Annotated in this window: 63 protein-coding genes, 6 tRNA genes and 2 other RNA genes (1 of these 71 cut by a window edge); 51 read left to right on the forward strand and 20 right to left on the reverse strand. The window is 48.5% G+C overall.

Features of this window, described 5'->3' with window-relative positions:
- The 14 genes from IT415_00270 to IT415_00335 form a co-directional block, all read left to right on the forward strand.
- The coding region (locus tag IT415_00270; GenBank protein MCC7543137.1) for a hypothetical protein at positions 1-475 on the forward strand (475 nt) is incomplete at its 5' end.
- A 110-nt stretch (positions 476-585) separates the two neighbouring features.
- Positions 586-1,623, forward strand: a complete 1,038-nt coding sequence (pilM, locus tag IT415_00275) for a type IV pilus assembly protein PilM (protein MCC7543138.1) — start codon at positions 586-588, stop codon at positions 1,621-1,623.
- A 2-nt stretch (positions 1,624-1,625) separates the two neighbouring features.
- Positions 1,626-2,261 carry a PilN domain-containing protein gene (locus IT415_00280; GenBank protein ID MCC7543139.1) on the forward strand — a complete coding sequence of 212 codons (636 nt, stop codon included), beginning with the start codon at positions 1,626-1,628 and terminating at the stop codon, positions 2,259-2,261.
- Between the two features lie 2 nt (positions 2,262-2,263).
- Positions 2,264-2,992: a hypothetical protein gene (locus IT415_00285; GenBank protein ID MCC7543140.1), complete on the forward strand. Its 729-nt coding sequence runs from the start codon at positions 2,264-2,266 to the stop codon at positions 2,990-2,992.
- Positions 2,989-3,270: a hypothetical protein gene (locus tag IT415_00290; GenBank protein MCC7543141.1), complete on the forward strand. Its 282-nt coding sequence runs from the start codon at positions 2,989-2,991 to the stop codon at positions 3,268-3,270. Before IT415_00285 ends, IT415_00290 begins: the two co-directional genes overlap by 4 nt.
- Positions 3,271-3,279: 9 nt before the next feature.
- Positions 3,280-5,073 (forward strand): type II/IV secretion system protein, encoded by a 1,794-nt coding sequence (locus IT415_00295; GenBank protein MCC7543142.1) that lies wholly within the window; start codon positions 3,280-3,282, stop codon positions 5,071-5,073.
- 390 nt (positions 5,074-5,463) lie between these two features.
- Entirely contained in the window at positions 5,464-6,597 is a 1,134-nt protein-coding gene (locus tag IT415_00300; protein ID MCC7543143.1) for a type IV pilus twitching motility protein PilT, read from the forward strand.
- A 13-nt stretch (positions 6,598-6,610) separates the two neighbouring features.
- Positions 6,611-7,819 (forward strand): type II secretion system F family protein, encoded by a 1,209-nt coding sequence (locus tag IT415_00305; protein ID MCC7543144.1) that lies wholly within the window; start codon positions 6,611-6,613, stop codon positions 7,817-7,819.
- Between the two features lie 75 nt (positions 7,820-7,894).
- Positions 7,895-8,323, forward strand: a complete 429-nt coding sequence (locus tag IT415_00310; protein ID MCC7543145.1) for a type II secretion system protein — start codon at positions 7,895-7,897, stop codon at positions 8,321-8,323.
- 75 nt (positions 8,324-8,398) lie between these two features.
- Positions 8,399-9,199 carry a prepilin peptidase gene (locus IT415_00315; protein ID MCC7543146.1) on the forward strand — a complete coding sequence of 267 codons (801 nt, stop codon included), beginning with the start codon at positions 8,399-8,401 and terminating at the stop codon, positions 9,197-9,199.
- Between the two features lie 31 nt (positions 9,200-9,230).
- A complete protein-coding gene (locus tag IT415_00320; protein ID MCC7543147.1) occupies positions 9,231-10,016 on the forward strand; it encodes a hypothetical protein in 786 nt (261 codons plus the stop codon).
- Entirely contained in the window at positions 10,016-10,579 is a 564-nt protein-coding gene (locus IT415_00325; protein ID MCC7543148.1) for a hypothetical protein, read from the forward strand. The genes IT415_00320 and IT415_00325 overlap by 1 nt, the downstream gene beginning before the upstream one ends.
- 6 nt (positions 10,580-10,585) lie before the next feature.
- Complete coding sequence (locus tag IT415_00330) at positions 10,586-11,209, forward strand: hypothetical protein (GenBank protein MCC7543149.1); 624 nt, start codon at positions 10,586-10,588, stop codon at positions 11,207-11,209.
- Positions 11,210-11,239: 30 nt separating this feature from the next.
- Positions 11,240-12,496: a hypothetical protein gene (locus IT415_00335; GenBank protein ID MCC7543150.1), complete on the forward strand. Its 1,257-nt coding sequence runs from the start codon at positions 11,240-11,242 to the stop codon at positions 12,494-12,496.
- Between the two features lie 29 nt (positions 12,497-12,525).
- Here IT415_00335 and IT415_00340 read toward each other — a convergent pair whose 3' ends face one another.
- Positions 12,526-13,437 carry a tyrosine-type recombinase/integrase gene (locus IT415_00340; protein MCC7543151.1) on the reverse strand — a complete coding sequence of 304 codons (912 nt, stop codon included), beginning with the start codon at positions 13,435-13,437 and terminating at the stop codon, positions 12,526-12,528.
- Between the two features lie 83 nt (positions 13,438-13,520).
- Here IT415_00340 and IT415_00345 point away from each other — a divergent pair, with 83 nt between their 5' ends.
- The 5 genes from IT415_00345 (at position 13,521) to IT415_00365 (ending at position 18,145) form a co-directional block, all read left to right on the forward strand.
- Positions 13,521-15,482, forward strand: coding sequence for an O-antigen ligase family protein (locus tag IT415_00345; protein ID MCC7543152.1), 1,962 nt, complete (start codon positions 13,521-13,523; stop codon positions 15,480-15,482).
- Between the two features lie 74 nt (positions 15,483-15,556).
- Complete coding sequence (locus IT415_00350) at positions 15,557-16,192, forward strand: DedA family protein (protein ID MCC7543153.1); 636 nt, start codon at positions 15,557-15,559, stop codon at positions 16,190-16,192.
- Entirely contained in the window at positions 16,192-17,478 is a 1,287-nt protein-coding gene (locus tag IT415_00355) for an insulinase family protein (GenBank protein ID MCC7543154.1), read from the forward strand. The genes IT415_00350 and IT415_00355 overlap by 1 nt, the downstream gene beginning before the upstream one ends.
- A 10-nt stretch (positions 17,479-17,488) precedes the next feature.
- A complete protein-coding gene (locus tag IT415_00360; GenBank protein MCC7543155.1) occupies positions 17,489-17,965 on the forward strand; it encodes a nucleoside-diphosphate kinase in 477 nt (158 codons plus the stop codon).
- Between the two features lie 18 nt (positions 17,966-17,983).
- Positions 17,984-18,145: a hypothetical protein gene (locus IT415_00365; GenBank protein MCC7543156.1), complete on the forward strand. Its 162-nt coding sequence runs from the start codon at positions 17,984-17,986 to the stop codon at positions 18,143-18,145.
- A gap of 12 nt (positions 18,146-18,157) precedes the next feature.
- Here IT415_00365 and IT415_00370 read toward each other — a convergent pair.
- A tRNA-Arg gene (locus IT415_00370) sits at positions 18,158-18,233 on the reverse strand.
- A gap of 94 nt (positions 18,234-18,327) precedes the next feature.
- On the opposite strand from IT415_00370, the gene IT415_00375 reads away from it, so the two are divergent.
- From IT415_00375 to IT415_00390, 4 genes are all read left to right on the forward strand, one after another.
- The gene (locus tag IT415_00375; protein ID MCC7543157.1) at positions 18,328-18,873 is read left to right on the forward strand and encodes a PH domain-containing protein; all 546 of its coding nucleotides are present in this window, start codon (positions 18,328-18,330) and stop codon (positions 18,871-18,873) included.
- A gap of 302 nt (positions 18,874-19,175) precedes the next feature.
- Complete coding sequence (locus IT415_00380) at positions 19,176-20,036, forward strand: peptidylprolyl isomerase (protein MCC7543158.1); 861 nt, start codon at positions 19,176-19,178, stop codon at positions 20,034-20,036.
- A gap of 21 nt (positions 20,037-20,057) precedes the next feature.
- Positions 20,058-20,888, forward strand: coding sequence for a hypothetical protein (locus IT415_00385; protein MCC7543159.1), 831 nt, complete (start codon positions 20,058-20,060; stop codon positions 20,886-20,888).
- Positions 20,885-21,547: a hypothetical protein gene (locus tag IT415_00390; protein MCC7543160.1), complete on the forward strand. Its 663-nt coding sequence runs from the start codon at positions 20,885-20,887 to the stop codon at positions 21,545-21,547. The genes IT415_00385 and IT415_00390 overlap by 4 nt, the downstream gene beginning before the upstream one ends.
- Positions 21,548-21,607: 60 nt before the next feature.
- On the opposite strand, the gene IT415_00395 is transcribed toward IT415_00390, so the two are convergent.
- Together IT415_00395 and IT415_00400 are read right to left on the reverse strand one after the other, a co-directional pair.
- Positions 21,608-21,994 (reverse strand): hypothetical protein, encoded by a 387-nt coding sequence (locus IT415_00395; protein ID MCC7543161.1) that lies wholly within the window; start codon positions 21,992-21,994, stop codon positions 21,608-21,610.
- A gap of 12 nt (positions 21,995-22,006) precedes the next feature.
- Complete coding sequence (locus tag IT415_00400) at positions 22,007-22,633, reverse strand: hypothetical protein (GenBank protein ID MCC7543162.1); 627 nt, start codon at positions 22,631-22,633, stop codon at positions 22,007-22,009.
- 137 nt (positions 22,634-22,770) lie between these two features.
- On the opposite strand from IT415_00400, the gene IT415_00405 reads away from it, so the two are divergent.
- On the forward strand, positions 22,771-23,532 hold the full coding sequence (locus IT415_00405) for a hypothetical protein (GenBank protein ID MCC7543163.1): 762 nt from the start codon (positions 22,771-22,773) through the stop codon (positions 23,530-23,532).
- A gap of 82 nt (positions 23,533-23,614) precedes the next feature.
- Here IT415_00405 and IT415_00410 read toward each other — a convergent pair whose 3' ends face one another.
- The 3 genes from IT415_00410 to IT415_00420 all read right to left on the reverse strand — a co-directional run bounded on the left by IT415_00410 (position 23,615) and on the right by IT415_00420 (position 26,626).
- Positions 23,615-25,012 (reverse strand): hypothetical protein, encoded by a 1,398-nt coding sequence (locus IT415_00410; GenBank protein ID MCC7543164.1) that lies wholly within the window; start codon positions 25,010-25,012, stop codon positions 23,615-23,617.
- Positions 25,013-25,088: 76 nt separating this feature from the next.
- Positions 25,089-26,315: a DEAD/DEAH box helicase gene (locus tag IT415_00415; protein ID MCC7543165.1), complete on the reverse strand. Its 1,227-nt coding sequence runs from the start codon at positions 26,313-26,315 to the stop codon at positions 25,089-25,091.
- Positions 26,316-26,549: 234 nt separating this feature from the next.
- Positions 26,550-26,626: transfer RNA gene (locus IT415_00420), tRNA-Asp, on the reverse strand.
- 304 nt (positions 26,627-26,930) lie between these two features.
- Here IT415_00420 and IT415_00425 point away from each other — a divergent pair.
- The 7 genes from IT415_00425 to IT415_00455 all read left to right on the forward strand — a co-directional run bounded on the left by IT415_00425 (position 26,931) and on the right by IT415_00455 (position 31,400).
- Positions 26,931-27,004 (forward strand) — tRNA-Gly (locus tag IT415_00425).
- 15 nt (positions 27,005-27,019) lie between these two features.
- A tRNA-Thr gene (locus IT415_00430) sits at positions 27,020-27,096 on the forward strand.
- Positions 27,097-27,175: 79 nt separating this feature from the next.
- The gene (locus IT415_00435) at positions 27,176-27,556 is read left to right on the forward strand and encodes a hypothetical protein (GenBank protein MCC7543166.1); all 381 of its coding nucleotides are present in this window, start codon (positions 27,176-27,178) and stop codon (positions 27,554-27,556) included.
- A complete protein-coding gene (locus IT415_00440) occupies positions 27,543-29,228 on the forward strand; it encodes a hypothetical protein (GenBank protein ID MCC7543167.1) in 1,686 nt (561 codons plus the stop codon). The genes IT415_00435 and IT415_00440 overlap by 14 nt, the downstream gene beginning before the upstream one ends.
- Entirely contained in the window at positions 29,225-30,283 is a 1,059-nt protein-coding gene (locus IT415_00445) for an undecaprenyl/decaprenyl-phosphate alpha-N-acetylglucosaminyl 1-phosphate transferase (GenBank protein ID MCC7543168.1), read from the forward strand. The genes IT415_00440 and IT415_00445 overlap by 4 nt, the downstream gene beginning before the upstream one ends.
- 186 nt (positions 30,284-30,469) lie before the next feature.
- Positions 30,470-30,694 (forward strand): hypothetical protein, encoded by a 225-nt coding sequence (locus IT415_00450; protein ID MCC7543169.1) that lies wholly within the window; start codon positions 30,470-30,472, stop codon positions 30,692-30,694.
- Positions 30,695-30,722: 28 nt separating this feature from the next.
- Positions 30,723-31,400 carry a 50S ribosomal protein L25 gene (locus IT415_00455; protein MCC7543170.1) on the forward strand — a complete coding sequence of 226 codons (678 nt, stop codon included), beginning with the start codon at positions 30,723-30,725 and terminating at the stop codon, positions 31,398-31,400.
- A gap of 91 nt (positions 31,401-31,491) precedes the next feature.
- On the opposite strand, the gene IT415_00460 is transcribed toward IT415_00455, so the two are convergent.
- Positions 31,492-31,902, reverse strand: coding sequence for a hypothetical protein (locus IT415_00460; protein ID MCC7543171.1), 411 nt, complete (start codon positions 31,900-31,902; stop codon positions 31,492-31,494).
- A 173-nt stretch (positions 31,903-32,075) separates the two neighbouring features.
- Between IT415_00460 and IT415_00465 the strand changes: the two genes are divergently transcribed.
- The 8 genes from IT415_00465 to IT415_00500 all read left to right on the forward strand — a co-directional run bounded on the left by IT415_00465 (position 32,076) and on the right by IT415_00500 (position 39,857).
- Complete coding sequence (locus IT415_00465; protein ID MCC7543172.1) at positions 32,076-33,326, forward strand: hypothetical protein; 1,251 nt, start codon at positions 32,076-32,078, stop codon at positions 33,324-33,326.
- 43 nt (positions 33,327-33,369) lie between these two features.
- Positions 33,370-33,446: transfer RNA gene (locus IT415_00470), tRNA-Val, on the forward strand.
- A gap of 195 nt (positions 33,447-33,641) precedes the next feature.
- On the forward strand, positions 33,642-35,453 hold the full coding sequence (thrS, locus tag IT415_00475) for a threonine--tRNA ligase (protein MCC7543173.1): 1,812 nt from the start codon (positions 33,642-33,644) through the stop codon (positions 35,451-35,453).
- Between the two features lie 25 nt (positions 35,454-35,478).
- The gene (locus tag IT415_00480; protein ID MCC7543174.1) at positions 35,479-36,333 is read left to right on the forward strand and encodes a tRNA dimethylallyltransferase; all 855 of its coding nucleotides are present in this window, start codon (positions 35,479-35,481) and stop codon (positions 36,331-36,333) included.
- A 4-nt stretch (positions 36,334-36,337) separates the two neighbouring features.
- A complete protein-coding gene (locus tag IT415_00485; protein ID MCC7543175.1) occupies positions 36,338-37,681 on the forward strand; it encodes a DUF1727 domain-containing protein in 1,344 nt (447 codons plus the stop codon).
- Complete coding sequence (locus IT415_00490) at positions 37,678-38,397, forward strand: glutamine amidotransferase (GenBank protein MCC7543176.1); 720 nt, start codon at positions 37,678-37,680, stop codon at positions 38,395-38,397. The genes IT415_00485 and IT415_00490 overlap by 4 nt, the downstream gene beginning before the upstream one ends.
- A gap of 168 nt (positions 38,398-38,565) precedes the next feature.
- Entirely contained in the window at positions 38,566-39,237 is a 672-nt protein-coding gene (locus tag IT415_00495) for a hypothetical protein (protein MCC7543177.1), read from the forward strand.
- Between the two features lie 86 nt (positions 39,238-39,323).
- Complete coding sequence (locus IT415_00500; protein ID MCC7543178.1) at positions 39,324-39,857, forward strand: hypothetical protein; 534 nt, start codon at positions 39,324-39,326, stop codon at positions 39,855-39,857.
- 65 nt (positions 39,858-39,922) lie between these two features.
- On the opposite strand, the gene rpmB is transcribed toward IT415_00500, so the two are convergent.
- Positions 39,923-40,141: a 50S ribosomal protein L28 gene (gene rpmB / locus IT415_00505; GenBank protein ID MCC7543179.1), complete on the reverse strand. Its 219-nt coding sequence runs from the start codon at positions 40,139-40,141 to the stop codon at positions 39,923-39,925.
- Positions 40,142-40,241: 100 nt separating this feature from the next.
- Here rpmB and IT415_00510 point away from each other — a divergent pair, with 100 nt between their 5' ends.
- On the forward strand, positions 40,242-40,862 hold the full coding sequence (locus IT415_00510) for a site-2 protease family protein (protein ID MCC7543180.1): 621 nt from the start codon (positions 40,242-40,244) through the stop codon (positions 40,860-40,862).
- A 202-nt stretch (positions 40,863-41,064) separates the two neighbouring features.
- On the opposite strand, the gene IT415_00515 is transcribed toward IT415_00510, so the two are convergent.
- Complete coding sequence (locus tag IT415_00515) at positions 41,065-41,610, reverse strand: hypothetical protein (GenBank protein MCC7543181.1); 546 nt, start codon at positions 41,608-41,610, stop codon at positions 41,065-41,067.
- Positions 41,611-41,701: 91 nt separating this feature from the next.
- Between IT415_00515 and IT415_00520 the strand changes: the two genes are divergently transcribed.
- From IT415_00520 to IT415_00560, 9 genes are all read left to right on the forward strand, one after another.
- Positions 41,702-41,778: transfer RNA gene (locus IT415_00520), tRNA-Pro, on the forward strand.
- 20 nt (positions 41,779-41,798) lie between these two features.
- Positions 41,799-43,220 carry an amidophosphoribosyltransferase gene (purF, locus tag IT415_00525; GenBank protein ID MCC7543182.1) on the forward strand — a complete coding sequence of 474 codons (1,422 nt, stop codon included), beginning with the start codon at positions 41,799-41,801 and terminating at the stop codon, positions 43,218-43,220.
- Positions 43,221-43,227: 7 nt separating this feature from the next.
- Positions 43,228-43,635 (forward strand): HIT family protein, encoded by a 408-nt coding sequence (locus IT415_00530; GenBank protein MCC7543183.1) that lies wholly within the window; start codon positions 43,228-43,230, stop codon positions 43,633-43,635.
- Positions 43,632-44,414 (forward strand): undecaprenyl-diphosphate phosphatase, encoded by a 783-nt coding sequence (locus tag IT415_00535; protein MCC7543184.1) that lies wholly within the window; start codon positions 43,632-43,634, stop codon positions 44,412-44,414. The genes IT415_00530 and IT415_00535 overlap by 4 nt, the downstream gene beginning before the upstream one ends.
- A 4-nt stretch (positions 44,415-44,418) precedes the next feature.
- Positions 44,419-44,823, forward strand: coding sequence for a ribonuclease HI family protein (locus IT415_00540; GenBank protein MCC7543185.1), 405 nt, complete (start codon positions 44,419-44,421; stop codon positions 44,821-44,823).
- Between the two features lie 32 nt (positions 44,824-44,855).
- An RNA gene (gene rnpB, locus IT415_00545) (RNase P RNA component class A) lies at positions 44,856-45,246 on the forward strand.
- 61 nt (positions 45,247-45,307) lie between these two features.
- Positions 45,308-46,720: a sugar transferase gene (locus IT415_00550; GenBank protein MCC7543186.1), complete on the forward strand. Its 1,413-nt coding sequence runs from the start codon at positions 45,308-45,310 to the stop codon at positions 46,718-46,720.
- Between the two features lie 5 nt (positions 46,721-46,725).
- Entirely contained in the window at positions 46,726-47,841 is a 1,116-nt protein-coding gene (locus IT415_00555) for a glycosyltransferase (protein MCC7543187.1), read from the forward strand.
- A gap of 58 nt (positions 47,842-47,899) precedes the next feature.
- Entirely contained in the window at positions 47,900-49,237 is a 1,338-nt protein-coding gene (locus IT415_00560; GenBank protein MCC7543188.1) for a DUF4012 domain-containing protein, read from the forward strand.
- A 13-nt stretch (positions 49,238-49,250) separates the two neighbouring features.
- Here IT415_00560 and rplT read toward each other — a convergent pair whose 3' ends face one another.
- Genes rplT through IT415_00590 form a run of 6 tightly spaced genes read right to left on the reverse strand, consistent with a single transcriptional unit; the run spans position 49,251 to position 52,004 of the window.
- Entirely contained in the window at positions 49,251-49,595 is a 345-nt protein-coding gene (gene rplT, locus IT415_00565) for a 50S ribosomal protein L20 (protein MCC7543189.1), read from the reverse strand.
- Positions 49,592-49,789, reverse strand: coding sequence for a 50S ribosomal protein L35 (gene rpmI / locus IT415_00570; GenBank protein MCC7543190.1), 198 nt, complete (start codon positions 49,787-49,789; stop codon positions 49,592-49,594). The genes rplT and rpmI overlap by 4 nt, the downstream gene beginning before the upstream one ends.
- Positions 49,758-50,309, reverse strand: coding sequence for a translation initiation factor IF-3 (locus IT415_00575; GenBank protein MCC7543191.1), 552 nt, complete (start codon positions 50,307-50,309; stop codon positions 49,758-49,760). Before IT415_00575 ends, rpmI begins: the two co-directional genes overlap by 32 nt.
- A gap of 42 nt (positions 50,310-50,351) precedes the next feature.
- Positions 50,352-51,161 (reverse strand): hypothetical protein, encoded by an 810-nt coding sequence (locus IT415_00580; GenBank protein MCC7543192.1) that lies wholly within the window; start codon positions 51,159-51,161, stop codon positions 50,352-50,354.
- A complete protein-coding gene (locus IT415_00585; GenBank protein MCC7543193.1) occupies positions 51,158-51,529 on the reverse strand; it encodes a polymer-forming cytoskeletal protein in 372 nt (123 codons plus the stop codon). The genes IT415_00580 and IT415_00585 overlap by 4 nt, the downstream gene beginning before the upstream one ends.
- Positions 51,516-52,004: a DUF4446 family protein gene (locus IT415_00590; protein ID MCC7543194.1), complete on the reverse strand. Its 489-nt coding sequence runs from the start codon at positions 52,002-52,004 to the stop codon at positions 51,516-51,518. The genes IT415_00585 and IT415_00590 overlap by 14 nt, the downstream gene beginning before the upstream one ends.
- Positions 52,005-52,088: 84 nt before the next feature.
- Here IT415_00590 and IT415_00595 point away from each other — a divergent pair, with 84 nt between their 5' ends.
- A complete protein-coding gene (locus IT415_00595; protein MCC7543195.1) occupies positions 52,089-52,436 on the forward strand; it encodes a hypothetical protein in 348 nt (115 codons plus the stop codon).
- Here the strand turns inward: IT415_00595 and IT415_00600 are convergent.
- The 3 genes from IT415_00600 to IT415_00610 are packed head-to-tail and all read right to left on the reverse strand — an operon-like array spanning position 52,423 to position 56,335.
- Positions 52,423-53,988: a YifB family Mg chelatase-like AAA ATPase gene (locus IT415_00600; GenBank protein ID MCC7543196.1), complete on the reverse strand. Its 1,566-nt coding sequence runs from the start codon at positions 53,986-53,988 to the stop codon at positions 52,423-52,425. The genes IT415_00595 and IT415_00600 overlap by 14 nt on opposite strands.
- Before the next feature lie 57 nt (positions 53,989-54,045).
- Positions 54,046-55,152, reverse strand: coding sequence for a hypothetical protein (locus IT415_00605; GenBank protein ID MCC7543197.1), 1,107 nt, complete (start codon positions 55,150-55,152; stop codon positions 54,046-54,048).
- Positions 55,153-55,204: 52 nt separating this feature from the next.
- Positions 55,205-56,335 carry a glycosyltransferase gene (locus tag IT415_00610; protein MCC7543198.1) on the reverse strand — a complete coding sequence of 377 codons (1,131 nt, stop codon included), beginning with the start codon at positions 56,333-56,335 and terminating at the stop codon, positions 55,205-55,207.
- Positions 56,336-56,437: 102 nt separating this feature from the next.
- On the opposite strand from IT415_00610, the gene ssrA reads away from it, so the two are divergent.
- Positions 56,438-56,831, forward strand: a transfer-messenger RNA (tmRNA) gene (ssrA, locus tag IT415_00615).
- A 26-nt stretch (positions 56,832-56,857) separates the two neighbouring features.
- Here ssrA and IT415_00620 read toward each other — a convergent pair.
- Positions 56,858-56,935: the 3' portion of a hypothetical protein gene (locus IT415_00620; GenBank protein ID MCC7543199.1), read on the reverse strand. The gene runs 300 nt beyond the window's last position; 78 of the gene's 378 nt are visible here — the last part of the coding sequence; its start codon lies beyond the right edge, outside the window; it ends in the stop codon at positions 56,858-56,860.

Raw genomic sequence — 56,935 nt, forward strand, 5'->3', positions numbered from 1 at the left:
ATATAATCCTAAGGGTGATCTGACAGATTTAGCTGCAGCATTACCGAGTCTGGGTATTCTAGTCAAGGGTGATGTATTTATTGCGCCAGAAGTGCAGCGACTAGATGCATATATCTTTGCTACCGGCAAGATCTATACCTGCTCGGCCTATCCTAGCCAGACAACAGGTTATAAGGATCCGGCTGCGGTAGCCCAGGCGCAACAATGCAACAATCAACTAAAGGTGCGAGGCGGATTATATGGTCTTGGCGGCGTTCTCTTGGGACGAAACTATTTCCAGAATAATACTGATCTTCCAGTATCAAATGTGAACTTCGATTATCAGCAGCCAGACAAGTATTGGGGCGAGCCGGCAGAAAACATCATTGGTAATGGCATGAGTATGATCACTGCTCCTCCTGGGTTTGATCTATTGCCGAACGGCAACAAGGACGATCTAACCTATCTACAGGGTAATTTTACGCCCAAATTCTAGCTGGCGGCACCACATAGTAGATTTAGGGGTATTTTAAAAATCCCTGCCTATAGTCGTCCCATTACGCAAAGTAGTTATGGTAAAATTAGGAAGGAATTATCATAACCAAGATGCAAGTATTTACAGAAGACGAACATTACTTTGGTGTAGACCTCGGCAACTCCGGGATCCGACTCGTCGAGCTCAAAAACATTCACGATAAGCCAACACTTGTGACTTATGGTGATATTGAATTACCACAGGGGATCATGAGCTCGGACGCACCTGCTGACCTCGAGAGAGTAGCTGCTGCGCTCAAACAGTTAGCTAGCGATGCGCGTGTGAGCACCAAGAACGTTGTGGCTGGTTTGCCAGCTAGTAAGGTATTCGCTAGCATTATCAAGATGCCGCAGATGAGTGAGCAAGAGATCGCGCACTCTATTCGCTACCAAGCTGATAAATATATCCCGATGCCGCTCGAGCAAGTGAAGCTCGATTTTACGAAAGTCACCCAGGCGAAGGATGTGGCTGAGATTGATGTCTTGCTCGTCGCCACACCGACGGTTGTAGCGAATAAGTATCTCAGTATCTTCCAGTCCGCAGGTCTAGAGCTGATGGCACTGGATGTGAACGCTATAGCACAAGCTCGGGCGATGGTGCCAGCAGCCGATGTGGATGTGATATTGGTGGACTTTACATCACTTACAACGGACATAGCACTAGTCGCAAAGGGTGTCACTGGGCTAATTCGCTCGGTCAATATTGGCGCGAAGTCACTCATTCGTGTGACGGCGCAAAACCTCGGCCTTGATGAGGTTCAGGCGGAGCAGTTTGTGCGCAAGTTTGGCATGACGCAGACCAAACTAGAGGGTCAAGTGTATCGAGCAATGAAGCCACTACTCGATAATATTGTCGATGAGATTCGTAAATCGATAGACTTCTTTTATTCACAAGGCAGCACTGGTAAGATCGAGAAGATCGTCATTACCGGCGGGCCTGCTGCTATGCCTGAGCTTCCTGTGTATCTTGCAAATGCCCTTGGGCTAGCCGTTGAGATAGGTAACCCATGGCAAAAGATTAGTTATTCGCGCGACTTTACCGAACGACTCGCTGGTATGGCGTTATCATACTCGACGTCCGTTGGTCTCGCTCTAAGGAATATGGTGTAGATATGTCGCTTCGAGTTAACCTGCTACCAGAGGCTCGAATCCTCAAGCTTAAGAACCAGCAGACACGTCGTATGGTGACAATTGTCTGTCTTTTAATTGTGACGAGCGTTGGTGCATCGATTGTTATCTTGTTGCTGCTACTAGGTACGCGGGCACTTCAGTACAACAGCAATAGTGGCACAATTGATAAGCTCAAGAAGGATATAGAGAATAAGATGACGGTCGAGCAGGATGTTGCTTGGTTTAATGACTCGCTCGATGCATCGTACACTATAAGCAATAGTCGTATTTTGATAAGTCAACTGTTTGATCAATTGACTCAAGCATTGCCGAAAGAGGTCAAAATGACGGCGCTCACAGTAGATCCTAGTTATCAGGTTAAGGCAACGGTGACTGCCCCTGACTTTAATACTGTGGCACTGTTTGGTAATGCCCTAAGTACATTTAACACGTATGCCGAGAAGCGCATACCTGGCATGGACCAAAAGGCAGTTTTTACGGAAGTAAAAATTGACTCAGTTTCAAACAAAAAAAATCAAAGCGCTGAGCAGAAGGAATTTACGGTGGTATTCACGGTAGACAAAGATTTAGTACAGAAGTTTCGCAACGACGCAAGTAAGACTGGACAGGGATCATAATAATGGCGCCTAAGAAACCAGATGCCACTAAGAAATTACAGGTTCCTGAGACACGCTTAACTCAGTTGCAACAAACTAATATGCGTAATTTCTTGATCATTACGATTGCCGGTACAGTGCTTTCGGTGCTAGTGGGTGGATACTTCATATATCAGTTAGCCCAAGCCAACATCAAGAAGTCAAACGAGATCAAGGCTCAAGATATCTACATAGGCTTGGTGAAGAAAAAAGTTGAAATACTACAAAAGTCAGAGGCGCAGCTCAATAGGATCAAAACAGCTGACTCTACAGGAGTATCTGATTTTTCGCGTATTACAGAACGTGTCTTGCCGCCAACCGATGATCTAGGCACTATTCTCACTATTTTTCAAAAGCTTCAGTCCCAAACACTCGTACAGATAGATGACGTATCAAAGGAAGTAAATACTCTCGCTGCGCCGACAGCGACTGCAGGGGGGAGTAGCGCTTCGACGAGTAGCAGTGCGACTTCTTCGTTCCAATTAAGCTTCAAGTCAACTGGAACGTATGATCAGATTAAGAACTTTCTCAAATCCATAGAGGCGTCGCAGCGAGTATTTGACTTCTCGACCCTCAAGATATCGGCAGAGAGCAATATTTTGTCACTTGATATGACCTACAATCTTTATTTCAAAGAAAAACCATCGATTGCTGATACCGAAATGCTGCTATCCGACTATCAGAAGAAGCATGCTGAAGGGAGCGCACAATGAAACGACGCGATATGATCGGGCTCGTCATCGCAATTGCGATTTTTGTGGCCGCGGGAGTGCTGCTGTACTCTCAGCTCGCTCCGGCACCGCAGGATAGTGGCATCAAGGTGACTATTCCGCGTCCGGTGACTATGCCGCTCGATGAGGCGGATACGAGTCAGCCAAATGATCGAACAAAGCTTGACGAGCTCAAGAAGCTGACAGATTTCTCGACACCACAGAAATGTATTGATCAGCCTGACAGATGTGGTGGCAATACGCAGATATTTGGACAATAGGAGGCGAACATGCTGACGCTTGATAATCAGCGCCAAATCGAGACCCTCATCACGCAAGGCCAAATTGTTAAGCCTGATATTCTCGAGATCGCCAAGCTACGGGCGGTCAAGGAGAATAAAGGGCTATTGCAGATATTGTTAGACATGGAAGCAATCAACGAAGAAGATTCGGTGAAGCTGATTGCTATAGCTAAGAAAATCCCTTTTGCTGATCTTGTACATTTAGATAGGCCGATCGACAAGAAGCTCACAGAGCTATTGCCGCAGGAGGTGGCTCGAGAATATATGGCGGTGCCTTTCGGTGTGTCTAACGGTACACTTAACGTCGCAATGCTCGATCCGACCAATCTGCAAGCGGTGGACTTCGTGTCTCGCAAGACGGGCTATCCTATCACGGCTTATATAGCATCGCAGGCGGGCATCAATCGCGTACTGGGGATGTATGCTGACCGCTATAGCAAAGAGATCGAGGATGTCCTCAAGAATGTTGCGTCAGCCGAGAAAGAAGAGGCTGCAGCCGCTAAGAAAGAGCAAGTCGATAAATCTAAAGCCCAAAATATTGTCCAAGACGCGCCAATTACTCGCGCGCTCAACACCATACTCGAATACGCGATTAACTCTCAGGCGTCAGATATCCATGTCGAGCCACGTCAGCATGAGCTGAAGATTCGCTTTCGTATAGATGGCATGCTTCAGGAAGTTATGACACTGCCCAAGTCGACTGAGCCGGCTTTGATTTCTCGCATCAAGATTCTCTCCAATCTCAAGATCGACGAGCACCGCATGACACAGGACGGACAGGCGGTCTATATGTTTGAAGGTCGTGAAGTGGACTTACGTATTGCGATTGCGCCGATTACGTACGGCGAGCAGGTAGTAATTCGTATCCTCGACAAGAATGCGCACCAGATCACTCTCGACTCGCTTGGTTTTCGTGGTCGCAGTTTGCGCCTTATTCAATCAGGCATGCACAAGCCGCATGGCATGATCCTCTCCACGGGCCCAACTGGCTCGGGTAAATCCACGACACTGTACGCAGTCGTACAGGCGATTAAGAGTGTCACGCTCAATATTGTCACGCTTGAGGATCCTGTGGAATACAAGATGGACGGAATTAATCAAATCCAGGTCAACACAGCTGTCGGTCTGACCTTCGCAAATGGGCTGCGTTCAATCTTGCGTCAAGATCCAAATGTGGTGCTGGTAGGGGAAATTCGTGACTCTGAGACGGCTGATCTGGCTGTACAGGCGGCGCTTACGGGACACACGGTGCTCTCTACGCTGCACACCAACTCGGCTTCAGGCGTATTGCCTCGTCTGCTCGACATGAAGATCGAGCCGTTCCTGATCGCATCGACGGTCAATACGGTGATTGGGCAGCGCTTGGTGCGAAAGGTGTGTCAGAAGTGCAAGAAGTCGTATGCGGCATCGCCTTCAGCGATTCAAATAATAAACAAGATCATTGGGTCATTTTTGCCGAAGACACCAGAAGAGCAGAAGGCTAAGGCGGAAGAATATGGCTACGAAGGTTTGCCCTTATATAGTGAAACCGCTTATACTTTATACAAGGGGGAAGGCTGCGCCGACTGTAAGGAAGGCTATGCTGGTCGTATCGGTATCTTTGAAGTGTATGAAATGAACCCAGCTATGGAGAAGTTGCTGCTCGCACACGCGACTACAACCGATATCCAGGCGCAGGCCATCAAGGACGGCATGCTCACTATGCAGCAAGATGGGTATCTCAAAGCTTTGACAGGTATTTCTACGATCGAGGAAGTGTCGCGCGTAGCGACGGATCATTAAGTAATTATTTCTATGCCCCCAACGAATACCACTCCCACACCTCCATCCCAGCCAACCCAAAGCCAGGCTGGCACGATGCCGCCGCAGTCGTCTGTCACCGACGGCTTGGCGACGTCGGGCATCATCCGCGCGCAGAATCCACTGGCATCGACTGGACAAACGGTAGAAATTCCCGACCAGCCGCTTGTCGAAAACATTGCTCCAGCAGTCTCGCTCGAGGGTGGGGTTGGTGTGCCTACGGCACCGATAGTAGTACCGACCTCCAGTTTGGATGACGAAGACATGGATATGCCACCGAGCCTGCCGCAGTCTCCACAGGCTGGGGGAGTAAGTGTTACCCCCGGTGGTCAAGTGTTGGATCAAGGTCCTGTGGCAGTTCAAGCCCCGGCCATGCAGCCAGTACAGAAGTCAGACCAAGCTGTAGCCGAAGCTGATCAAGTGCATAATATTCGATCTAGTGGTGGGCATGCCACGATCGAGCCATATCTCGAAGAAGTGATTCGTCGTGACGCCTCTGATATCCACTTGCAGGTTGGTTTGCCGGCCATGCTGCGTGTCGATGGTTCATTATCGCCAATTCGTGATTCGAAGGAGCTGACGGCTGATGATATCGATGAAATTATCTTCAATCTCCTCGACGAAGAGCAAAAAGAAATCTACACGCATGACAAAGAAATCGACTTTTCGTTTGCGTATGGCGATCTCGGTCGTTTTCGCGTTAATGCCTTCCATGAGAAGGGGAATCCAGCTGGCGCGTTTCGCTTGATCCCCAATAAGATTCGCACCGTCGAGGAGCTCGGCTTGCCGGCCGTGGTCAATAAGATGACGGATTTCCCGCGTGGCCTGGTGCTTGTTACTGGCCCGACCGGTTCCGGTAAGAGTACTTCCTTGGCCGCAATGGTGGATCGCATCAATCGTGAGAAAGCACTGCACATAATCACGATAGAAGACCCGATTGAGTATCAGCATCATCATAAGAAATCGATCGTTGTACAGCGTGAAGTACACTTCGATACGCCGAGCTTCTCAGCGGCACTCCGCAGTGCTTTGCGTGAAGACCCGGACGTAGTGCTCATCGGTGAGATGCGTGATCTCGAAACTATCTCGACAGCAATCACTGTCGCTGAGACTGGTCACTTGGTACTTGCGACGTTGCACACCAACTCGGCCGCTAGCTCGATTGATCGTATGATCGACGTCTTCCCTCCACACCAGCAGCAACAGATCCGCATACAGTTGTCGGGGATTCTCCAGGCTGTGGTAGCGCAGCGACTGATTCCGATGATTGGTGGTGGGAGATTGGCTGCCGCAGAGATTCTGATGGTGACGCCGGCGGTACGCAACATTATCCGTGAAGGCAAGACCCATCAGCTCGATGGTGTGATCCAGACTGGTGCTGAGTACGGCATGCAGTCGATGGACGCGACGTTGGCGCACCTTATCCATGAGGGCAAGATCAGCTATGAGGAGGCGAAGAATTATGCCGTCAATCTCGAAGAATTTGACCGCTTGATGCGGCAGTAGGGGATGCTGATCGATGATTGACTACAAATACAAGGCTAAAGACACGGTCACCGGACGGGTGATTGAGGGCTTTATTTCGGCCGACAACGAGATGGCGGCCGGCAAGCTGCTGATTAAGCAAAATCTCTACCCGATGGAGATTCATCCGAAGGGCGGTAGCGTACTTGGCGTCGGCTCCACGACTGGCCGGGTGCCGATCAAGGCCAAGGTGATCTTTACGCGTCAGATGGCAACGCTCATCAAGGCCGGTCTGCCAGTAGGTACTGCGCTTAATAGTGCCCTCGGCCAGATTGATAATAAGAAGTTGCAGACTATTATCTTTCGCATTGGTAAATCAGTCGAAGGCGGTACGGCCTTCTCTCAGGCTCTCGCGGAATATCCGGACAGTTTTAATCATATCTACGTCGCGATGGTGCAGGCTGGTGAAGCTAGTGGTACGCTTGATACTACTATGTTGCGCCTGGCTGATCAGATAGAGAAGGAAGCTGACATTATCTCCAAGATTCGCGGGGCGCTCGTCTATCCGGCATTGGTTATGTTGGTGATCATTGGCGTCTTGGTGTACATGCTTTCAAGCGTGGTGCCGCAGATTGAGACGCTTTACAAGAGCTTTAATAAGGAGCTACCCTTCGTTACTCAGCTTATTATTGCTGTTACAAATGCTTTTGGTAAGTATTGGCTTATCATTATTCCTGCAATCGTGGCGACCATATATGGCATATATATTTACACAAAATCACCTAGCGGACGTAAGCTGGTTGATCGATTGAAGATTACCTTGCCGCCCTTTAATCAGCTCTTGATCAAGATGTACATGGCGCGTTTCGCACGTGCGTTAGGCAGCTTAACGAGTAGCGGAATTCCAATTCTTGAGTCATTAAAGCTAGTGAGCGATAGTCTTAACAACATTCTACTGCAATCGGAGGTCGCTACATTGACGGAGCAGGTGAAGTCGGGTAGAGCGCTGTCGGAGTCACTTGCTAAGACTGAGTATTTCTTGCCTCTCGTAGGGCAAATGGTGAAGGTGGGTGAGGACTCAGGTACTATGGGGGATATGCTGGATAAGCTCGCGACCTTCTATGAAAATGAAGTGGATCAGCTAGTCAAAAACCTATCAACGCTCATAGAGCCGTTAATCATTATTTTCTTAGGATTCATGGTTATGATCATAATTGTTGGCATTCTGTTTCCTGTCTATTCTCTCGTCGGCTCTGGTCTGTAATGCAGTTGACGTCGTGTGTCATTTTGTTATGATAAGCATAAGCTTTATCGCTCACAAAATTATTTAGGAGGAATTATGAAAAATCAGTCATTAAGAAAAGGTTTTACCTTGATCGAAGTCGTGATTGTGTTGGCTATTGCTGCGTTAATCATGGTGGTAGTGTTCTTGGCGGTTCAAGGGGCACAGAGGGGCCAGCGTGATAACACACGTAAGGATATTGCGAATCGCACTCTGTCAGCAGTAACTGCCTTTAAGGGTAATAATAGTGGCACGCCACCTACGACAGCTGCCCATATGACCGATTTGGCGAATAACTATATGCGTGCAACTAGTGGAACCTTGACAGCTCAGGGTATGACATTTACCTGGCAAACTGGCGCTCTTGGTGCTTGTCCTCAAACTGCTCCAGGTACGGGTGGTCCGGTTCGAGTGCAATCAGGCGCAACCGATACTGTTAGTGTCTGTCTTGAAGCTGCAGCTGCGGCATACAGCGTAAATAACTAAGGATTAATACATCCTACTTTAAAAGCCCCTATAGGGGCTTTTAAAGTAGGACTCGGATGCCTGTATAATCTAGTTATGTTTACCTTATCAATCGCCCTACCATCCTTGCTAGTGGCTCTGTATGGCCTGCTTGTCGGTAGTTTTTTAAATGCCTGGATATGGCGCCTCGCCCATGGCAAGCATGTCTCTCGGGGGCGCAGCATGTGTCCGCACTGCCATACGCAGCTGAAGTGGTATGAGCTTATCCCTGTTTTGAGCTACATTGGCCTACGGGGGCGCTGTCGTACGTGTCATAAGTCGATCAGTTTTCAGTATCCGCTCGTTGAGCTCCTTACAGCGTTATCATGGGTTGGGCTCTTTGTGTACTTTCAGCCGAAGACTTCATTTGGAATGGCAGAGTTTGGAGTGTGGCTTGTGGTTACAACACTGCTCATTGCTTCGTTCGTTTATGATTGGCTGCATATGGAGCTCCCAGATCAATTCACGATTCCAGCGATTGTCGTTGCAGCAAGTTGGCTCGTGGTGAGGTGGTTGTTGTTTCACGAATCAAGCCTGGCGATATCACAGCTGATTTGTGCCGGGCTGTTTGGTGGATTTTACTTGCTTATGTGGTTTGGTTCGCGTGGCAAGTGGCTGGGGGACGGGGATATAAGGCTTGCTGTACTGATGGGGTTGATACTTACTCCTACGCAGCTAGTGGTAGCGATATTTGCGACGTACTTTATTGGAGCTGTGATAAGCCTGGTGCTCATAGTATTGAAGTTTAAGACGCGCAAGGATGCTATCGCATTTGGACCATTTCTTATCATCGGTATGTACGTAGGGTTCTTTGCCGGGGAGAGACTACTGGATGCATACTTCAAGCTGCTGACCTAGATCAAGCACAAGTGGTATAATTGTACTAAGTATGAAATCATCACCACGCCCGATGGGGTTATCTTTGATCGAACTTGTTATCACACTCGCTATTGCTGGCTTATTGACGGCTGGCTCATTTGCTTGGTATTCGACGCAGCGCAGCTCGCAGTTTTATGACGGTGCGAGACAAATAGAGTCGCAACTCAAGGACATTCAGACAAGTATCCTTACCAACGAAGTGCCAGATCCCTTGCTGATACCCACTCCCAACAACCTGACGCGAATCGGCCATACGGTTTTTGCATCCTCGGTGACTGCAAACGGTACCGATAGCGCATCTGCAAATCCTACATTTGCTAGGCAGCTTACCGTAAGGTCCTATACTGCTCAATACAATATGGACACGGGGCGAATTATTTCCGTAGCTATTACAAGTCCGTATGTAGATCGGCAGGTAACATTACCTGCAGGTATGGTTTATAGGGGTATGCGTATACTGCGAAGTCCAAGTCCTCCCGGTGCGCCCTGCGCCGATTTGAACAACTGGTCTTCGAGTAATACGCAAGCAGCTGCTCTCATTGAAGGTGCAGCGAGTATTAATACGATTACGTTTCGACAAGAGCCAAAAGCGTTGAATTATTTTGTCGGCAGCGGGGTAGTTGCAGATTATACTGCTTGGGGCGGGGATAACCCTGCCCCTGGAGTTGCTGCATCTATACCCTGTGGAGTAATGTGGGAGTTTTGGAGTCAGGAAATGATAGGTGGTAACCCAAGATTCAGGGCTGAAATAGTATATAATTTCGCCACATCAAGCTTTAGATTGGTGACACACTGATGACAAAGCAGACGGCTCCAAAAGGCATGACACTTGTAGAGATACTGTTTGCATTTGCCGTCATCGGAACAGTAGTGACGGTGGCCTATTCAGCGGCCTTACGAGCCTGGCGCACGGCGGTGTCGGCTAATCAGCGTACGCAAGCCCAATATCTCGCTCAGGATCAACTCGAGCGCGCTCGAGCGTATCGTAGTCTCTCGGTAACAAATGATCCTACATTGACGCAGACGAGCATGGATTGGAATGGTTTTCTAAACCAACTACATGGTCCAACTGGCATGCACCTTGCTACTTCCACCAGTCTAGGGCTCATCTGGGATGTGAATAATGGTCCCATCGGCCTCCGTGTTCCGGGTGACGATGCGACGAATTATACTGTAGCCTTACGATCTGAAGGGGTATATTGTTCTAACGGTGCACGGAGCGCAGCCCCCGCTGGCTGCGGCGGTCCTCAAAATGTGACCTCAGTAGATCTTCAGGCAGTGGTTACATGGACGGCTGCAACAGGGGTTACTGATAATAGGCTGATTGCAACGACACAATTATTAGCGCCAAGCGAGTAGGATATTATGAAGAGAAACCATCATACATCATCTAAACGATCTGGTTTTACGCTCATTGAGCTGACGTTTTCGATTGCGTTTCTCTCGATGTTGGCCTTGGGTGCGACGATTAGCTTTGTGAATATTATCGGTATTTACAATCGCGCGCAGGGGCTGACTCGCACGCAAGATGCAGCCCGCAATGCAATGGATGCTTTGTCTCGAGATCTTGTCCGTACGACAGACGTACTTACTACACCTGCACCTACACTTGCTCCTGTAGCAGGAGTCAGTGGTGTCGCGCGGTTCCACTGTTTGCGCGATAGCGAGGGGGCATCTGAGAGAGGGTATGCGTTACTTCGGCTTGCCGACAATCGATTTCACCTGGCACGTCTGCAAAATTGCTCTACGCTTGCCAACTACCAGCTCCTAGCACCACTACCAACCTGGTCTACATCTACAGCTTCACCAGTATCGGATTGTGCGGACGCCTTTGTGATTAGGCAAGTCCCCAAATCTGTGCCGAAAGTGTGGCAGGTGACTGTGCGTGTAACCCAGGGGGATCGTGATCCGTGCGGGGCGCCAGATGCCAACGCTCGAGATACGCTTGCGGCGACAACAGTTTTAAGTACTCATGTCGTCAATCAATAGTGGTTTGCACGAGCATCGGATTGTAGTACTATGAAACTAGTTATGGTTCATCGAGTGAAATATTTCTGGAGGAACCGACATCAAGGTTCGGCCGCACTGCTGACGACAATAGCGATCTCGGCTGCATTGGTAGTATTGTTTGTTGGCATTACGACGATTACCACTCGCGAAGTCAGGCAATCGATTGCGACCGACCACTCCAATCGTGCCCTCTATGCCGCTCAAGCTGGCGTCGAAGATGCTGTGCGGCGCTTGAATGAGGATGTCGACTTTGCGAACGAAGAGAATACATGTAATGCAAGTAACAGCGGGAACGCAGTTGATGTAGGGGTCGGCACGAATGCTGCCTGGACGTGTAGAACAATATCGCTCCAGTCCTCGACTATCGAAGGACGACTTGATAAAGACCAAGCGGTGACGATCAATCTCGCCAAATCAGTAAAAAATGATGGTACGACACCGGCTGAAGTGAAATATATGAGTATTCAGTGGAGCAAGTCGGATTTTGATACGAATAACCCGGTTGGTAGCTTAACGACTTACGATCGCTTCTTGCCGGGTACGGGTGGATGGGGTAATCGAGCGGCAGCCATTCAGGTGACAGGTGTTTGGTTTCCGAAGCCTAACCTTGCAACTGCAGAGAAGCTCATAGATGGTACTTTACCTGTCCGAAGCCTCTTGCTGTCTCCGGTTAATTCAGGTGATGCAGATGGCGTACAGGACTTCTCTAATTGGAATCAGGCCTCGAATACTACACTGACAGACTTGAAATCTGGGATGAGCGTCAAGTGTGTAGCAGTCGCTACGTACTCATGCTCTGCTCCAGCCAACTTTGCAGGTGCTGCGAGCACATCGAATACTTACGCATTGGAAAAAATGATGGCCGCTCCTATATCAAACGGTGACGGTACCGCTGCTGTGGTTAAATGTCAGCTCTCCCAATGTAATCTTGTTTTGCGCTTGCAGGCCAGATATGCAGCCACTCACTTCCAGATCCGCTTCTATTACGAAGATGGCAGCACATTGAGAGAGGCTCTTGTGCAGGATGGTTATGCCACGATTGATGTAACAGCACGAAGTGCAACGTATTACCGGCGAGTTGTAGCGAAAAAGAAACTTCTACCGACCGTCACTGATGGGGTGTTTGATAATGCACTCTTCTCAGGGGGTCCGATTTGTAAGACCATGACTGTCTATAAAGACAATCGAGGTGCGCCGGATAAGGTACAGCAACCTGACGGTACTCTCATAGAAAATGCCCGCGCCGGCTACAATAGCTGCGATTAGTACTATTGCGTAAGTGTGGCGGAAGACTCTCAAGCTTTATTATCTGAGTGGAATTGTTTGTGGACTTCCTTAAGCTGTGGGTTTGTGAGATGAGTGTAGACCTGGGTAGTCGCGACATTGGCATGCCCGAGCATCTCTTGGACGCTGCGTAAGTCCGCGCCGTGCGAAAGCAGGTCGGTCGCGAATGAGTGCCTGAGTGTGTGTGGTGTTACTTTCTTGGTGATGCCGGCTTTGACGCGATATTTTTCGACGATGCGCTGCACGCTGCGAGTCGTTAGCCGCATCGGAGACTTGCTGTTGCTGGTATCGGCGCCAGAATAATGAATGAAGAGCGGCTCTTCCTCGTCGGTTCGTGAGTCAAGATAGGCTTTGAGCGCGTCTTTTGCAACATCGGTGAGAAACACGGGGCGGTCTTTTTGTCCTTTTCCACGGATAGTGAATTCGCCGGACTTGAGGTTGATATTTTTGCGATTTAGACTCACCAGCTCAGATACACGTAAGCCGCCGGAGAAGAGGAGTAACATCATGGCTCGGTCGCGCTTGGAGGCTTCATTGTCGCCAATCACCACCTCGATAAGTCGAGATACTTCCTCGGCCGTGAGAAAGGCGACTTGTGGGCGCTTGACGGTAGCAAGCTCGACTTTCTCAGGCGCTAATGAGGGGATATCGCGCTTCGCCAAGTACTTTAAGAATGTACGCATGGCGATGAGATGATAATTAATGGTCGTCAGACTCATGGTGCGCCCGTCGTCGCCAGTATGACGGTTGAGCCACTTGCGCCAGTCTGAGATGGTTTTCTGCGTAATTTTGGCAGGCTTGATATCGCCGGCAAACTCGTAGAAGCGATTGAGGTAGTGTGAATAATTTTCCATCGTCTTGAGGCTGCGGCCACGCTCTACTTCTAGGTGATCGAGGAAGTCGGCTAGATAATCACTAAACATAGTCCGAGCATAGCGCCTATTCCAGATAAGCGCAAGCAATATCTCGCTTGCAATTAACTGTGGACAAGCATAGAATGTGCGCGATGTCTAAAACTAGCTCAAAACAACCCGAAGAACCCCATCTCTTACCTAGGCACCTGGCCTTGCCGGTGCTGATTTTAGCTTTAATGACAGTTCCGTGGTTCTTTGGTGGGCGAGAACCGATGGGTTTATTAGTCAATAGTCTGCTTTCACTGGTACTCTTCGCATCCTGGTTGATCGTATCGCGGTATCAATCCTTGAAGGTAAGTATATATCCGCGTGCTATATTGTGGTCTCTGGTCGCGCTCTTGGCTTGGTCTGCAGTCGTACTACCACTGTCGATCTCGCGCTACACGAGTATTTTGTACCTGATACCATTCTTGCAGTCTGTCGTGGTCTTTGTAGTGGCGCGTGATGTGGTCGGAGACAAGTCTGCGCGACGGTTTATTTGGATGCTGTGGACGATGGTAGCACTGGTCGTCTTAGCGATTGGGGCGGTGATTTTTGTGACGGGTGATTATGATCGCATGACGTCGCTGTTCTATTGGGCGAACCCCTTGGCTACATATTTTATAGTCGCATTGCTAGCTTCCATTCAGCTTATGGAAGAGCACAATACCGAGCAGCAACAACGTAAGCTATGGCTGATTGCGGCCGGCCTTTTTGGTGGCGGACTTATTCTGACATATTCACGAGCTGCATGGTTGATCGTGCTGGTGGTGTTAGTGTTGATGGCTTACTCCAGAAAAGACAAAAAAGCATTGCTCACTACTCTCGCAAAAGTTGCAGTGATCGCAGCAGTGACGGCAGCAGTGCTTGTGACCGTGCGCGTGGCTTTCTTCCGTACTCCGACGATCAATGTCAGCCAGCGGGTGGCTGAGTCGACTACGTCCACCAGTGTGACGGATCGATTTGCATACTGGCGTGAGTCGACGGCAATTTTCTCGGCACGCCCTTTGACGGGGTGGGGGATCGGTACTTTTAAGGAAATACACGCTACGTATCAAGAAGGACCGACCACTGCTGGGGATAATCCGCACTCGACGATCTTCCAGGCATTTGCTGAGCTCGGCGTCGTAGGAGCTGGCATATTCTTACTCTTTATCGGTGCGCTTGCGCGCTATGCGTATCAGATGTTGCGCGATCCAAAGGTAGAGACTTGGCGTAAGACAGCTATGCTTGCGGTGATCGCGATAGGGCTGCATAGTTTTCTTGATCTTGTTTCGAATTATCCGGTTCTGATTCTGACCCTAGCACTTTTCTTGGCGATGGCTTTACCGATAACTGAGCACGTGCATCAGATGCGAATAAAGTCTTGGCGCTTAGGCGTACCCCTAATTGCTTTTGGACTGCTCCTGACGGGCAGTGCGGTGTACACGTATTACAATTATCTTTCGGCGGTTGATACGGAATTTGCAAGCTTGCAGGCAGGCCTTGACCCAGATGACGCGGCAGCTCGCTATGTCGATGTATTTACGCGTCCAGTTTATGATCCAAATTATTTATCTGACGCAGCACTCTTGCAGGTCAGTCGCTACCTTACAGAAGAATCTGCACCGGTTTCTCTCCTAGAAGACGGTGAGCGGTACGCCCGACTTGGCATAAGTCGTGAGCCCTATGATGAGAAACATCATTTCGCACTCGCGCAGATACTTGAGAACCAAGGCAAGACCACTGAGGCCTTGAAGGAATACCAGCGTACACTCGAGCTTGATCCATACAACTATCCGCCATATCAGGCTGCCTATGCGAAGCTTTTGCGACGCGAGGGATATGTCGATGAAGCGATCGAGGTCTTGCTGCCGGTCGAGCGCGCATATACCGATGAAGTGATTGCGAATCGGGCACCATTCGGCCTGAAGTCTCAAGTGGCAGCGGCTGAAGTGCTGTTGACGGATCTCTATATTGAGCGAGGTAAACTGGATAATGCCGCATACTCATTTGGGCGAGTCAAAGCTCTCGTACCACAGGACGATCCAGTGGTTAATCTACTGCAGACGAAGCTCGACGCAGCCAAAAAATAGAGGGCGTACAGAGCTTGTCTTAAGTAGTAACATTCGCCCCAGCATCTGTGAAGCTGGTACAATAGCCTCTAGCAATGAGTATTTCGGCCCAGCTTCTTGATCTCGCAGTCCACACGATTAACTCGGTAGGGTACCTCGGTATTGGGCTTATATTATTCGTCGTAAATATAGGAGTGCCTATTCCTTCCGAGGCAGTACTAATTTTGGCTGGCGCGGTGGTGCACGCCGGTACTTTGCAGCTTTGGGTGATCTTGATGATTGGGGTCTTTGTACAGACAGCGGGGTGTATTGTTGCGTATAGGATAGGACAATACGGCGGGGCACCATTTGTGAAGCGTTACGGTAAATATTTGCTAATTTCTCACGAGGATTATGCAAAAACCCAACGCTGGTTTGCGAAGCATGGCTCGCGAGCGATCTTTATCTCGTTGCTAACCCCTGTCGTCAGGGCTTTTATTGGCATAGTTGCTGGTACGAATAAGGTGGACTTCAAGAAGTTCGTCATACAATGTCTGCTTGGTTCGACGATATGGACCGTGTTGTGGGTCGCCATTGGCTGGTTTCTTGGGGATAGCTGGCGTGCATATTATGACTATATGCATTATGTGGATTATGCGGTTATCTTGCTGGTGGTATTTTTCGCTGTACGTTTCATCTGGAAGAAAATGCGGATTGCACCACAGCAGGCTGGGCGAGGTAAGCGGCCGTAGTGATGTCACATGATTTGATAGCCAAGTTGCCTAACGACCTTCGCCTGATTGCACGTCGTATGACCGATGCGGACAGTGTGACGGTGCATGTTTCTGTGGGGGCTGGGGCTCGACACGAAGATATGGAGCACGAGTATGGCGTATCGCATTTTCTCGAGCATTTGCTCTTCCGCGGTAGTCAGCGCTATCCGTTGCCAAAAGACATTTATGCTGCGATTGATGGTGTTGGTGGACATCATAACGCCTATACGACTCACGAACTCACGACCTTCTTTATCAAGGTACCAAAGGATTCTCTCACGACAGCGCTCGATGTGTTGGCAGATCTCGTGCAGCGACCGCTCTTTGATCCGCGCGAGATAGATCGCGAGCGTGGTGTGATCTTGGAGGAAATGAATGTCTATCGAGACGATCCATCACAGCACGTATTTGACTATGTGGGCGGCCTACTTTGGCCACAGAACGGCTTGCGATCGGATATCCTTGGAAGTGAAGATATTATCCGTTCATTACCGCCAGAGTTGATTAAGAATTACCACACAGGTACATACACCCCCGATAATGTCGTGGTCTCGGTGGCTGGAAATGTGAAGACAGACATTCTCCATAGCCTAGTGGAGCAGAAGTTTGGTGGCTGGCAGGGGGCATATGGCCATAGGCGCGATCAAGGTTCATCGATCATAGCGCCAGAGAGGATGCATATCTTCCAGCGTGATACAAATCAGGTGCATGTCGTGTTTGCGGCGCGCGGGGTGCCATTGCGACACCCAGATGAAGCGGCGCTAAAAGTTCTGACGGCGATACTCGGCCGTGGCTCGTCATCTCGACTGTATGCAAATATCCGCGAACAACGAGGCCTGGCGTATGTCGTCGATATGCGCTCGGTGGGGTACACCGACACGGGTGAGTGGACCATTTATGCGGGTGTGCGTTCCGATAGCCTCGAGGAAGTAGTCGAGGCAGTGATGCGAGAGCTGCGTGCCATTCGTGAGCAAGGAGTGAAAACAGAGGAGCTTGATCGTACGAAGCAACTGTTGCGGGGGCGCGTCATTATGGGGCAAGAAACCAATGCTGCAGTAGCGGATCGATTGGGCTCTGAGTTATTATTGACGGGATCGGTGCGGACGATGGATGAGATGATTGACGCGATTATGCGGGTTACAGCCGATGACGTGTTGCGGGTCGCTCAGCGCTATCTCGATCCGTCGGCGATTCGTTTGTCTATCATTGCGTCAGTAAGTGATGAGTCACAGCGTCGCATCGAACAGATCATTAATGAAGTGTGAGGAAATATGTATGAGTGATCGAAAGCCATTAAATGAACAGGTGTTGGTATTACTGGGGCCAGATGCAAAAAAACTCCAGGCTTTGCGCAACGAACGGACACTCGTCTTGATTAAGCCCGATGCGGTGAAGCGCCAAATTGTCGGCGAGCTAATCACACGCTTTGAGCGCAAGGGATTGAAGCTAGCCGGCATGAAATTAGTGCAGCCGACTGACGCTACGGCCGGCCAACACTACACTGATAGCGAGCAGTGGCTCAAGGATAGCGGCGAAAGAACCTACAATTCATATCTAGACAAGGGTATCGAGCCGCCGATGTCGGCACGCGAGTTGGCCCTGAATACACGCCGCAAATTGATGGAAGGGCTACAAGCTGGGCCGGTGGTGGCCTTGGTGTTGCAAGGTGCTCATGTTATTGAGATCGTGCGCAAGATGCGCGGTGCGACCAGTCCGCAAGTTGCTGACGTGGGGACGATCGGGTTTGACTAATCGGTTGATTCGTATGAGTTGGCCGATGCTGGCGATTGGCCGATTCGCAATGTGATTCACGCTAGTGATAGCGCCGAGAATGCTGAGCGCGAGATTAAGATCTGGTTTAAGCTAGGCGAACTGGTTGATTATACGAGCGGGATCGAGCAGATTCTCTATTCTAAAGAGTGGGATAAGTAAAACAGAATCAAGTGGCGTCCCCGGAGAGATTCGAACTCCCGACGCCCTCCTTAGGACGGAGGCGCTCTATCCACTGAGCTACGGGGACATATACTAAAGGGCGCACCCATTATATCAGGCGTTTCAGATATGCGCGAACCGAAAGGCTTTATTCTTCAGGTGCTGCCTGGTAGCATAAGCGTATGACCAAGCGTGATCGCGTGATTGAGCGGGCTGCTCAACATGATGTCGATGATGGCCACGAGCCGGACGTGATTTTCGTAGAGCGGCAGTTTCCGATTGTGTTGCGAATACCGTTGATAGTGGGATTATTGATTGTCCTGGTAGGGCTCGTGCCTTGGTCGATTGCTACAGCGAATGCATATTCGTGGCAGCCACTCACCATCCAATGGCTAATCATGTGGTCAGTGGTTTTGCTTGGCTATTGGAGCTACCATTTTGCAAGCTGGTATTTTACGGTCCTGATTCTCACTGAAGAAGAATTGACCTTCATTAAACAGAAGGGGTTCTTCCGTCGATCTGTCGAAAGTCTGACGCTCAATAACATACAGAGTGTGAACTACACCATCCCTGGCTTGCAGGGTGCAATCTTCCGGTTTGGCAATCTGTCAGTTCAGACACTATCTGGAAGTGGGCATATGATCATCAAGTCGCTATATAAGCCAGCGCGCTTACAGGCTGAAATTCTCGAGGCAGTACAGGAATATGGTTCGACAGATGTGGATTAGATGGTGTATGATGCACAGGATAATAGTGTAACCTAACGGGGAGTGATATGGCCGACTAAGATAAGGAATCGAAGAAATCCGCCCGCAAAACAGCGGCGAAAAAAACTAAAGACAGCAAGGCGTCAAAAAGGGTAACCAAGAAGCAGTCAGCAAAAGAAAAAGTACTTGCTGCAGTTGTGGCTGATGATACTAAGAAAAACGAAACAGTGAAGAAAAAAAGTGCGTTTCGTGCTCGTCTCCAGAAGCTTGGCGTAAAGACCGGTACCAACCGCCGCCTGATCGTCGTCTCTGCATCGGCAGCTTTGGCAGCTCTACTTATTACTATCACGGTATTCGGCGTGCTTATTTATAAGATGAAGCGCGATGATCGAGCGACCGAAATCGTCGCAAATATCATTCCATATCCAGTCCTGAGTGTGAACGGTAACGTTCTCTGGAATGCCGAGACATACGGAACGTATCTCTTCGAGATGCGCAGTATCAAGAAGTTTTACGAATCGCAGCAAGAAGATCTCTCAAGCGAAGAAGGCAAGAAGCGCCTGGCGGATCTGAAGGAGCAGTTGTTTGGTCAGTTAATTGATCAGCAGATCATTGCTCAGGAGGCTGCGAAGGAACGCATTACGGTTACGAGCAAAGAAGTAGAAGAGGAATTCAAGAAGCTTTCCGAAAGCGCTGGTGGCGATGATAAGGTGAAAGAAACCCTTCAGAAGCTGTATGGCTGGACGGTTGATGATTTCAAGAAAAAGATTAAGTTTAATTTAATACAAAAGAAACTCGCGGATAAGATCACAAATGATCCTGCGCGTAACGGCGTTGCAAAAAGTAAGGCTGACGATGTGCTGAATCAACTGAAAAACGGTGGCGACTTCGCGGAACTGGCTAAGAAATACAGTGAAGATACGTCGGCATCGAGTGGTGGTGACCTTGGGTTTATTGCTAAGGGTCAGACAGTCAAGGAATTCGAAGATGCAGCATTTGCACTCGAGGTCGGTCAGGTGAGCGGAGTAGTTAAGACTCAGTTCGGGTATCACATTATCAAGTCGCTCGAGAAGAAGGATGATCAAGTCAAGGTATCACACATCTTGATTAAGGGGGTTGATCTCGAGACTTGGTTGCAAGAGCAACGCGATAAAGCAAAGGTAGTTCGTTACTTCACGCCATAATTTTGAGCTAGGAGGGTCGTTGTGGAAACACCACAAGCATCAGGGGGACAACATCAATCGCATGATATTCCTTCGGGCGGGAATCCTCCCGATACTCATGGAGTGCATGACGGGCCTCACTCGCGGGCCGAAGTAGGTAGTAGTCATTCGGAGCCTGGACGTGCAAGCCTCGAGCCTACGGAAGCATTTCGCCAAGAGTTGCGTCAGAATCAACCTGCGCCCAAGCATGTAGCACACGAAACACAATCACACCTTTTGACACCTGCTGATAGCCTACCAAAGCAGCCGACAGATAGCGGCCTTCAGCTCGGACAAAAAATCGGACCCAATGGTCAGCCAATCGCAGAGGTAGTTGATCCGAGTGATGTCCCGCCACCACCCTCGGGGCGTTGGCAAACTTTTTGGTATGCATTAAGCGTCTTAAGTCTTGGCATTTTGTTTACTTCTACGAGTGTTGTGACGAGCTCTGGTACGCTCCAAAAATTACTGTTAGGTCTGCAAAACAACCCTGAAGATGTACTATTTGGTGCAAGATTGGATATTATCTTAGCAAATTCATTACTCGGGGCATTTATCGTTTGTTTGCCACTGTTTATTCTGTCGACAATCAAAGTAGATCGTTATCGACAGTCGCACGTCGATATGCCAACAACGTCGCTCAAAAAGATCTCATATATCTTCATGGTTCTGTCGGTGCTGGTGATGATTGGTCAGATCAGTACCGCAATCTTCCAGGCGCTCAACTATACATTTAGCACTATCAATATTGTCCCTGTCTTTGTGGATATTTGTTTTGTGGCAATCTATTTCTTTTGGCTCTATACATCAGTTGCGGAGGACAGACTACAATGAAGCAGTATCATACACTTATCACGCTGATTATTGCCGGCCTACTCACCATTTTGTTTGTGGTTGGATATGGCATCATGGTCACACCAAATGATAAACAAGCTAAATTGTATGACCAGCAGCGCGAAAAAGATTTTACGAAGCTCAAGTCCTCGATCCAGACCTACTATACTTCGAAACGAGAACTTCCCAAGACTCTTGTGAGCCTTACGCAAGAAGATGGATCTGGCGGTAGTGATCTGTCAGGGAATGCATTTCTCGATGGTTTGCTCGGCTCGTTCGCGGGCTTATCGATTCGCGATCCGCAGACAAACAAAGAATATGAGTATAAGTATGATAATCAATCGAGCAAAGAATACCAGCTGTGTGCGAAGTTTGCGAAATCAAACGAAGAAGGTGATAAGAAGATAAAGCCAACTCCTACGCCATCATATTTGAGGAAGACAACACAGAGTATTGTCGTAAAGCACGGTGCTGGTGATCAGTGTATCAAGTTCACTATCTCTGAGCAGAAAACTGATGATGACTATATTCCTTTTATCCAGACTGCCCCACGATCAGACGATGCGGAGCTGTCGCCAGAAGAAGAACAACGTTTATCTCAAGAACTTGGAGACCAGCCGAAGAGTTCGCCAACGCCGAAGATAACCCCAGCTTTCTAGTCATAAAGAAATACCCCCAGGCATTAAGTCTGAGGGGAGGGGTGATCGATTCTTTTTTGGCTACGCTCGCCTTTTGCCTGAGAGGATACGCATCAAGCAGAGGGCATTCTCCCAGCCTTGCGCGTCCGGACGGAATCGAGCAATGATCGGTCCTGCTTCTAGGAAGTGAGGATCGAGCTGACGCATATTGCGCAACTCAGTCTCGGTTACTCCTTTGAGGACGATGATTTTCTTACCCTCGAAGTTCGTACAGTCGGGGTAAAACACGAGAACGCCCAAGTAGATACCCATCTGCTTCACCCGTTCGATCTTGAAGTTGAGTGGGTTTGGGTTTGGTGGAGCTGTTGTTATATCGGGCTTTCTTATCGCGCCGATTGGAGAGGTATGACGACTGCAGTCGCACGAGTGCTCTAAGCCGTGGCCTCTGGCGATGAAGTTCAGTCCCATGAGAGAACTTCCTTAGGTGTACAGCGCACGCTCGCGCTCGAGGCTGGATCGCGCCACTTGCTCGTACCGCTCTTGCATTCGTTCGGTCTGAAAGATGAAAGGTCGAGCGAGAAAGCGTTCGATGAAAATTTTACGACCAAGCTCCCAGAGATTGTCAGGGTATTGCTCAAACTCTCGTCGAATGAGCGCCGTGCCACGCGCATATTCTTCTGGATCGGCGGCGAGCGAGAGTAGGTCGAGATCACAAACGATCGCAGAGTTGGCATCTGTTGCTAGATGGCTCTCAGTGGCACGGACGAGAGGAGCTGCAGTTTTCACAACCGTATCGTCTGCAAATACTTGGTGCGCGGCTGGACCATGGGCCGACAGCAAATGGAGCATTAGCTTGGCGCTCATGCGCTCGTTGAGCTTGAAGCCAGGGTAGTACACGATATCATGAAACCATAGCGCAAGCTTTACCTCGGTTGGGGCATCGGGGGAGTACTGCTCTTGGTAGGTGAGCACTCGATCGATATGGTCGAAGCTGTGATAGTGTCGACCTGCTCCATCATACTGGCTCTTGATGGCGTCATACACTCTTAGGCACATGCTGGGACTGGCCGGCGAGCCACTGGTCAAGTCTGCCCATCGCTGCATCATGTGGTTTTTCATCTTTACCTCCTGTAGTCTTTTTGTCAAAGGACATCTTGAATATAGCGAGCTGAAAGAGTATTGTTAACTGTGTATAGTAATGATTAGACAAATTACATAATATATCTCAAGAAAAATCCATCAATATGCTTGACCCACGTTCATTACTCGCGCGCCTTGATCTGTCAGAATCAGAAATCGACGCATATTTAGCTTTACTAAATGGGGCTCAGAGCGCACGTGAGATCGTGCAAACTACAGGGCGAAGTAGACCGACCGTATATTATGCGCTGACAGCCCTTGAACGCAGGGGATTACTATCGAAGACTGGCCTTGATGACGAGCAAAGCTTCCGGATAGAGCCTTTGAGTCGTCTGCAAACTATTGTGCGACACAAGCAGCAAGAGGTAGAGTCCTTAGAAAGTGAACTGGAAGCCTTCGCCGCGCAATTCCAGCAGTCCGATAAGGCTGATCATAAGCCTAATGTGGCATTCTATGAAGGGGTGAGTGCGGTACGCAGTGTCATTATGGAGACAGTATATTGTCACTCGAGGCAAATTGATACGCTGGTTCCTACCCGCAATTTCTTTTGGCAGTTTGGTCCCGATTTTGTTGAGAAATATGTAGAACTGCGCCATACGCTCGGCGTGAAGACTCACAACCTATGGCAGGAGCCGGTTGACCAGGCGATTATCGATCAGTTTTATGATAAGGCAGAGATACGACTAATGCCCGGCGGGCTGGGGGATCGCTTTCGCACTACTGTCTTTATGTATGATGACTGTGTTTTGTATATATCGTCCTTGGCAAGTGGCTACGCATTACTCGTGCGTTCGCCTGAACACCGTGAGCTGATGCGAGAGCTATACGGGGTAGTTTGGGAGTTATCTAAATCATTGACTACATAATGTGTACGAAATGATTGAATTCGTAACGTAGTAATTCTAGAGCAGTAGTAGCTGTAGGACATTCTAAAATCCAGACAGAAGACTAAAAAGTCTTGTCTCCATATCTGATGAGGTAGTACGTGTAAGCATCTCCGACATATTGTATCTCGCTGTTTGGTCGATTTGATTTCGCTGCTTCAATCAAATCTGGGCGTATATGTTCATCAAATGAAGGGCCTGCAATTTGAATGAATTGTGTGTGATAATGCCACAGAAATAGGCTAGTGACGATAGCATATACGAGCAGTACTGGTTTCCAGTAGTTTGCGCCAGCGTGGATTATCCGGGAAAGCCCCCAACCCATGAGAAGTGCATAAAATGGCCAAGCTGATATAGCACGCAGACTGTGTGGTTGACCCTCCCAGGTAAGAGCAGAACCGAGATATGAGGCAAGAATGCTTACAATAATAATCACAAAAAGTAGTCGTGTGCTGTTCTTTCCCTTTCCTTTTGGCTGCTTTTTCTTTTTCTGAAAGAGTAGTGCTAAAGCGCCGATCAGGATACTGAACGAGCCTAGGCCGAGCATGCCGGTCTGTGTGCCGTGGCGTAAGTTGCTATCGCCGGAGAAAAAGAGGAAGACGGGATTAGATAGTTGGAGCATATTCTTGCCGGCCAGCATGACGCCACCCCAGAACCCCTCGACGCCAAAGGCTTCTCGCGCTCCGGGTCCCCAGACGGTTAGAAACCCAGCACGACCAAGCGCAGTGGGGGTGAGGCTGAACTGCAATAAAGGAACCATCGATAGAGCAGCAAGAATTCCGCCGAGAACCATGGACACCCAGTGGGATTTGATGTGCTTCCACAGCGAGAGGACAAAGATTGGGCCGAGTATAGCGACAGTGATTCTGGTCGGAGGATAGGTGTAGGCCGCACCGACAAATCCGGCTAGCATAATTCCCCAAGCGACAGTACTCCATCCACGCGTCCGGATGTATGACCACCCAGCCAACGTAAGGCTTATCCAGAATGGAATGAGCGCTGGGTCCCAAGCCAGTACTCCTTGATGCCATGACCAGGGTATCAAGCTCGCGACCAGGCCGGTGACTATTGCTGCCTCACGACCCCACCATAAGTATGTGACGTACATTAGTATGGCGATGGCAAGCAGCGTGTAGAAAAGGGAGTGGAGCCGGAATGCATATTCACTATCACCGAATACTGCAGACCATACGACTCCGCTGTACATATACGTGGGCGTTACAAACCCCCCGCCGCCAGCGAGTGTGTAGAGCGGAAATGATTCTTGTCGCAGATTTCTACCGGTTTCACGCACACTGATGATATTTGCTGCGCCGATGGCCTCATCTACGTAAAATCCTGGGGGTGAATACACCAGGGCGATGGGGCGAGCAAGGGTTATTAGTATGAGGGCTGCGAGCAGGAGACTATGTATGATATTTAGCTTCGAGTTATTGGCGCTCTTTTTTGTGCGTTGAGTCATACCTTGATACTAACATAAAAGCATAAGCACGATGCGATTTTGGCTGCATCGTGCTTGGTTGTTGCTTGGCTATTGGTTACCGACCGATGAAGGTCAGTGCTTTACCGACATTGCCAGCTCGACCGGTTCGGCCGATTCGATGAATGTAGTCGTCGTAGGTGTTTGGCTGATCGAAGTTGATGACGTGGCTTACATTAGGAATGTCGATACCGCGTGCGGCTACATCAGTAGCTACCAGAACGCGAGCTTTGCCATCACGAAATGCTTGGAGTGCGCGCTGGCGTTGTGGTTGAGACTTATTGCCGTGGATTGCTTCGGCGCGAATACCGTCTTTGGTGAGAGAGTCTGCAAGCCGTTGTACACCGAACTTTGTCTCGCCGAAGACGAGCACTTTCTCAAATTCTGGTTGATTGAGTAGCCCATTCAGGATTTCAAGCTTCTCCTCCTTGGAGCTCGCACGAACCACATCTTGGTCGACGTGCTCGCTAGTCTCCTTCGTACGCACCGATACAGTGACAGGATTGGTCAGCAGGCGGTCCATGAGACCCTGAATTGTCGGGGTGATAGTAGCACTAAAGCACAGCGACTGGCGCTTGGCGGGAAGTTGATCGAGAAGGAAGTTGATGTCCTTGATGAATCCCATATCGAGCATGTGATCAGCCTCGTCTAGAACGACGATTGCAACGTGATTGAGTCGAAGTGTACGCTGGTTGAAGAGGTCCTTCAGGCGACCAGGGGTGCCGATCACTACCTGTGGGCGACGCTGGAGGGCGGCAATTTGGCGACCGATAGGCATTCCACCGAGACAGAGAGCTGTATAGATACCGAGGCCCTTTGAAAATGATTTGATTTCATTATCTATCTGCAGGGCTAGCTCACGCGTCGGAGCAACGATAAGTGCAGTTGAACCTTTAGCGTCAGTCATGAGGCGCTGTAGAATAGGGAGGGCGAAGGCGGCTGTCTTACCGGTGCCGGTATTCGCGAGGCCGATGACGTCCTTACCTTCGAGGGCGGCATGAATCGATCCGTCTTGAATGGCGGTCGGGGCAGTGTAGCCTTTGTGCAGGATGTTCTTCAGGAGGTCTTCGCGGAAACCGAAGTCGCTAAAGGCGTGCTGAGGAGTAAATACAATCTCTTCGGCTGGTCCAGTGACCTTATTGATGAAGCGGTCAGGATTGATGTATTGCCCGCTGCGGCGAGGGCGGCTATTTTCACGTCGAGTGTGATTAAATGGTTTATTTCGATTTGGGCGCATAGAATTGCGTCCGCTGTGGCGAGTGCCGCCAAACGAGTGTCGTGGCATGAATATCTTTCTTGTGTTATTGATCTATTCTTGACTGATGAACGGGCGAGATTAGATCAATAACTCGATATTCATCACGATACTTTCATATCGAGAATCATTATAGCATAAGAGATAGGGATTGTCTAATATATATCAAGGTTCAAGACTAGTTTAGAAGCCCTGTAGTATGCTTCTAAACTAGTCTTGAACCACAAATAAAAACCCCCTGATAACATCCGGGGTTTACAGTATTGGCGGGCCCGACCGGATTCGAACCGGCGATCTCCTCCGTGACAGGGAGGCATGTTAGGCCTCTACACCACGGGCCCGCATTTGAACCTGGCTATAGTAACAGATTTGTGTGGGCAATTCAATCCTGGGCGCTTGCTAGGAGAATCTGAGTACAGCGTGTCAAAAAACGAACAAAAAAAGTATTATACGATATATGAATGCACTAAAGAGTACAAAAAATACTCAAAAATACGAATACACAAATGGAACGAAATTAAGAACCCAGAGAACAATACTATAGTAGCGGTTGGATTGCATACTCGATACGTTGTAATAATCCGCAATTTCATTGAGTCGCAGGGGAGTGATATGATACAATCCACCAGTCATTCTTATCTGTTGGCGGGTATAGTTTAGTGGTAGAATGCGACCTTCCCAAGGTTGAGATACGGGTTCGATTCCCGTTACCCGCTCCAAAGAAAGCTCAATGTGCCGATGTAGCTCAGCTGGCTAGAGCACCACTTTCGTAAAGTGGGGGTCGCGGGTTCGAGTCCCGCCATCGGCTCCAGTACATCTCCTAGAAGGGGATGTTGTTGGATAGAAAACAGTACAGCTTTAAACATAAAAGCTGTATACTATTGCCAGATATGCGGCGCGTAGCTCATCAACTTTTTGATCAGGGTGGCATAGGTCAGAATAACTGGCTTGTTGCAATCTTGCTTTTTGTGTTTCTCATTAATCTTATAAACACCGGTATTGCTATCTTTACGGTTCACCCGATGTCGGTGCAGGTACCGATTCGGTATTCAACTCTCACGGCATTCGATAAGCTGGGGAATTGGCAACTATTGTATATCTTGCCAACTGCTTCCTGGTTGGTCTCGATCGTAAATACCTTTTTGGCGCAGGCCACCTATCGTCGCAGTCGCATTACGAGCTTTATGCTGGTGATAGCAAGTCTGGGGCTGAGTTTGCTAATGATGCAGATTCTTTTACTCTATACAGGAGTGACTCATGGCGCGCGTTAATTCACTGACAGGGAGTGGGCTGAAGGTGCCGCATCTAGTGGTGAGATTATTAGAGATACTACCAGGGGCCTTCACCTGGTTGACTTTGCTTTTGCCGGTAATCCTATCGATGTACGCACCATTTGTTGTTGCATATTTCATCATCGCCCTCGACCTCTATTGGCTTTTGAAGTCATTCCGTATGTCAGCTGCCCTCATCGCCGGCTATCATCGCTTGAAGGCATCAATGCGCATAGTGTGGTCTGAGCGCTTAGACCGTCTCGAAGCTGGGAAGCAATCGGTTGGAGAGCTACAGGCTCTCATTGCCGAAGCACGATCGCAGACGCCATGGCTATGGTTTTTGACACTACGTGGTAGGAGACAACATGAGCAGCTGCTGCAGTATGAGATAGAGTCCGAAAAGCTCGATGCATATCTTATGCAGCAACATCGCGTGAGACCTTCAGACGTACACCACGTTGTAATTATTGCAACATATAATGAAACACTTGATACATTGCGCCCGACACTCCAGTCACTAACCCAGGTTGCGTATGACAATCGAAAGCTCATTATTGTTTTAGCCTATGAAGAACGAGGAGGTATCGTCGATAGGGAGCGCATGGATGTGTTGAAGCGCGAGTATAGTGGGAAGTTTGAACGCTTCTTTACTATCGAGCATCCGGATGGCTTGGCTGGAGAGCTGAAGGGTAAGGGCGCGAATATTACCCATGCCGCACGCCAGCTTCTGTCGAAGCTTAAAGAAATGAATCTAAACCCTCGTGATGTATTAGTTACTACATTAGACGCAGATCACCGTCCTGACCCAAATTATTTTTCAGCCCTTACATATGGGTATGTAACCAATCAAAAAGGGAAGTTTACTTCGTTCCAGCCGGTCCCAATGTTTTATAACAATATCTGGGATGCACCTGCACCAATGCGTGTGATTGCGACTGGCAACTCATTCTGGGTGATCATTAACTCTATGCGCCCGCAGCTCTTGCGTAATTTTGCAGCCCATTCTCAGTCTTTGCAGGCGCTGATCGATACTGAATTCTGGTCAGTTACATCTCCCGTAGAGGATGGCCATCAATACTGGCGAACTTTCTTTCGCTTCCATGGTGAGCATGTCGTTGAGCCGTTGTTTGTGCCGATCTACCAAGACGCAACGCTATCTCGTAAGTATCTTTCTACGTACATGAATCAGTATCTGCAGCTTCGTCGTTGGGCGTATGGAGTCTCGGACATTCCGTACGTAATTGCGCAGTGTTTCCAGCACCCCGAAATACCGCTCGGCAAGCGCTGGATTCAGTTCTGGCGACTCTTCGAAGGGCACTATTCATGGGCGACTACGCCGTTTATCTTGACCTTTGTAGCTTGGATGCCGCTCTACTTTAGCCCGACGTTTAAGAACACTGTGTTGGCGCACCAGCTACCGATCATAGCTAGTCAGATTATGACTGTCGCAATGATTGGCTTGAGCATCACCATCTGGATTTCGTTGCTTTCATTACCACCTCGTCCGCATCGATATACCTGGCGCAGGAATGTAGCAATGCTGCTCCAGTGGGCACTGCTTCCAGTCGTGTCGCTTGGTTTTGGGTCGACGGCCGCGATTGATGCGCAGACTCGATTGATGCTGGGTAAGTACCTTGGCTTTCGCGTCACAGAGAAGGCCGTGAAGACATGAGCTGGTTCGTATATCTCCTCATCACACTTCCACTTGGCTTTTTGTCTGTTGTGGGGCTTGTACCGGTACTGTCCCGCCTGGCTATCAAGTATGGTGCTGTAGATGATCCAAAGGAAGCATCGCGCAAAGTACACACACGCGTTACACCGCGTATTGGGGGAGTTGCATTATTTGGCACATTCTTCCTGCTTGCACCTCTGCTTGTACGACCGTTGCCCGTAAGTTTTCTGGGACTGTTTATCGCCTGTGCTCTGGTATTCGGAATAGGTCTATATGATGATTTTCGCCGCGTGAACCCCTGGACGAAGTTACTCGTACAAATTGTAGCTGCCATCACTGCTGTTGTCGGGTTTGGGATTCGAGTTGATGTTATCTCCAACCCGTTTGGGCAGCAGCTGATGCTCAATGAATTGTTTGGACCTAGTTTGGCTGCCTCGGCGATTATTCCGATCGTCATCAGTATCATCTGGTTAGTGGGGATGACGAATACGATTAATTTTCTTGATGGCCTTGATGGGCTGGCTACAGGGGTGAGTGGGGTGGCGGCTCTGATACTTTTCTTTGTGGCGCTTCTGCCCCGTATCAACCAGCCCGATACTGCCATGATGGCGATTCTGCTACTTGGTGTTTGTCTTGGTTTTTTGATTTACAATTTTCACCCAGCATCAATATTTCTTGGAGATAGTGGGGCGTATTTCTTAGGTATGTTGCTTGGTTTGCTGTCGATTATCTCTGGAGCCAAGCTTGCCACAGCGCTGCTTGTGCTCGGGGTGCCTGTGCTGGATGCTGTTTGGGCGGTGGTGCGACGATTGGCTACTGGTAGATCACCGTTTTCGGCTGATCGAGGGCATATCCACCATTTGCTGCTCGATGTTGGATTTACGCAGACACAGGCCGTGCTCTTGATTTACGCCTTGGCACTTATATTTGGCTTAGTAGCATTGATCGGGGATGGTCGTGCGAAAGTAATTGCGCTGACATGCTTATGTATCTTGGTGATATTCGGAGTTGCGGTACTAATGCTCGTGCGTCGTCGCAGGCGAGTCCACCAATAGTCGCCTGATTGACTTTTGCTATCTGATTTTGGTATGATTTACGCCAAGAGGGAGTACCGTTTGAGTCCAAGAGCTTTACAGGAATTGATTAAGAATTTGCGGGTTTTTTACAAATGCCCGTCTTGTTCTGCGGAGTATGAGACCGATGATATCCGCTTTCTGGGAAAGGTCGACCAGCATTGTTTTATGCAGCTCAATTGCTCGAAGTGTTCGTTGCCCGTTCTTGCCACCGTCTTGCTGTCTGCTCAAGAAGTAAATCACAAGTCACGTCGCAAGCAGAAGGTACAGCCTTCCAGATCTGGGCTGGGGTTTGATGCCTCAAGGCGCGAACGAACTCGCTTCATGGAGCTCGGTGCTATCTCATCGCAAGAGATCGCGGACATGTACTCATATTTGCGTGATCAAAAGTAAAAATTTCTTAGTAAAGGATTAAATAACCATGGTTGAATTTAAGTTAAAGGCTGTTGAGCGAACTCAGCAGGGCAAGCAAGTGCGACAACTGCGCAAATCTGGTCAGGTGCCGGGCGTTGTCTATGGTCGTGAGGTGGAGAATCGTCTGGTTGCTCTCGATGACCTTACTTTTAAGCGCATCTATCATCAGGCAGGCCACTCATCATTGGTAGAGTTGGTTCTTGGTGATGATAAGCCAGTTAATGTTCTGATCGCTGACGTTCAGACGGACCACCTTGGCAGGATTCTGCACGCAGATCTTCACCAGGTTAAGATGGATGAAGTCGTACGCGCCAATGTACCAGTGAAGCTTATTGGCGATGCTCCGGGTGTCTTCAATCTCGGCGGGACTCTCGTGCAGCCGCTTGAAGAACTTGAGATTGAGGCACTTCCAGCTGACCTCCCTCAGGCTATCGAGGTAGATATCGCAGGTCTCGAGAACTTCGACGATAGTATCTCGGTGTCAGATCTGAAGCTTGATAGTAAGCTCGTAGTCCTTACCGACGGGCACGAGCTCATTTGTCGCGTTGAGGCTCCACGCTCTGATGAAGAGATGGCCGCTCTCGAAGCTGAAATGGGCGACGAGCTGCCTGAGGATCTGGCAGAAGAGAAACAGGCTGCTGAAACCGCCGCTGAAGAGTCCAAAGAAGCCAAACCTGGCGAATAAAACCTAGTTAGTCGAGAGTAGAAAAGCCCCCTCATGGGGGCTTTTCTTGTAGTTAGGGATATGCATAATGAATGTGCTATAGCATGGTATATCAGTAGTGCTTAATTGCTGCCTTTATATCTGATTTGGTGCGGACATCAAGGTGGGCTACTAGATAGTTCATAAAAACCTTCACGTCGATAGGCTTGAGCGTAGCCAGCGTGATCTGACGTATAAGTTCGTTAGGGATCTCTTCTTGCCCGCGTTCTAGAAGCTTGTACTCGATGCTGTCGACGAGATTGTCGATATCAATCGCGCTGAGCTGTTCTTCAGGAACGGCTTTGAGGATTGAGCTAAATAAAAATGAGCGGCGGTAGGGGGTCGGATTTGATTGCTGCTGCTCCGAACGCACCTGGATAAAAGATAAATCTTGCCGCTCATAGGTCGTTGAGACCTTGCCACAGTCCGCACATCGACGTCGCCGCCATATCTGGCTGCCACCTCGTGTCGAGCGCGTGTTCACCACCTCACTGTGGGGTGATCTGCATTTCGTGCAAATCATGTATATATATTGTCATATCACTTATGGTTGGTGCAAGTGGATAACTTTCCAAAGTTGTGGATAAGTGAAGAACTTCTTGTAGATATGTACGTATAATGTTCGTATAATAAGATACAAAAAGAGAGGATATGGGTATGCTTGAGAAAATGCTTCGCCAACAACCACAGGATTATCGGACTTTGTATATCGATATGGATAGCTTCTTTGCTTCGGCCGAGCAGCAGCGTCGAGCTGAACTTAGGGGAAAGCCAGTTGGAGTTTGTCCCTTTGTATCTGATAATGGCTGCATTGTAGCTGCCTCCCGAGAGGCGAAGCGGATGGGAGTGAAGACGGCGATGCGAGTCTCGGAGGCCCGTCGGCGTGTGCCGGGTATTATTTTGGTGAGAGATACGCCCCAATACTATCGAGCGATTCATGCAGAGGTATTAAGGATTCTTGAAGCAACCTTATGTCGCTTGGATGTGCGGGGTATAGATGAGATGCGGCTGGAGATCCCCTCGTATATGCGGACTGCCAGCCAGGTAGAGGAATTAATTCGGTATATAAAACAATCTCTTCGAGATAGGTTGGGTGAAGTGTTAACTGCTTCAATCGGTATCGGTTCCAATGGCTGGCAAGCCAAACAGGCTGCATCATTCAATAAGCCAGATGGGTTATTTGTCTTGAGGCAGAGTGATCTAGCGGAGTTTTATGCGCAGCGTAAACTTATCGACTGTACGGGCATTAGGCACCGCATGAGTCGACGACTCTATAGTATGGGAATCCAATCGGTCCTTGATTTGTATCATGCTCCGGAGCCACTCTTGCGCAAGGAATTAGGTATTAGTGGCACAAAATGGTACTTACGACTGCGAGGCTTTGAGGTAGACCAACGACCTGAGACGCTCAAGAAATCAATAGGACACCAGACGACACTTATGCCGCGGCCGGCTGAGACCCTTGCAGATCTGGAGGGGATGCTGGTAAAGATGCTTCTGAAAGTAGGATATCGTTTGCGAGCAACGCATCGGTTGGCGCGCGGCATGATGATATCGGTGCGTTTTATTGACGGCGGAGGATGGAGTAAGGCTATTCGTCATATGACTCCAGTGGCGAGCCATGCCGGGCTAGTTGCCGAGATGGAGCAGCTGACTAAGCCTTTAGGGAGTCGATATCGACCAGTGAAGAAGGCTACTATCGTGACTTTTGACTTTGTGGCTGAAGGACAACAATCATACTTGCCATTAGAGAGCGATAGGCAGCTTGCCCTGTCTCGTGCACTAGATGAGCTGAGAGGAAGATTCGGGGCTCGTGCAGTGATGACTGGTTCGGGGGTTTCACGGGATATTTTCCCGGATCGGATTGGGTTTGGGGCACCCGAGCGACTCTTGTTGCCAGGTGATTAGTCTTGCAAAAGTCTTTCTTTCCAGATATACTGACCTGGTTTTCGGGTCCTTAGCTCAGTTGGCTAGAGCGCTTCCTTGACGTGGAAGAGGTCAGAGGTTCGAGTCCCCTAGGACCCACCATTTGGTGTATACTTAATTACATAGTTGAAGAGGGCGTTTGAGGGTGGCCTAACCAGCCAAACAAGCCCCGTACTCATGGGCGTAACACATGAGAGAAGAGTGATTCGCTCGCCGCGAATAAATCTGGTGGAACCCCCCGATGATCGGGGCCAGATAATTGAGGTGGGTGTTTTTGTTTGTATTAAGGAGAATATTCTGATGGATGAAAAATTACATGCGATGCGACATAGTGCGGCCCACGTCTTGGCTGCGGCAATCCAGAAGCTTTATCCTGAAGCTCAGTTCGGTGTTGGCCCGGTTATCGATAACGGCTTTTATTATGATGTACGCACCGATCAGCCGCTCACGGAGTCGGATCTCAAGCAGGTAGAAAAAGAGATGCGAAACATAATTCGACGTAATCTTCCGATGAAACGAGAAGAATGGAGTATTGATCGAGCAATAGATTATTTCAAAGAGCACAAGCAACCCTACAAAGTAGAATTGCTGCAAGATTTACAACAGCATGGTACAACGAAGCTCAAGGATTTCAAGAGCGAAGACCTTGGATTAGGTAATAGTGATGAAAAAATTACAACAATAACCATCTACAAGACAGGTGATTTTGTAGACCTCTGTAAGGGTCCTCATGCCGATTCTACAGGAGAAGTAGGTGCGTTTAAGCTCAATAAATTAGCAGGTGCATATTGGCGAGGGGACGAGAAACGAGATCAATTACAGCGCATATATGGTCTAGGCTTTGAGACGCAGGCTCAACTAGATGAGTATTTGCAAGAGCTAGAGGATGTCGCGAAGCGTGACCACCGAAAGCTTGGGCAAGAACTTGATCTGTTTACGTTTTCGGACTTGGTTGGACCGGGTCTACCGCTCTACACACCAAGGGGTACGTTGGTCATGGAGTCTCTTAAGGACGCATTACGCCAGATTGGTCAGAAATACGGCATGCAATTTGTATCTATCCCGCATATCGCCAAGCGAGATTTATACGAGGTATCTGGTCATGCGGCGAAGTTTGGTAATGAGTTGTTTGAGGTACATTCACATTTCGTGCAAGACTTCGTAATGAAGCCAGTGAACTGCCCACATCACACGCAAATCTATGCTGCTCGACCGAGAAGTTACCGCGATCTACCGATTCGTATGGCCGAGATGACCATGCAGTATCGTGATGAGAAGCCTGGTGAGATAGGTGGCCTTACTCGTACTCGCGGGTTTACCGTTGATGACGGGCATGTGTTCTGTCGAGTCGATCAAATCCAAGAAGAAGTGAAAGTACTGGTTCGAATAATAAAAGAGTTCTATTCAGGATTTGGTCTGTGGGGGAAGCATTGGGTATCGTTATCATTGCGCGATCCGAATAATATGGATGGCTATGTTGGCGAATTATCAGATTGGGAAGAGGCTGAGAGGATGCTCGCGGATCTCGCTCGAGAGGAGGCTCTTGATGCCAAGCCGATGCCTGGTGAGGCGGCTATTTATGGTCCGAAGTTAGATTTTATGTTTGTCGACGCGCTTGGTCGTGAGCGACAACTTGCTACTATTCAACTTGATTTTGCCATGCCAAAACGTTTCGGTCTCACGTACGTCGATCAGTCTGGGGCCGAGCAGACTCCTGTAATGATTCATCGTGCAATATTGGGTTCATTCGAGCGCTTTATGGCAATCATAATTGAGCATTACGCGGGTGCATTTCCGGTATGGCTAGCGCCAGAACAAGTCAGAGTCTTACCGGTATCAGAAAAGTATGTAGAGTATGGGCGTACCGCATTTGAGACCTTACGCTCAGCTGGAGTGCGCGTCGAAATAGACGATACGAATGAGTCACTTGGTAAACGAATACGTAACGCTGAGCTATTTAAGGTGCCGTATAGTCTTGTAGTTGGTGAGCGCGAAGCAGAAAACAGTACTGTGGCTGTAAGGAAATATGGCGAGGGCGACCAGGGAGTAATGAAACTTGATGAGTTTGTTGCAAAAATCACCACGGAAATCAAAGAGCGCACTGTTTAATCGATCTGGACCACTAGTTGTTATAGTGGGTCAGACAGCAAGCGGGAAGTCAGCGCTTGCTATGCAGATAGCTAAAAAGCATGACGGTGAGATAGTATGCGCTGATTCACGCACGGTTTATAAAGGCATGGATATTGGAACGGCTAAGCCGCCAAAAGCCGATCAGAAAAAAGTTCAGCATTATCTCCTAGACATAGTAGATTCCTCCGAGAGAATGTCGGCGCATGATTTTGTTCGATTATCAAAAAAAGCTTTAAATAGTATTTGGTCTCGAAATAAGTTGCCAATTGTTGTTGGTGGCAGTGGCATGTATATAGATGCACTGATATTTGGGTATACATTTCGTAATAATGATGTAGTGCCCCTTAAGAGATACGAACAAATGAGCCTTAGCCAATTACAGAGCGAGGCTAAGCAGCGGTTTGGTGGCGTGATTAGCGAACAGGATTACAAGAATCCACGCCGCTTACAGGCACTTCTGCAGCGAGGGTTTGCGAGTAATAATGATAGGTCGGCACTGAATCTTGATTGCCTTGTATTGGGTCTGGAATTATCTGATGGAGTATTAAAAGAACGGATCCGTTTGCGAACCAAGGAGATGTTTACAGACGGTTTCACAAATGAGGTGAAGCGATTGCTGAAAAAATATCCCCCGTCCGCACCAGGATTGCAGGCAACTGGTTATCGAGAGGTTGTCGATGGTCTAGAGAATGGTCTAGATAAGGATAAAATTGCTCAGGCTGTAGAGCGTGCGACTTGGCAGCTTGCACGCAAGCAGCGAACTTGGTTTCGTAGGAATAAACACATTCAATGGATGCAGTCGTCAGATCAGGCCATTCGAGAGGTGTCTATCTATCTCGAACAATCGAAGCTACAATAAGTGTATGAAGTTGCGTGGTGATGTAAGCGAGAAAGCCGGTCGAATCATCGATTGGAGCATGAGTTTGATAGGGCGTAGATCAACTGCACTGCCAGGGTATGTGGCGGAGCGTATCGACCCTAAGGTGTTGTATAAAATACTGCAAAAGCGTCGATTCTCTGAACGCATTATAGTTACAGGTACTAATGGGAAAACCACCACCACACTGTTGCTAAAAAATGTACTGCAGGCTGCAGGATATGCAGTCGTTAACAATGACTCTGGGTCAAACTTAAGTCGAGGTGTGCTGACTACGCTTTTGCAAGACTTGCGTCAAGGTGATCGTACGGTCTTACTTCTGGAGGTAGACGAGGCGAGTATGCCTGTCGTAGTAGATGCCGTGCAGCCGACTCATATTGTTGTGATGAATCTATTCCGCGATCAGCTCGATCGCTATGGGGAAGTAACGACAACCCAACAGATAATTAAGCATGCACTTGATAAAGCTCCAGATGCAAAGCTCATTCTAAACGCTGATGATCCGTGGGTGGCTATGCTCGGTCGAGATAAGAGTTCGCATTTCTTTGGATTGAGTGTTGCACGAAATCTCACGTTACCTCATGACTTCGCGGCCGACATCCCTGTGGCGTCATCCGGTGCGGGTTTTAGTTATTCTCGACGTTACTTTGGGCACTTAGGGCATTACGCGGCAAACGATGGTAGCTTCCGAAGGCCTAAGCCAGAAGTGCAGGTATTGAATTATGTAGTTGAAAATAATCATTTGCAGCGCCTTAGGTTAACGTTGTCAAATAAGCAACATTCTATAAATACACATCTTAGGGGTATATATAATGCCTACAATATATCTGCTGTAATGCTTACATCAATGATTTTAAAAATTAATCTCGCTACCGCAATTAAGGCGATTGAGCATACTGCACCTGCATTTGGCAGGCAAGAGAAAGTGGCCGTTCAAGGGGTGGAGTATGACTTTCAGCTCATCAAGAACCCAATCGGGTTTAACCAGGTAATACAAGAGTTTTGTATGGATCCACGGGATAACAGACCGATTGTATTTGCTATTAATGATAATTTTGCTGATGGTAGAGATGTATCTTGGTTATGGGATGTTGCAATAGAGGATATACAGACAGGCGGACCATGCATAACCTCTGGCATTAGGGCGTATGATATGGCGTTACGTTTGCAGTACGCAGGGATAGAGTGCGAGGTTATACCAGATATCCGGCAAGCCCTACACCGAGCCGCGACTATAGCCTCGGTGCCAGGTGTGCGCATATTGCCGACCTATACGGCGCTCTTAGAGATTAGGAAGCAGTTTGCATTAAAGCTGGAGCATGCGTCATGAAGCCACTACAAAAAGTCCATATTATTTATCTCTTTCCTCGAGAGATGAATACGTATGGTGATCGCGGGAATGTCCTATGTCTACAGAAGCGCCTTGAATGGAGGGGCATAAAGGTAGAGGTGATAGAATTCCATCCTGGAGATCGCGTACCAAAACATTCTGATCTGATATTTATGGGTGGCGGGCAAGATAGTGGGCAACGTATAGTTGAGCAGTCGATGCTTCAGCTGGCTGGCTGGCTCAAAGATCAGGTGGAGGCCGATACGCCTGCGCTTATGATCTGTGGAGCATATCAGCTCTTGGGTAGGTACTTCGAAACCCATGAAGGCAATCATATACAGGGTGTAGATATCTTTGATGCGCATACGGTTGCCGGCGATAAGCGACTTATCGGAAATGTTCGTGTGCAGACTGAGCAGTTTGGGGAATTGATAGGTTTTGAGAATCATTCAGGCAAGACATATCTTGGACCAACCGCGCAGGCGCTCGGCAGGACACGTAGAGGATCAGGTAATAATGGCAGCGACAGAACAGAGGGGATTGTACATCGAAATTTTGTGGGCACCTACTTGCATGGGCCAATCTTGCCTAAGAATCCGCAGCTCGCAGATTGGCTCATAAGTCGTGCGGCCAATATGTCGCATACAGAATTAGCGCAATTCGAGGATAGTTTTGTAGTTCAAGCGCGAGCGATTGCAGCGCGCCGCCCTCGCTAGTGTTCGCGCAGAAAATCGTAGTATTCACTTATTATTTCTACTATAATTTCAGATAAGATACTGGTTTTTGTCTAAAAAAAGTGTACACTAATGAGTAAGGAATGTAAGAGAGGGTAAAACAACGTGCCACTTGACTCGCTATTTGGTTCAAAGACCCGAGTAAAATTATTGAGCCTTTTTTATAACAACCCAGAGCGCCCATTTTATGTGCGTGAGATTACACGCAAGATCAATGAGCAAATCAACTCTGTTCGTCGAGAGCTGCAAAATCTTTTGAATATTGGCATCGTGCAGTCGGTTAATCAATCAAATCGCCTATACTATGAGGTTGATCCTAGCTTTAAGTTTCATAATGAACTCATGTCGATGTTCCAAAAGATCCCTGCCAAGTCTAAAGAGATGAAAGAAACTAAAGAAGAAGACCAGATCCTCAAAAAAGTTCAGAAAGCAGGTAATGTAAAGCTTCTCTTCCTATCGGGGGCATTCGTGCGAGGGAGTATGCAGAGCGTGGACATGTTTATAGTTGGAGATATGAATAAAGCACGCCTGGCTCAGATTATCGAATCTCTCGAGCAATCTATGAATCGTGAACTGAACTATGCGGCGCTGAGGGTTGAAGATTTTGACTATCGACGCAACCTCAACGATCGCTTCGTACTTGATATGCTTGATGCACGTAAGATCGTACTGAAAGATGACCTAGGTATCTTTGCTAGTCAGAAGACCGAAGGAGCAACATCATCACAGGAGCAAGGTGCCTCTATTCCACCGGTAACAGTTAATGTGTCGGCTCCCAACTCAGAGATCACAACCGAAGAGGCAATGCGTCTCGCTAAATAAACGATGTAATAAATACATCATACATAGTGTAGTCTATATTCTGCATCCCTGATCTGATATACTCCTAGAAGCAAAAAGGAGTGGAGATGGAAATTAAGCGCATAGATGCTCGGCATATTGAATTGACCCTAGGCCGTAAGGCGGTAGCCATAGGACCAGAAGGCGGACGGTCAGGCGATGTAGTGCTGTATACGCAGATTCCAAAGCAAGATGTTGCAATGCGGCCAGGAGTATTCTTTGAGCCTGGTGAATACGAGGTTCAGGGCATTATGGTGGATGGCGTGAAGTCTGATGATGGCCTGGTGTCTTATCATATCGTGCAGGACGGCATCATGATCGCTGCGGTTGCCTTACGGACCGTTGCTGCGCTAACAGATGAGGTGATCGAGTACCTGCAGCCTTCGCAGGTATTGTGCATTTGGCTTGAAGAAGGCAAAGCGAGTGATCTGGCAGACCTCTTGGCCAAGCTAGAGGCCTCTATTGTGGTACCAGTAGGATTGCCTTTTGAGTCTGGCGAGCTCGAAGCAGTTGTCAAAATGCCCCAAGAATCAACTGAGCAGATTAAGATATCATCAAAAGATATATCATTTGATCAGCCCAAACTCTATATATTGCAGTAGAACCTAATGTGATACTAGAAAAGCCCCTTATGGGGCTTTTCTAGTTAAGTGGAAATGGCTGGAGGCTACTTGGTAGTGAGTTCGGTCTTAGCGAGGTTGCGTTCGTGCTTTCGCAAGCTGCGAATCGTAGATGCAGCGAGTTGTACACGAACCTTCTGTCCATTTATGATCAGAGTTTTCTTCTGTAGATTTGGACGCCAAACCTTAGGCGTATGTCGCATCGAGTGGCTGACATTGCGCCCGAAAAGCTTTCCCTTACCTGTAATATCACATTTACTTGCCATGGATTTTTCCTAACCAAGAGAGTATAGCAGGTTCGGCCAAAAACTGCAACCCATATAGATATGTCAGCGCAGTCCTCTTGAATCGGGTATACTGGCATATATGGATCTTATCGAAATTGTTCGACTGCTATTTATATATGTTATCGCTATCACGATACATGAGTTTAGTCATGCGTGGGCAGGGTATAAGCTAGGAGACCCTACAGCACGTATTCAGGGGCGATTGACTCTGAACCCAGCTGCGCACATTGATCCTCTGACCACACTCGCACTACCATTTATGTTGCTCTTGATGGGGAGTCCGATTATCTTTGGAGCTGCCCGACCAGTGCCATTTAACCCATATATGGTGCGATATGGTCGCAAGGGGGCTGCACTCATAGCAATCGCTGGACCGGCTAGCAATCTGATATTGGCTGCAGGTGTGGCGCTAGTAGTGCGGTTCGTGCCTTTGCTCGCCGAATTTGGCGGTGGCTTACTAATAAATATGTTAGTTATCAATATCGCATTAGCACTCTTCAATCTCATACCAATTCCGCCGCTTGATGGGTCGCGTGTGGTCTATGCCTTTGCACCAACTCGTGTGATGGAGGCGATGGAGCAATTTGAGCGTACGGGTCCAATTGCTCTGATGATTATTTTCTTCCTGGTCTATCCATTAATATCCGGTCCGCTGGCTGCTGCCGTCACTTCAGTTACGCGGTTGCTTCTAGGCATTTAAACGGGTGAGGGTCAGCTCTGATATAATGGCTGTAGACTCCGCAAGCGCACGATAAAGAACTCATGTATCTTTTCTGCTTACGTATTGAAACGGGAGCTTTAGATTGCTAACCTGATGACTTGCTCTCGGGCTTATGCTGCGAGCACCCACCTGGTTTGTTGCCAGGGAAGATACCGTTCTCGACGCTTGGGGAGTTTTTGATTTATAGTCCGAAATGCCTACGCCAGGTGGAGGGTTTGGATATGGTGTCGGCACGTAAGAAATCTATATATTGTGCGACCTTGTAATAGTTGGCTATCTGGTGGACTGCCCTTGATGTGTCATATGGGTAGATCCAGAGGGCAGGAGCATAACGTCGAAAGCCGATACGTTTGAGCTCAATAATAAATTGGTTACGTGCAATTTTTTTAGATTCAGGTATCTGGTAGGTGACAAAGTGCCAGCGCTGGTTCCAGGTAGCAGGACGTTTGGCGGCGGCAATGCGATAGTGAGATAGTTGTAGCTTTTGCTTGCCGGCTACGGTGAGTCGATAGATACGTTCGGATTCGATAGAGCCAAGAGTAATGTCGCCTTGTTTTACGAGTAGAGCTAGGGTGTCCTTGATGCGCGCGCGGGGAGCACGGTCTGACCCCCAGCTGAATAGCTCGAGGAGGCCACGGTCTTTAAGTAACTGCGACTCGGTAGTAACATCACTATTCCCGATCTTGGCGAGAAGGGTATGGGACTTATTGGGCTGCTTGATTTTCATGCTTAAGCACTATTATTATGTATATATCTAGGCCGGTCAAGTGGCGCGTCAGATCATGAAAGCTGGTACAATGGGGACAACAGGAAATTAACGGGGTGTGGCGCAGGTGGCTAGCGCGTACGGCTGGGGGCCGTGAGGTCGCAGGTTCAAGTCCTGTCACCCCGACCACGATTACTGAGAGGAGGTACATGGATCTTCAGGGAGAAAAGTGTGGAGTATTTGGAGTATATGCACCTGGAGAAGATGTTGCTCGACTGACGTATTATGGGCTCTCTGCCTTGCAGCATCGCGGACAAGAGAGTTCGGGGATTGTGACGACTGATGGCGATCGCTTTTATACCCATAAAAAGCCTGGCCTTGTTGCACAAGTATTTAATGATGAAGCCCTTTCTACGCTCAAGGGCTTCGCAGCCATCGGGCATAACCGATACGCTACATCAGGGGGTAAGCATGATGCACATGCGCAACCTGTGCTGCGCGGTGATGACGTGATAGCTTTGGCGCATAATGGGAATTTGCCCTCTACTACTGAGCTCGAGAAGTTCTTGCGATCAAAGAAACTCCTGAAGCAGGGCAGTAATGACACTGAGATGATGGCCGACGTGATCAGATATTGGCGTTATCATGGCAAGAACCCAGTCGAAGCGCTGCAGCTTGCTTGGCCACTGTTTACAGGGGCTTTTTCATGTCTGATGTTAAGCCAGCATCGCTTGATAGCCTTTCGCGATAGTCGTGGCATACGCCCACTGTCGATTGGCCGATTGCCGGGTGGAGGATATGTGATCGCCTCTGAAACGTGCGCCTTTGATATCATTGGGGCTTCGTATGAGCGTGACGTGCGGCCTGGTGAATTGATTGAAATAAAAAACGGTGAGTTGCAATCGATCCAGATCGAGGAGCCGGATGAAAGGCTCGAAGTATTTGAATATATTTACTTCGCTCGACCCGATAGCTTACTCCAGGGGCAACGGGTGAATGAAGTGCGCCGTCGCTTGGGCGTGAAGCTGGCACAGGAACAGCCAGTACGCGCCGATGTAGTTATACCGGTCCCTGATTCCGCTATACCGGCTGCGCTTGGGTTCGCTCAGGAATCATGTATCGAATTCGACCACGGACTTATCAAGAATCGCTATATTCACCGCACGTTTATTACGCCTGATCAGACCCTGCGAGAGCGAGCAGTTGCCATGAAGCTCAACCCCCTTCCAGAGGTCGTTGCCGGCAAGAATGTGGTATTGATTGATGATTCTATTGTGCGCGGTACAACTACGAAGCAGATCATCGCGCTTGTGCGAGCTGCCGGAGCAAAGACCGTGCATGTGCGTGTCAGCTCGCCCCCAGTGCTGTATCCAGACTTCTATGGTATAGATACCCCAGATCAATCAAAATTGATTGCTTCGGAGCTTCGTGCGACGCGCAAAGTCGGAGCAGCAATTGGGGCTGATAGTTTGGGGTATTTATCAGTTGAAGGTATGCTTGAGGCGATTGATCGTCCTAAGGATTCGTTGTGTTTAGCATGCTTTACGGGAGAATATCCAATTGATCTTCGCGAGCGCACCGACGAAGTGCAGATGATTGATTCCAAGCAGCCGGTAAATGCGGTAGCATAGTACGAGTATGGCAAGCATTTTTACTAAGATTCGACAGCACGAGATACCGGGTGAGATTATTTATCAGGACTCAACGGTCTTTATTATTCTGACGATTCGACCGCATACCTCGGGGCATAGCCTGGTGATACCTGTCGCGGAAGAGCCTGATTTTCAAGAGCTTCCAGAGGATCAATACACACGCCTTATGGCAGTAACTCGACAATATGCTCAGGCGCTTCGAGCAATTTATCAGTCACCAAAGGTTGCACTGGTTGCGATGGGTCTGGAGGTGGCGCATACGCACTTGCACGTATTTCCTCTGTATACCGAGGACGATATAAACATCTCTCGAGCACACACAGTGAGCTCAGAAGAATTAAAAGAAGAAGCTGATAAGATACGGTCATATCTCAAGGAGCATCCAATACAGTGATCGCAATTGCAATATTGCTAGGTTTAGTACAGGCGCTTACTGAATTTCTGCCGATATCGTCAAGCGCACATCTCCTGATCATTCCGTGGCTGTTCAATTTTCCAGGCCTGGGCCTGGCATTTGATGCATCCTTACATATCGGGACGTCGACCGCATTGATCTGGTATTTTTGGAGTGACTTCGTAAAGATCGTGCGTGAACGAGGTGAGTTACCTTGGATGATCTTGATTGCATCTATTCCCGGTGGGGTGGTTGGATTTTTTGGCGAGAAGATCATAGACCAGGTCTTTCACGAAGGGTCAGCTGCAATATTGATATCCGCAATCGGTATCTTGGTCGCCACAACGGTAATCTGGGTTATTGATCGGAATGCCCGAGAACGCAAGACGTTTGAGCAACTCGTACGCCGTGATGCGATGTTCATTGGTATTGGTCAGGCACTTGCCTTAATCCCCGGCGTATCTCGATCTGGCGCCACCATTGCTGCGGGTCTTGCAGTGGGGCTCAAGCGCGAAGAGGCAGCACGATTTAGCTTCTTGATCGGTACTCCTATGGCGCTGGGCGCGGGCCTATATAAGATGCTCGGCATCGTACAGTCTCAGCCAACGGGCATGGAGCTAGCTCAGATGGGCGTGGGCATACTGGTGTCTGCGCTGGGTGGTTTCATTGTTATCCGTTGGCTGCTAGCATACCTTAAGCATCATGACCTGAGAGTGTTCTTGCTCTATCGTGCGGTGTTTGCAGTACTTGTGCTAATCGTGTTGTGGCAGAGGTGGTAGGAAGATGGTAGCGCGCATTCACTGTGATGGTGGCTCTCGCGGTAATCCGGGTCCTGCCGCCGCCGGCTCAGTCCTACTTGATGATCAAGGGCAAGTCATTGACACCCTGAGCGAGTATATGGGCATCGCAACCAATAATCTGGCAGAGTACCAGGCTGTGTTGCTTGGGATAGAGCTGATGCGCAAGCATCAATTAGCCGAAGCCAACTTCTACCTCGATAGCCAGCTCGTTGTAAGGCAGTTAGAGGGCCAGTATAAGGTCAAGCACCCAGACATGCAGCGACAGTATGCGGCCGTACAAGAGGCCTTACGGGGCCTAACGGTTCGCTTCCATCACGTCCTGCGCGAGCACAATAAGGATGCTGATGCAGCAGTGAATGCCTGCTTGGACGCGCATAGTGATAACTAGACAAATATAGATTAATATAGTAAAATAATGTAGCAAGCAAGTAGGCAGCCGCCCAATATTTTGGGAGGAAAGTCCGAACAGCTCGAGTGCATGGTGGTCGCTAACGGCGACCCGGGGTAACCCGAGGGATAGTGCCACAGAAACGATACCGCCGACTCTATGTCGGTAAGGGTGAAACGAGTGCGGCAAGAGCGCACAGTGCTGTATGGTGACATACGGTAATGGTAAACCCCACCTGCTGCAAGGCTTATGGATCCTTGATTCTTCGTGAATCAGAGCGCACTCGCTCTTTAAATGGATACGTCGCACGATCGTAGGCGAACTACGACGCTGGCCGATCTACGATCGGTCAGAGAGAGATGGCTGCCCATCACGAGATAGGCTCGTTGATGACAGAATTCGGCTTATCGCTTGCTTGTCCGCATAAGAACTCATGCTCAGTGAGTCTTTATGCAGGGTCATCAGGTTGGTACAATAGATACAGATGCGCAAACGTAGCGAACTATTATTTAACTTGCTTCTGATACCGCTCGATGCGGGGGCTTTGATTGCAAGCTGGGTGCTTGCATATATCATTCGCGTTGAATATACGCTCAAGCCTACGGTCTACAATATCCCTGGCTATGACTATCTCGGCGCTATGGTAGCGCTTGTGCCTGTTAGTGTAGCGCTATTTGCTGTGGTTGGTTTATATAGCTTCGACTCGACTCGTAGTCGATGGGTCGAATACGGAAAAGTTGTTGCGGCTGTTTCTGCGAGCACGATGTTCTTAATTATCGTAGACTTTTTTACAACAAAGCCACTTTTCCCATCTAAGGCGGTCGTGATATATGGCCTCGTCATTTCTCTCTTGTCGGTGATTGTAGTACGATTTGTACTCAATAGCTTTCAGCGATGGCTGTTTCGCTTTGGTATAGGGCGACGGCGAGTAGTAGTCATTGGCTCTGGTGAGATGGCAGACAATCTTACCTATGCCTATCAAAAGCAACGAGGCTATGTGCTGGCTGGGATCATCCCGCATGCAAAGTCAGAATATACAAAGTTAGAAGCTTTGTTGAAGCAGAGATTAGTCGATGAGGTCGTACTTGCGGAATACGATGTTTCGGCTGAGAAACAACTTCAGTACATCACGCTAACTCATGAGCATCATGTTGGATATAAGTTTGTGCCGACTATAGCTGGGCTCTTCCAGACGCGATCGCAGTCGGAGTTAGTTGCTGAGCTTCCATTGATTGAGGTCGTGCGCACACCACTTGATGGGTGGTGGCGAATTTATAAGGCAATACTTGATTATTGTATGGCAATTGTCGTGACACTAATATTGACTCCGATTATGCTTGCGATAGCGCTAGTTATCAAGTTAACGGACAGGGGGCCGGTGTTTTATCGACATGAACGGATTGGGCGTGATGGTAAGAAAATTCAAGTTTGGAAATTTCGTAGTATGTATACGAAATTCTCGACAGGTGCTGGCTACTCTGGAAAGAGCGACAAAGAAATTCTCGAGCAGCTTGGGAGCAAGAAGTTGGCCGCTGAATTCGCCAAAGAACAGAAACTTAAAGATGACCCACGAGTAACGCCAATCGGTAAGTTCTTGCGCAAGACGAGCCTGGATGAGCTCCCGCAAATTATCAATGTTCTTCGAGGCGAACTCAGTATCATTGGTCCTCGTCCGGTAGTTGAAGCCGAGCTGAAGCGGTACGGAGATAAGCGTGCAACATTCTTGCTCATTAAGCCGGGGATTACAGGCCTCTGGCAGGTATCTGGTAGAAATGACATCTCGTACGAAAATCGCGTGAAGCTTGATGTATACTACGTCGAACACTGGAGTGCTTGGCAAGATATTCGGATTCTCTTTCGCACTGTTTTGGTGATCTTCGGGCGAAAAGGATATTAGGGCGCGTGCGTATCGCCATTGTACATGATTGGCTAACAAACTTAGGTGGCGCCGAGCGGGTTGTAGCTGCAATGCTAGAAGCGTACCCCCAGGCAGACCTCTATACAAGTGTCTATAATCCAGAGCGCTTAAAGCTCTTTCGGGATAAGAGGGTGCATACAACCTTTCTTCAAAACATACCTCTTGCAAAGCAGAAGCATCAGCTTTTTTCGGGTATGAGGCGACTAGCCTTTGAGCAGCTCGATATCAAAGGATATGATGTTGTAATTTCTTCTACGACAGCTGAAGCCAAAGGAATTATTACTGATGAGCGGACCCTTCATATATCTTACATAAATACGCCCACCCGATATCTATGGAGCCACTATGCAGAGTATCTGGCGCATCCTGGTTTTGGGGTGCTTGATCCGCTCGCTCGCTGGCAGTTGCGACGTACGGTCCAGAAAGCTAGAAAATGGGACTTTGCGGCAGCACAGAGGCCAGACGTCTTACTCGCTAACTCAAAGCATGTACAGAAAAGGATACAGAAATACTACCAGCGCGATAGTCAGGTAGTTTACCCTGTTGTAGATGTCGAACGCTTTATGAAGCGACGGCATCCTCGGCCACGACATGTGCCAGATCGCTATATGTTAGCGGTCAGCCGTTTAGTGCCATATAAGCGTATCGATATCGCTGTGCAGGCATGTGAGCAGGCCGGCTATCCGCTTATTGTTATTGGTGCTGGCCCGCAACTCAAGAGCCTGAGAAAGATAGCTGGTCCACAGACGCAATTCCTTGGAGAGGTGAAGGATAGCTTGGTTGAAGCGTACCTCCAGCATGCTAGTGCCTTCCTGTTTCCGGGCGAAGAAGATTTTGGGATCACGCCGGTCGAGTCATTGGCCTCTGGGACGCCAGTGATTGCATATAGGCGAGGAGGGGCTACCGAGACTGTTGCGGATAGCGTTGGCGTATTAGTGCGACAGCAAAGTGTGGCCGCATTTGTGCGGGCGATTCAAGAGTACGACGCGACTTGTTATGATGCGGATATATTGCAACTACGTGCTCAGGAGTTTTCAAGAGAGCGGTTTATTGCAGAGCTACAGCGAGTGGTTAGGGCGAGCCTCGAAAGTGTTGGCTAATATAAAACGATTTGCTTTACCTATATTGATTATTTGTTTTTTTGGGCTGGTTGCCGCCTTGTCACCGCTTAAAGGGTTGTTGATTAGCCGAAATACTGATGATAAAACCACAACATTTATTCGTGCTATACTTGGTGACAAGGTTAAGCCAAAAACGACCTTACTGCTATTTGCAAATAATAACGCCTTGAGGGTTGGCGGGGGATTTGTAGGGACTATTGGAGTGCTGCGAGGAGATGGCGATAATATAGCAATTAGGGAGATCCGCAGCGTATATTATTATGATCATCGTCTGGACGATAAGGTGGGTTTTGTAGTGGCGCCAAATTACATGGGGCGTTTTACAGACTCGCTACGAATCGCCGATAGTCTAAGTGAGCCAATAACTTCACTAAACCTGCAAAGGGCGCACGATGTATACTCCCGGGTTTCTGGTGAAAAAATCGATAATGTTGTAGAAATAACACCAGATCTACTAAAGAGTATATTGGATATCACTGGACCGATTGAGCTGCGAGAGTACAATCTTACAGTCGATTCTACGAATGTATTGAAAACCATACAGCTGGAAGTTGAATCAGGGAAAGATCGTGTTATCGGAAAGGACCCAAAAAGTGTGTTATCTGTATTAGCGAACGAGATAATCCAGAGAATTCCTCAGTTATCGTTGCGCGATACAGGAAGGTACTATAGCCTCCTAGGGCGTGTTTCTGCAGGTGAACAAGCACGAGCTTTACTCAATATCAGTGATCCGAGCAGGTTAGTGGTTACTAATTCTAGAGAGGAGTATATCGGTGCGAAAAATGCCCTGCTCATAACCAGCTCGAATTTAGATGCAGGTAAAGCAAGTATGAGCATTAAGCAAAATATATCCCTTGACTACTATATTGGTAGCGATGGCAAGGATAGATATTCATTAGATATCACTCGTACGCATACTGCGAGTGAGAAACTATCATATGTCGACCCTAGAACGGGCGGGGGGAACGATATAATTGGTACCGATATCTCAGCCATACAGGTATATTTGCCTCTTGGCGCACGACCAGTAGATGACAATGAGGCGCCAATAGTGCTAGAGAGTACAAACAGATGGGTGAAATATACCGAGGAGATGCAGCTAGGGCTACAAGAGACTAAAAATATTTCATTCACCTATACCTTGCAGCGCAGAGAAGAGATCAGTGGGCGTATATCGGGCAGTCAGTGGGTCCTCTATCAGTTTGGTGCTTCACCACAGCGCGTTAAGGTGCGAATTCATGCACCTGCTGGGTATGTTGTTGCTGATCTGCCTAGTAATGCAACGACTGTTGATAATCGAATCATCCAGTTTGACATATTCCAGGAACAACAGGATCTCGAGTTGAAGTATGATTTTAGATCGGAAGCGGAGTAGAGTTTTGCTACGTTTATTTCGCGAGTTTGACGAGTGCTTTGATGGCCTGTGGTTGCTTCACGGCAAGCTCAGCAAGCATCTTACGATTGAGTTTGATGTCTTTTTTGGTTAGGCCAGAAATGAATGTGCTATAGCTGAGTCCGTGTGGTCGTACGGCTGCATTGATTCGTGTCACCCAGAGTGAACGGAAATCGCGCTTACGATTACGGCGATCACGGTAGCTGTAGCTAAGTGCCTTCAAGACTGCTTCGTGGCCTTTGCGGTATGATGCGCGGCGTGTATGGCCCATGCCCTTAGTGAGGGCGAGGATCTTCTTATGGCGACGTCGGGCAGTAACAGATCGTTTTACACGCATTATGAGGCTCCCAGCATTCGCTTAACGGTCTTTGTTTCGCTTGCGCTCACGGCATGGGATTTGGTGTATCCGCGCTTTCGATCAGCTGGCTTACCACTCAACTTGTGTGCACGGGTAGCTCGGCGACGCAGTAGCGCACCTGATCCTGTAATCTTGAACCGCTTGCTAGCAGTCTTGTTGGTCTTTACCTTTGGCATCTTGTTTCCTTACTACTAATACAGCTGATAATTCGCGCCCATTCAGCGCGGCAGCCTGTTCGATTGTTGCTATCTCGGAGAGACGATCGCAGAACTTATCGAGTACCATACGACCAAGTTCCGGATGTGTAATCTCGCGTCCACGGAAGCGTACATTGACGCGAACCTTGTGGCCCTTCTCTAGGAACTTGACGGCAGCACGATGCTTGACGTCGAGGTCGTGAGTATCGGTCTTAAGTCCCAATCGAACCTGTTTAATGTCGAATTGTTTTTGATTGCGGCGGTTTTTTTGCTGAGCCTTATCCTGCTCATAGCGAAACTTACCCCAATCTATGATACGAACTACGGGAGGCTTAGCCAGAGGTGAAACTTCAACCAGATCAAGTCCGGCTTCTTCTGCAAGTCGTCGAGCCTCTTTGATAGACACTACTCCTACTTGCCGTGCTGAGGCGTCAATTAACCGTACCGGGTCGGCCGTTATCTGATAATTGACGCGAATTCGCTTGCTAATACTCTGGATACTCCTACTCGTTCTCGATCAAGTCTACAAGAAAACTACAGATTAATCAATATCTTGGGGGGTATTTTTTGCTGTTATGACGCGTAATTTCCAGGGTAGGATTTCGATAGAGAACTGGCGACTAGTCCTTTGGTGCGGATCATTCTCGAAGAGAAGGCTCGTTTCAGTGTGAATTGTAGCCTTTTTTATGGGGATATGTAGAACATCTTCTTGATCTTGCCGAACATGCATCTGTTCTTTGACGAGTCGAAATATCGGTTGTGTGTGCCGCGCTTTTGGTGAGCCTTCATGTAAAATATGAAGCTGCAACAGCGTTCCTGGGTCGCTGTCACTAGATTGAAGTGGGATGAGTCGGACGATACTCCCCGGGCAGCGTAGATGATATCGAGAATTACCATTCGTGGCATCAATCGCTAGTGTGGTAGATGCTGTCTGACCGGTAGTGAGTTCAAGCTGATTGAGGAAGAGGTGGTTGTCGCATGAAAATACCGGCATACGAGTAATTTTACGGGCAGCTATAGTTTGTAGTTCTTGCTTGAATTGGCTCTTTAAGACAGTGGCTTGTATTTGTGCAATGGGTATTTTTTGTACTCGAGGGGTGATATGGGCTAGTACTAGGTCATGGTTATTTCTCAAGGTTTCCGAAACCGCACCTAGAAATCGCGCTTGCCACAACGCATCACCGATAGAGAGTAGTGTGGCGATATGTGTTTGGCTCTGTCGTGTCTCTAATTCCGAAATAGCCACATGCTTTACCTGGAGTCGTAAGTCTTGAGCAAAGGCATCAATGAGTTGCACGATTTTTGTGCGATCAGATTGCTGTAATGAGTCTTGAATGGAGTAGACAATCATAGCGGCCCACTACTTCGTGCATCGGTGTGATGAATACGTGCGCTGACGAGTGCACCAGGCTCAATATGGATGCTCGGAGATGAGTACACTCCCTTGATGTTTGCCGATCTTTTGACCTCCATTGTGTCGCTGGCGGTGTTGTCGCCATTAGTCGCGCCGAAAATAACGAGTGAGCGAGCAGTGATGTCACCTTCAAATGCACCGTTTTCAGTAATCTCGCAAAAGCCGGCTGTATGAATCGACCCCGATACTGTTGCATCAATTACAACATCATCATTAGATTGGACCGTTACATCACCACGAACGAACGAGGAGAGGTATATCCCGGCATGAGTTCGGTAGTCGAAAGGGAGCTTATTTCGAGCCATGCTTCTCCTGGTATGGGTTTTGCTTGAGTGCTTTTGTTACGGCTGTTGCTTCTTCATCTGAGAGATTGTGTGAACTTTGACCAAGAATGATTTGCTTGGCGTATACGCGTGATCCAGTTCGGGCATGGATACTCGATATAACCCAGCCATTTCCTTTGTAATCGAGTACAGCCAGACAAAAACTTTGATCGCCTCCAGTATCGGCGAACGGATTAAATCGTACGAAGCCTATTCTCGAGTGGCCGTGCTCTGCCAAGCCCTGTAGCTTTTGTGTGCGTTCTTCTAGCTTTGCTAAGCGCTTATTCTGATCTTTTTCTTGATCGGCGTACTGATTCAGGCGGCTCATGATGCTTCCTTGGGTATCCTTGCTATTGAAGAACTCTCCGAAGTTTCGCTCAATCTTTATGATACGCCATAGCAAGTAAGCGCACAGTCCAATAAGTCCTACTACAAATGCGATTAGTATTACTTCCACCTCATACCTCCGTTGACTGCTTATTATAGCCCCTTCGAGAAAACATTGGCAATTCGTTGAGCTTCAGATACAATTGCTTTTGATATGGCTAATAGAAAAAAGCATCTGAAATATCGAGCTAGTAAAACGAGTGAGACGCCTCGTAATCCAGGGAAATTAGCGCCGAGTAATTCGATGGAAAGCAGTCAGGATGAGGTCGCGCACAAGAAAATGGCGACTAAGAAGGGTGCCTCAGCGGCTGTTAAGCAGAAGAAAGCTGTTCCACAAAAATATTCGGCACTTACTCCTCATGAGGCAGGAGTGGTACGCAAAGAACTATTGCATCTCATGATAGCTGCAGCAGGATTGGCTGTACTTTATGCGGTGCTATGGGGGGTGCTTACCAGGACTGGGCTTGAATCTTACTTAACGGAACTTATCAAGCTACAGTAGCGGCTGCTTGGGTATTGTCAACTTTATACCCATGAGAGTTATCGATATCGGTTCGTTTATATTGTAGCGCTTCAGCTAAATGACTTCTTTTGATGATATTACTGTCCTCAAGGTCCGCTATTGTGCGCGCGACACGTTGGATACGTTGAACGGCCCGTTGAGTAAGCCCTAGATTTGACTGAGCAAGTGCTAAGAGCTGGATTGCGCTGTCTTCTAGCCCGATAAAGCGGTCTATGTCATCAAAGCGAATGTCACTATTGTGGAGATATGCTGTTTCTCTGTAGCGCGTTGCTTGGCGAGTGCGTGCAGTGGATATTTGTTCTCTCGGATCTATAGGTGAGTCAGCTAATGATGTATTAATTACATCGTTTTCCGCTTCGAGATATACAATGATGTCAAAACGATCGAGTAGTGGGCCGGATATACGTTTCTGATAACTCTGTATGCGCTGTATTGTGCAGTTGCACGGGCGACTATTCGATCCTGTATAGCCGCAAGGGCAGGGGTTCATGGCCGCTATGAGCAGAGTGTTTGCCGGATAGCTTGCGGTCATGGCGGCTCGGGCAATTGTGACCTCGCGATTCTCGAGTGGCTGTCTCAAGGTCTCAAGGCTGCTGCGTGAGAATTCAGGCAATTCGTCGAGAAAGAGTACTCCGCGATGAGCCAAGCTAATCTCTCCGGGCCGAGGTCTAGACCCGCCACCAATCAATGCGTGCTCACTGGCGTTGTGGTGCGGAGCTCGAAAAGGTCGCGCTCCGAACGGCATGGGTGGCTTGACGCCCGCTAAAGAGTGGATGTAGTATATTTCCTTCGTTTCCTCTAGGGTTGCAGTGGGCATGAGCGACGGTAGGCTGTGAGCAAGCAAAGTTTTGCCCACTCCAGGAGGCCCAATCATTAAGATATTGTGATTGCCAGCAGCAGCGATCTGCAAGGCGCGCTTTGCCATTACTTGACCGCGGATGTGCGCAAGTGGGTTTGACTTACTCGAAATCATTCCTGCATATGCAAGCTTATCTACGCTACCATGCCACGCCATAAGCGTTTTTTCATCAAGAAAATGAAGATACAGTTCTCGCAAATTCGCCGGCCGTAATATCTCTAGGTTGTCAATTTTTGGAATATCTAATTGTGTATGTGGATCTATCACAATCGTTCGAAATCCTGCACGACTAGCACTTAAGACAGAGGCAATAGATTCGTGCGTTGGTCGCAGCGAACCATCAAGGGCTAGCTCGGCCATGAAGCAAATGTCCTTTGAGAGGGCGGGGAGCTGTTTGGTTGCTACGAGGATCCCCATGGCGAGCGCAAGATCACAATTAATGCCAGTCTTTGCTACATCGGCTGGCGCTAAGTTAATAGTTACCTTACGCGGCGGAAATTCGAGCCCGCTATTTCGAATCGCGCTGCGAATGCGCTCTCGTGATTCCTCGATCGCTTTACTCGGTAGGCCAACAATCGTAATTCCTGGTAGGCCGGCAAACACATCTGTTTCAATAGTAATTGGATGTGGTTGTGCGCCGTGGTGGGCGAGTGTATAGGTTTGTGCGATCATGAGTACCCCCTTTGAAAGCACTATAGCGTACAAAAATCGAACAAACAAGCATAATCATTATTTGGCTGGGTTTTGCTGCCTATACCATCGTGCAGCGGATTCAGGAGGTATGACATTGACGATCATACCGGTACCAACCTCTAGGCCACCCCAAGGAGATACTACATTGCGCCCACATATTTTGAGCGTGAGTCTTTGATTCGGATGGATGCCTTGATCAACGATGAGGTTATAACTTATAGAAGTGTCCGTCAGTGCCTTTGTAATCGGCGCAAGTATCTCGGCTGCGCTTGAGAGTAGCTGGTTATCGCAGTCATCGAGTATACTTATTGCTCGTTTTGGTAAAAGCCAGGTCTCCATTTGCCACTGTGATGCATATGGACAGAATGCGATCCAGTCCTCATTTTCGGCAATAAGTCGTTTGTTTTCCTGCTTCTCGAACAAAATAATGGCTTCAAATGGATCGCGCTGGTATTTGTCATAGTAATTTGCGCAGGCTTCGGCTTCGCGGATAATGTTTGGCGGTACAATCGGGAGCGCAATTATCTGACTGTGTGCGTGCGCCAATGATGCCCCGGCTTCATAGCCGTCATTGCGGAAGATCGAAACGTAGGCGATGTGCCTATTGTGCTTGATATCGCGACTACGCTCTCGATAGGCCTGCAAGACTACGCCTACCTGTGTGCTGTCGAGCCTGCCGAATGGCACATTTGAGAGTGGGGTATCGATCACGAGTTCTTGTTTGCCATACGCGTGCGGGTTATCAAGTGTGAGGGCTGGGTATTTGTTCTCGACAACCTTTACATCCCACGGTATATTGCCCGATTTTGACGGTATTTCTAGTACTGAGGTTTGTAGGTCTAAGCGAGGAGAATCGGCCGACTCGACCATTGGATGGTCATGGCTTGCAGCGTCATACGGTCTGTTTTTACGCTTGGGGGCAACTAATACATAATATTCGTGGAGATAATCACGGCGTATTTCTGTGATTGCCTCAGAGACATCGAGATCAAGTTTGGCTGCGGGGTGGGTGTCAGGAAGCTGCATAGCAAGCCCTGGCTGGCTGTCAGCAGAATCGTGTGACCCAGTCTGTGGCTGATCATTGAGTGCTTCGCTATGGTGCCCATGATGCACATCGCTCGCGGGAATATGTAGACGTTCCATAGCTCTATACTACCCGATAGCACAAGAAAACGTAAGCACTATTAGGCTGTCTTTATTGGTGCGAGTCTAGGCGACCCCTGAGGTATCGCAGGATGTGCAATGACGCATCGGGCCGCGCAACTTTTTCGAGGCGAGATACGTATTTATTGGCATCAGTAAGTATTGAAATGGCTGCACTGGCGATGTCTCGGGGCTTGTCAGCGACTACTCCGAGCTTAAAGCGCTCGACGAGCTCTGCATTGCCTTCTTCTTGCCCTGGGATTACTTTATTGATGATCATTGGCTTCTTTGCGGCAATACACTCCATCACGGTCGACCCGCCAGCTTTAGTAATGACGAGTGCTGAGTTCTTGATGAGCTCGTAGAGTTTGTCCGTCCAGCCAATGAGTCGAAAATTTTCAGGTAGTATGAATGCGTCATCGCTGAGCGCGTCATGTAGATCTTCATCTCGACCGGTCACGAGTACAAACGTTACATCGCGAATAGGGGCTAGGGCCCGTACCAGACGCTTGACGTAACCAGCTCGTAATGACGAAGCGCTTATGGTAATGATTTGATCTGATTTTTTGATGTCCAGTTCTTTAAAAATACTTGTGTCGGCGGGGCGCGTGAAGGCTTCGTGTACTGGGTAGCCGAGCGGGAAGATTTTCTTGTTTGCAACGCCAAGCTTGTGGAGGCTCGCAGCAGTTGGCTCATTGGCGACGAGGTAAAAATCGCTATCTGGTTGAGTCCATGCGGTATGTACGGAGATTGAGTCGGTGATGAGCGTTGCAAATTCTACGTCAAAATATTCTTTTGTAATCGAATAGGCGATGTATTGCCAGATCGGATAGTTAGAAATGACCAGTGCTGGGTCATGATCGGCAATGAGGTTGACGAGGGCCTTGCGGCGGATAGGATAGTTGAGTGCATTGATAAGTCGAATCGGAAGATGGCTCTTGTCGGTAGAGGTGTAGATCCATTTATGTATGAGCGGGGTATGCTTGGCGTTGATCTCGTATATTCGTTTAGATGCAGTATTGAAGATACTACTTACTTCGTCACTAAAATCTACCACTTCAATTTTGAAGTTGAGCTCAGGGTGAGATTCTGCTGCAGACTTCAGGGCTCGCGCGGTTGCCATATGTCCCTGTCCGAAATTTGATGACAAGATCAAAATAGTATCAGGAGTGTGTTTTTTCATAATTGATTAAGTTAGCCTTCCCAAATATTCTACCTGGATGCGAGCGATTGGCCTAGTGTTGATCTAGAAATATATCTCAAAAAATGCTATTATAATGCTCTCGGGGCTGACTAGCTTCGACAGAGTGACCTTGAAAGATATACTGGCAAGCCGGGTTGAGATGAACGTTATCCGTCTCATTCCAACAAGTGAGAACTCTCTTGTTAGCCGCGTACGCTCAGTTTATGCTGACGCGTTCGCAGCACCAGCTTTTGCTTAATACGTAAAAGCCGCTGACAGCTCGACGCCAACTAGAGCTTGAAGTGCCATATTCTGTTGGTTGCGTGAGATGTGCGCCGACGTACGCAATTCACTAAGCCTTTATGCGCCGGGAAGGGGACGTGCTTTGGCTCGTTTTGAATCGTTCTTTTCTAAAAAAATCTCTAAGCGAGCTACGCTTGTAGATGGTATATTGATCACATTCTGGACGAGGGTGCGATTCCCTCCAGCTCCACCATACTTATTATGCTTAAAACCAGGTTACTACGCCTGGTTTTTTGTTTTCAGATTATGAAACTTATTAACAAATCTTTCGAGCCTATCATATTCCATTTCGGCTAA

It is taken from the genome of bacterium (assembly GCA_020854115.1).
In the GTDB taxonomy this organism is placed as follows: Bacteria; Patescibacteriota; Saccharimonadia; order CAILAD01.

Bases quoted from the DNA above. Each gene is read 5' to 3' on its own strand.
- pilM (MCC7543138.1), top strand. From the start codon at position 586: ATGCAAGTATTTACAGAAGACGAACATTACTTTGGTGTAGACCTCGGC.
- IT415_00280 (MCC7543139.1), top strand. From the start codon at position 1,626: ATGTCGCTTCGAGTTAACCTGCTACCAGAGGCTCGAATCCTCAAGCTT.
- IT415_00285 (MCC7543140.1), top strand. From the start codon at position 2,264: ATGGCGCCTAAGAAACCAGATGCCACTAAGAAATTACAGGTTCCTGAG.
- IT415_00290 (MCC7543141.1), top strand. From the start codon at position 2,989: ATGAAACGACGCGATATGATCGGGCTCGTCATCGCAATTGCGATTTTT.
- IT415_00295 (MCC7543142.1), top strand. From the start codon at position 3,280: ATGCTGACGCTTGATAATCAGCGCCAAATCGAGACCCTCATCACGCAA.
- IT415_00300 (MCC7543143.1), top strand. From the start codon at position 5,464: ATGCAGCCAGTACAGAAGTCAGACCAAGCTGTAGCCGAAGCTGATCAA.
- IT415_00305 (MCC7543144.1), top strand. From the start codon at position 6,611: ATGATTGACTACAAATACAAGGCTAAAGACACGGTCACCGGACGGGTG.
- IT415_00310 (MCC7543145.1), top strand. From the start codon at position 7,895: ATGAAAAATCAGTCATTAAGAAAAGGTTTTACCTTGATCGAAGTCGTG.
- IT415_00315 (MCC7543146.1), top strand. From the start codon at position 8,399: ATGTTTACCTTATCAATCGCCCTACCATCCTTGCTAGTGGCTCTGTAT.
- IT415_00320 (MCC7543147.1), top strand. From the start codon at position 9,231: ATGAAATCATCACCACGCCCGATGGGGTTATCTTTGATCGAACTTGTT.
- IT415_00325 (MCC7543148.1), top strand. From the start codon at position 10,016: ATGACAAAGCAGACGGCTCCAAAAGGCATGACACTTGTAGAGATACTG.
- IT415_00330 (MCC7543149.1), top strand. From the start codon at position 10,586: ATGAAGAGAAACCATCATACATCATCTAAACGATCTGGTTTTACGCTC.
- IT415_00335 (MCC7543150.1), top strand. From the start codon at position 11,240: ATGAAACTAGTTATGGTTCATCGAGTGAAATATTTCTGGAGGAACCGA.
- IT415_00340 (MCC7543151.1), bottom strand. From the start codon at position 13,437: ATGTTTAGTGATTATCTAGCCGACTTCCTCGATCACCTAGAAGTAGAG.
- IT415_00345 (MCC7543152.1), top strand. From the start codon at position 13,521: ATGTCTAAAACTAGCTCAAAACAACCCGAAGAACCCCATCTCTTACCT.
- IT415_00350 (MCC7543153.1), top strand. From the start codon at position 15,557: ATGAGTATTTCGGCCCAGCTTCTTGATCTCGCAGTCCACACGATTAAC.
- IT415_00360 (MCC7543155.1), top strand. From the start codon at position 17,489: ATGAGTGATCGAAAGCCATTAAATGAACAGGTGTTGGTATTACTGGGG.
- IT415_00375 (MCC7543157.1), top strand. From the start codon at position 18,328: ATGACCAAGCGTGATCGCGTGATTGAGCGGGCTGCTCAACATGATGTC.
- IT415_00390 (MCC7543160.1), top strand. From the start codon at position 20,885: ATGAAGCAGTATCATACACTTATCACGCTGATTATTGCCGGCCTACTC.
- IT415_00395 (MCC7543161.1), bottom strand. From the start codon at position 21,994: ATGGGACTGAACTTCATCGCCAGAGGCCACGGCTTAGAGCACTCGTGC.
- IT415_00400 (MCC7543162.1), bottom strand. From the start codon at position 22,633: ATGATGCAGCGATGGGCAGACTTGACCAGTGGCTCGCCGGCCAGTCCC.
- IT415_00405 (MCC7543163.1), top strand. From the start codon at position 22,771: ATGCTTGACCCACGTTCATTACTCGCGCGCCTTGATCTGTCAGAATCA.
- IT415_00410 (MCC7543164.1), bottom strand. From the start codon at position 25,012: ATGACTCAACGCACAAAAAAGAGCGCCAATAACTCGAAGCTAAATATC.
- IT415_00415 (MCC7543165.1), bottom strand. From the start codon at position 26,315: ATGCCACGACACTCGTTTGGCGGCACTCGCCACAGCGGACGCAATTCT.
- IT415_00435 (MCC7543166.1), top strand. From the start codon at position 27,176: ATGCGGCGCGTAGCTCATCAACTTTTTGATCAGGGTGGCATAGGTCAG.
- IT415_00440 (MCC7543167.1), top strand. From the start codon at position 27,543: ATGGCGCGCGTTAATTCACTGACAGGGAGTGGGCTGAAGGTGCCGCAT.
- IT415_00445 (MCC7543168.1), top strand. From the start codon at position 29,225: ATGAGCTGGTTCGTATATCTCCTCATCACACTTCCACTTGGCTTTTTG.
- IT415_00450 (MCC7543169.1), top strand. From the start codon at position 30,470: ATGCAGCTCAATTGCTCGAAGTGTTCGTTGCCCGTTCTTGCCACCGTC.
- IT415_00455 (MCC7543170.1), top strand. From the start codon at position 30,723: ATGGTTGAATTTAAGTTAAAGGCTGTTGAGCGAACTCAGCAGGGCAAG.
- IT415_00465 (MCC7543172.1), top strand. From the start codon at position 32,076: ATGCTTGAGAAAATGCTTCGCCAACAACCACAGGATTATCGGACTTTG.
- IT415_00485 (MCC7543175.1), top strand. From the start codon at position 36,338: ATGAAGTTGCGTGGTGATGTAAGCGAGAAAGCCGGTCGAATCATCGAT.
- IT415_00490 (MCC7543176.1), top strand. From the start codon at position 37,678: ATGAAGCCACTACAAAAAGTCCATATTATTTATCTCTTTCCTCGAGAG.
- IT415_00500 (MCC7543178.1), top strand. From the start codon at position 39,324: ATGGAAATTAAGCGCATAGATGCTCGGCATATTGAATTGACCCTAGGC.
- rpmB (MCC7543179.1), bottom strand. From the start codon at position 40,141: ATGGCAAGTAAATGTGATATTACAGGTAAGGGAAAGCTTTTCGGGCGC.
- IT415_00510 (MCC7543180.1), top strand. From the start codon at position 40,242: ATGGATCTTATCGAAATTGTTCGACTGCTATTTATATATGTTATCGCT.
- IT415_00515 (MCC7543181.1), bottom strand. From the start codon at position 41,610: ATGAAAATCAAGCAGCCCAATAAGTCCCATACCCTTCTCGCCAAGATC.
- purF (MCC7543182.1), top strand. From the start codon at position 41,799: ATGGATCTTCAGGGAGAAAAGTGTGGAGTATTTGGAGTATATGCACCT.
- IT415_00530 (MCC7543183.1), top strand. From the start codon at position 43,228: ATGGCAAGCATTTTTACTAAGATTCGACAGCACGAGATACCGGGTGAG.
- IT415_00540 (MCC7543185.1), top strand. From the start codon at position 44,419: ATGGTAGCGCGCATTCACTGTGATGGTGGCTCTCGCGGTAATCCGGGT.
- IT415_00550 (MCC7543186.1), top strand. From the start codon at position 45,308: ATGCGCAAACGTAGCGAACTATTATTTAACTTGCTTCTGATACCGCTC.
- rpmI (MCC7543190.1), bottom strand. From the start codon at position 49,789: ATGCCAAAGGTAAAGACCAACAAGACTGCTAGCAAGCGGTTCAAGATT.
- IT415_00580 (MCC7543192.1), bottom strand. From the start codon at position 51,161: ATGATTGTCTACTCCATTCAAGACTCATTACAGCAATCTGATCGCACA.
- IT415_00585 (MCC7543193.1), bottom strand. From the start codon at position 51,529: ATGGCTCGAAATAAGCTCCCTTTCGACTACCGAACTCATGCCGGGATA.
- IT415_00595 (MCC7543195.1), top strand. From the start codon at position 52,089: ATGGCTAATAGAAAAAAGCATCTGAAATATCGAGCTAGTAAAACGAGT.
- IT415_00600 (MCC7543196.1), bottom strand. From the start codon at position 53,988: ATGATCGCACAAACCTATACACTCGCCCACCACGGCGCACAACCACAT.
- IT415_00605 (MCC7543197.1), bottom strand. From the start codon at position 55,152: ATGGAACGTCTACATATTCCCGCGAGCGATGTGCATCATGGGCACCAT.
- IT415_00610 (MCC7543198.1), bottom strand. From the start codon at position 56,335: ATGAAAAAACACACTCCTGATACTATTTTGATCTTGTCATCAAATTTC.